Here is a 57671-nt window from a genome sequence, read left to right on the forward strand (position 1 = left end):
CCGCAGATACAGCTGTACGTGCTTCTCTCATCCAGACTTTAACTGTCGGTACCGGAATTTCACCGGTTCAACCGTCTGCGGGGATTCTCCTAAGAAAACCACCGGCTCGCGGGTCGCGGACTGTCACCGCCGGTTCGGACTTACACCGACCCCGGAGCACGTATGTGTTTTGTTATTGTGCCACAACCGGAACCTACTCCCGGTTATTCCGACGCTGCGCGTAACGTCCGCGCGCCTTCCTGCCGCAGCCGGTCGATCGCGGCGGCAGGATCATCGGCGCCGTAGACAGCAGAACCGGCCACAAAGACGTTCGCGCCCGCTTCCGCAGCGCGGGTGATTGTCTCTTCGGTGATTCCGCCGTCCACCTGGATGGCTACGCCGATTCCCGAGCCGTCGATCGCCGCCCTCGCGCGGCGGATCTTGGGCAGTGTCACGTCCAGGAAAGCCTGGCCGCCGAAGCCCGGTTCCACGGTCATGATCAACAGCATGTCCAGTTCCTGCAGCATGTCCAGGTAGGGCTCCACCGCAGTAGCGGGCCGCAGGGCCATCCCGGCCTTGGAGCCCCTGCTCCGCAGTTCACGGGCCAGCTTCACGGGGGCGATGGACGCCTCGGCGTGGAACGTCACCGAGGCCAGGCCGGCGTCGGCGAAACCGGGTGCCCAGCGGTCGGCGTCGGAAATCATCAGGTGCGCGTCAAGCGGGACGGGGCTGACGGCCTGGATTCGCTGCACCACGGGCAGCCCGATGGTCAGGTTGGGCACGAAGTGGTTGTCCATAACGTCCACGTGCACGGCGTCGGCATTGCTGATGCGCTGCAGTTCAGCCTCAAGATTGACGAAGTCGGCGGAGAGGATGCTCGGGTTGATGCAGCATTGCGTCACGGGGTTGCCTTTCACTGTTTCTGCTTCTTCCTGATGAGGGCGAGGAACATGGCGTCGGTGCTGTGGACATGTGGCCAGAGCTGCGCCGTGGACTCGTGCCCGGCACCCAGGCTCCCCGTCAGGCTGACGGCGTCCAGGGCCGCACCGGCGTCGAGGAGTTCGAGGTCGTCGCGCTTGCGGAGGGCATCAGCCACCACGGCCTTGGTTTCGGCCGGATGCGGCGAGCAGGTGACATAGGCCACCACTCCCCCTGGCCGGACGGCGGCCAGCGCCGAAGCAAGGAGCTCCCGCTGCAGGGGACCAAGGTCCGTCAGGTCCTTTGGCGAACGGCGCCAGCGGGACTCCGGACGGCGGCGGAGGGCTCCCAGTCCGCTGCACGGTACGTCTACCAGTACGCGGTGGTATGACTCCGGCTGTTCTATGCCGACCTCGCGGCCGTCACCGGTACGGACCTGCCAGGTGTCGCGGGGAACGGCAGAGAGCGCCTGGCTGACGAGCTTGGCGCGGTGCGGCGCCGGTTCATTGGCCAGCAGGGTGGCCCCCCGTTCCCTGGCAAGGGCGCCGAGCAGCGCCGCCTTCCCGCCGGGGCCGGCGCACAGGTCCAGCCAGGCTTCAGCATTTCCGTCACGGGCGCCGTCAGGGCCGAGGTCCACCGCCGCCATGGCGCGGGCCACAAGCTGGGAGCCGACATCCTGGACGCGTGTGGTGCCTTCGCGGACGGAGGAAAGCCGGCCCAGGTCCCCGCCGCTGGACAGCGCCGACCCTTCCACCAGTTCCCCCGGGGTTGCGCCGTTTTCCAGCGCCTCGTCCAGGCTCCCCAGCCCCGGGAGTGCCACCAGGTTGACCACGGGTGCGGCGTTGTCTGCTTCCAGGAGTTCGTTGATCTCCGCCACCGGACGTCCGTGTGCCACCAGGGACTGGCGCATCGCGCGGACAATCCACTCCGGGTGGGCATGGCGGAGGGAAGCGATCCTGGTTTCATCGGTTTCGCCGTCCACCAGGAGGTCGAGCCATTCGTCGAGGCTGTGTGCTGTGACTTTGCGAAGCACGGCGTTGATCAGCGCTGACGGCCCTGCACCGATAACGGCGCGGGCCAGGCCCACGGTCTGGTCCAGGGCAGCATGGGCCGGGACCCGCATGGCGAGCAGCTGATGGGTTCCGATGCGCAGGGCATCCAGGATGGCCGGGTCAAGCTGGTCCAGCGGCCGGTCCACGCAGCGTGCCAGGATGGCGTCGTAGGTGCCCTGGCCACGGAGGGCCCCGTAACTGAGTTCAGTGGCGAAGCCGGCATCGCGCTTGTCCAGTCCGTGGTGGCGGATCCGGGTTGGCAGGACCAGGTTGGCGTAAGCGTCCTCGGCCGCTACGGCGCGCAGCACCTCGAACGCCACAAGGCGTGCGGGATCCGCCCGACGGGTGCGCTGGGACGGGGCGTTCCCGGTGAAGTTCCGCTGCGGGCCGCGATTGCGTTCGCGGCCCTGGGCGTTGCGCCGGCTGTCGTCCCGCGGGCCGCCCTTGCCGCGGCCGCCTTGGCCGGCGCCACGTCCGCCCGCGTTTCCCTGCCCCCCTGAATTGCCGCCGGACCCGCTCATTCGAACACCACGCTTTCCAGTGAACCTAAACCGCGTGCCCAGTCGGCAGCGGACATCATCTTTTTGCCGGCGGGCTGGATCCGGGTCAGTTCCACGGCGTGGGAGCCGGTGCCCACCAGGACGCTTTTGCCTTCTACTGCCATCGAGCCGGGCGCCAGCCCGGAGACATCGGGGCGGAGCCGGAGTGGTTCCAGTTTGACGCGTTGCCCGTGAAGCATCGTCCAGGCACCCGGCTCAGGAGTGACCCCCCGTGCCTGCCGTCCCAGGGCCAGGGCGGGATGGCCCCAGTTGAGGCGGCCGTCCTCAAGCGTGAGTTTCGGCGCCAGTGACACGTCCCCGAACTGGGGCTGCGGCGAGGCCTTCCCTGCTTCGATTGCCGAGAGCGTCTGTGCCAGGAGGACCGCGCCGCTGTGGGAAAGCCGTTCGAGCAGTTCACCGGCGGTGTCATCCGGACCCACCGTCTCGGTAAGTGTGCCATAAACAGGACCCGTGTCCAGGCCTTCCTCCAGCCGGAACGTCACGGCGCCGGTCACGTCGTCACCCGCCATCACTGAACGCTGCACGGGCGCCGCTCCGCGCCAGGCGGGCAGCAGCGAAAAGTGCAGGTTGACCCAGCCGTGGCGGGGTATGGCGAGGGCCGCGGGCGGGACCAGTCCGCCATAAGCCACGATGGCCGCAACATCGGGATTGACCGCTGCGATGCGGGCAGTGGCTTCGGCATCAACGCGGGCTGCACGGATGACCTCTATCCCGAGTTCGGCGGCACGGGCGGCAACGGGCGACGGCGTGAGCACGCGTTTGCGCCCGATGGGAGCGTCCGGACGCGTCAGGACGGCAACAACGTCAAAGCCTGCCTCGATGAGGGCATTCAGGGAGGGGACGGCGACGGTTGGCGTCCCTGCGAAGAGGACCCTCACCCGTTGATACCAGCCGCGCCGGCACCAAAGCTGGACCCGCCAAAGCTGGAGCCGCCGAAACTTGACCCTACTGTCTTGGCGCGTTTCGCCGTCGTGCGTTCCGTGACTGCCTCGTAGTTGGCGTTCCGGATGGAACGCAGGGCGGCCTTCCGGTCCTCCCCTTCCAGGCGGTCCGTGTAGAGGATGCCGTCCAGGTGGTCATTCTCGTGCTGGAAGCAGCGTGCCAGCATCCCCTCAGCCTCGACGGACACGGGGTTCCCGTTGACATCCACGCCGGTGACGCGGGTGGCGCGGAAGCGCTTTACAGGAAAGCCCAGGCCGGGGATGGAAAGGCAGCCTTCCACCTCATCGGGCTGGTAATCCTCGCTGTTGTCCAGCACAGGATTGATGATGTGTCCCTCGACGCCGTTGATGCGGTAGGTAAAGACGCGCTTGCTGACGCCCACTTGGGGCGCGGCGAGGCCTGCACCCTCCACGTCCTCCATGGTTTCGGTCATGTCCGCGACCAGTTTTGCAAGCTCAGGCCCGAAATCCGTCACGGGATCGGCGACTGTGCGCAGCACAGGATCGCCAATGATGCGGATATTCAGAATAGCCATGCGCTGTTTTTCCTTAAGGTTGCGGCAAAGGGGACCAATCCAGTTTAGGTGCTGTGACCGTTCCTATGCGGTGCGCACCTGTGCCAGCGGCGGCGGGGCAATGGGCAGCAGCGCAGTGCCTGCGCTGATGGTGTCCGCGGAGAGCTCCCACACCCGCCGCAGCGAGCAGAACTTCCACCAGTGGTGCTTCAGGACCTCAGGGTTGGCGCGGACCGGCCGCACTTCCGTTTCGCCGATGGCGACCGCCAGCAGCACGGGGTTTTCGCCGTACTTCCAGGGTTCCCAGGTTCCCGCCACCGGATCGACCAGGCTTTCCTCGGCCTTCATTCCGGCCACCAGCTGCATGACCACCTTGTCATCCAGCGGCTTGACCAGGCCGTCACGGGTGGTGCCCTTGGTTTTGTAATCGATCAGGCAGACGCGGCCGTTGATGCGCGCAACCAGGTCCAGGGTGCCGGCATAGCCGACAGAGTGGTTCCACACCGTAATTTCCGGAGCGATGGGCTCCACCCGGTACAGCTCCCACCATTCGTCGAACCGGACGGCAAAGGCTTCCTCGCCGTTGGCCGCCAGGGCCTCCCGGGTCTCCTTCATGGCATGCGGCCGGCCGAGCGCGCGGAGTGCCACCTGTTCGCAGTAGTTATGGACCCGGTCTCCTCTTTTGGCTGCCTCGTCCCGGTAGGTCTCTGCAGCCTTGGCGGCACGGTTAACGGCCTGCTTGATTTTGACGGGGCTTCCCAGGCAATCGGCCAACAGGGGATCCTTGGCCAGGCTGCTGGCACCCATGTATCCGAACCAGCCGTCCAGCCCGTGCGGCTGCTGGCCGATCACCGTAGTGATGGACGGTACCGAGAACTGCTCGGATGTGGACCGCGCATACATCCGGCCGTACTCGGTGGCGTGGGCGAGAAGTGGATCAGTCATACAAAAGACTCTTTCACAGGGGGCCGACAAAAACTCCGGGCTCAGGTCCGGGCACAAAAAAGGTCCGTTTCCACTGCTAATGAGCGGAAACGGACCAATCTTTGGTGGGCGATACTGGGTTCGAACCAGTGACCTCTTCGGTGTGAACGAAGCGCGCTACCACTGCGCCAATCGCCCTGATGCATTTGAATGCTAGCCCACCGTCCGGCCATTTCAAAAATCGGCATCCAGAGGACAACCGCCCGCAAGTCAACGATCCCTGTAATGCCCTGCCGAAGCTGCCCCTATAAGTGCCAGGTAGCGTCCCGCCGTCGAGAATTACACGCCTGTAACTCTCCGCGAACCGCGCCATTACAGGGAAGCGGGCGCATTGCCGGCCCCGGCGCAGCACCCGATTTGGAGAATCCCGGAACCTCCTATATTGTTTTTACTCGTTGGAACGCGAGGAAATGCCGGGAACGGCAGCGAATCACCTCTCCAAAATGCGGACGTAGCTCAGCTGGTAGAGCACCACCTTGCCAAGGTGGATGTCGCGAGTTCGAATCTCGTCGTCCGCTCGCAGGACACTGTCACGGCAGGATTCCCCGGAATCACGCTTACACGGTGGGTTGGCCGAGAGGCGAGGCAGCGGCCTGCAAAGCCGTATACACGGGTTCGAATCCCGTACCCACCTCGGTGAAAACCATGGTTTCCGGAGAAAATCCGGATGCAATGGGCGATTGGCGCAGCGGTAGCGCGCTTCCCTGACACGGAAGAGGTCACTGGTTCGATCCCAGTATCGCCCACTCGGCAAGGAAACTTGCCTTACGCAGTCCGGCTCAGGCCGGAAAATACTGCACACGCGGACGTAGCTCAGCTGGTAGAGCACCACCTTGCCAAGGTGGATGTCGCGAGTTCGAATCTCGTCGTCCGCTCTCTTACTTCTTGTACAATCCCATAAGCCGGGCTTCCGGTTCCGGGCGATTGGCGCAGCGGTAGCGCGCTTCCCTGACACGGAAGAGGTCACTGGTTCGATCCCAGTATCGCCCACACTTTTCAAGCAGCTCTCCGGAGCTGCTTTTTTCGTTTCCCCGGATGCCCCATCAGGTCCAGATGCCAAAACCGGGCAATAGGAACCACAACTGATGGGGCAAGGTGGGGCATCCGCTCCGGGCGAACACCGAAAGCTCCCAATTTCCTTGGCAGCCTTCCCTGGCGGGGCTAGGATCGAAGGCGCGAGGAGCGACCTGGCTCCGCGATTGAAGGGAGGTGCTCGTGGGACTAATTGACGATCTAAAGGGCAAGGCTCAGGGTCTCATCCATGGCAACGAGCAGGCCATCAAGAACGGCATCAGCAAGGCCGGCGATTTCGTCGACACCAAGACCGGAGGCAAGTACTCCGGCCACGTCGACAAGATCCAGAATGGCGCTTCCAAGCTCATTGACAAGAACGGAACCCCGGGCCAGGCACCTGCCGCCGAGCAGGTTCCCCCGGTTACTCCCGTCAACCCGGTTCCGCCGGCTGACAGGACTCCGTAAAGGATTTGGCCAGGGCCTTGCCCTAGCACGTCAAGGGGGCGCGGGTCCCGCCGGGAGGCGGCACCCGCGCCTTTGGCGTTTTAAAACAGCAGGTGCCGCTTCCGATTGCCTGTCCGAGCGGGGGCGCCGGTAACCTGCGGGTATGGCGAAGTCCTCCCCACTCAACTCCCACCAGGCCGGCCAGCCCTCCGGATTCGATTCCCGGCCCGTTGTTGCAGGCATCGTCACCGCCCTGGTGGGCTTCACCTCATCCTTCGCCGTGGTGCTGGCCGGCCTCAAGGCGGTGGGCGCCGACCCGGCCCAGGCGGCGTCCGGCCTGCTGGCCCTGCCCCTGGCTGTCGGCGTCGGCGTGCTCCTGCTGGCCTGGCGCTCCAAAGTCCCCGTGACACTTGCCTGGTCTACGCCCGGCGCAGCGCTCCTTGCCGCATCCGGAACAGCCGACGGCGGGTGGCCGGCCGCCGTCGGGGCCTTCATCGCCACCGGCATCCTGATAGCCCTGACGGGCCTGGTTCCTTCACTTGGCCGGCTGATGTCCAGGATTCCCACCACCCTGGCGCAGGCCATGCTTGCCGGAGTCCTCCTGCAGCTCTGCCTGGCCCCGTTCAAAGCCCTGGGAAGCGTCCCGCTGTTTGTGGCCCCGGTGATCATCTGCTGGCTGCTGATGATGAAATTCGCGCCGCGCTGGGCGGTTCCGGCCGCCCTGCTGGTGGCGCTTGGCGTCATTGGCATATCGATTGCGGCCGGCGGGAGCGGGCTGGGCGCCGGAAGCTTCCTGCCGGCTCCAGTCTGGACCACGCCCACCTTCAGCCTGCAGGCCATGGCGGGAATTGCCCTTCCACTGTTCGTGGTGACCATGGCCTCGCAGAACGTCCCCGGCGTGGCTGTCCTCCGGTCCTTTGGCTTCGAAACCCCGTGGCGCCCGTCCATGCTGGTGACGGGCGCCGGCACCCTCCTCGGTGCACCATTCGGCGGGCACGCAATAAATCTTGCTGCCCTCAGCGCGGCCCTTGCCGCCGGCGAAGAGGCCGGCAGCGACCGGAGCAGGCGCTGGGTGGCCGGTTTCACCTCGGGGTTGGCCTACCTGGTACTGGCTGCCTTCTCCGCCGCCCTGGTAACTGTGGTTAACGCCGCACCCGCCGGGATGCTGGAGGCGGTGGCGGGACTGGCGCTGCTGGGAACCCTGGCCGCGGCGGTCTCGTCCGCGCTGGCGGACGCAGAGGACCGGATCGCCCCGTCCGTCACTTTCCTGATGGCGGCTTCCGGGCTCGCCTTCGCGGGGATCGGCTCGGCCTTTTGGGCCCTTCTTGCCGGCCTGGCGGTGCGGTCACTGCTCGTTCAGCGCGGTGACCGGTCCCCGGCGGACGAGAAGCCCGTCAGGACGGTTCGTGGTTCTGGCCCTCGCGGGCCAGTGCGGTGAGGCGGGAGACGGCGCGGAAGTACTTCTTCATGTAGCCGCCCGTCATCATCTCCTCGGTGAAGAGCTTGTCGAACGGGACGCCGCTGGCAAGGATGGGAACATCCTTGTCATAGAGGCGGTCGGCGAGGACCACGAACCGCAGCGCCACAGCCTGCTCGGTGATGGGTTCCACGTTGCGCCACACCACTCCGTCGATGCCGTCGATCAGCTGCCGGTAGCGGCTGGGGTGCACGCCCGCGAGGTGGTGGATCAGCGTGGCGAACTCGTCCTGGGCCACAGTCTTGCCGTCGAACTCCGCCTTCATGTGGGACGAGAGTTCGCTGTTCTTCAGCGGTGCCGGGGCGGCGGGCAGTCCGCGGTGGCGGAAGTCCTCGCCGTCGATCCGGATCACGTCGAACTGGTCGGCCAGGACCTGGATTTCGCGCTGGAAGTCCACGGCGGCGAACCGGCCGTCGCCCAGGGAGCCCGGGAGGGTGTTGGATGTGGCGGCAAGCTTGACGCCGGCGTCGGCCAGCTCGCGCATGAGCCGCGACATCAGGACGGTGTCGCCCGGATCGTCGAGTTCAAATTCGTCGATGCAGACAAGTTTGTAGCTGCTCAGCGCATCCACGGTTTTGCGGAAGGACAGGGCACCCACCAGGTTGGTGTATTCCACGAAAGTGCCGAAGGCCTTGGGGCCCGGCGCCGCATGCCAGAGGGACGCAAGCAGGTGGGTTTTGCCCACGCCGAAGCCGCCATCCAGGTAGATCCCGGCACGGGAAGTGTCCTTCTTGCCGAACAGCTTCTTGAACAGGCCGCCGCCGTCGCCCGATCCCACGCCCTCGGCAAAGCCCTGAAGGGCGCGGACTGCTGCGGCCTGGGAGGGCTGTTTGGGATCCGGCCGGTAGCTGGCAAAGGAGACCTGGCCGAATCGCGGCGATGGAAAGAATCCCTTAAGGAGTTCATCCACCGAAACTGCCGGAGTGCGGGCGGCAAGCTGTTCGATCTGTACCAAGGTGGTCCGTTCTGCTGGTAGGAGGTCCCCAGAAAGGATACCGGCAACACGCTGCAGCCCCGGGCCTCATCCGCCCCGGCAGCCGGATGCGTGATGAAGGCAACATTTCGTCCTGTTAACGGAATACGGACATCGCGTGGGGCGCTGGCTAGTGTGGGACCAGGTCCCAACACCGGCGCCCTTCCATCTTCAGCTGTCCTCCCGTGTTCTCAATGAAAGGCCAACGCTATGCCCTACCCCGTTGAACAGAACGAGAAATTCGCTGCCTACGCCCACCCCGAGCGGCTGGTCTCCACCGAATGGCTTGCCGCGGCCATCGAAAGCGGCGCGGTAGCCAACGGTGAACTGGTTGTTGTCGAATCCGATGAGGACGTCCTCCTTTACGAAACCGGGCACATTCCGGGTGCCGTGAAGATCGACTGGCACACCGACCTGAACGACGAGGTGACCCGGGACTACGTGGACGGCGCCGCCTTTGCCGAGCTGGCGGCGTCAAAAGGCATCTCCCGCGACAGCACCGTGGTGATCTACGGTGACAAGTCCAACTGGTGGGCCGCCTACGCCCTGTGGGTCTTTACCCTTTTCGGCCACCAGGACGTCCGCCTGCTGGACGGCGGCCGCGACAAGTGGATTGCCGAAGGCCGTGAGCTGACCAAGGAGAAGCCGGCCCCCGCACGCGGCAGCTACCCGGAGGTCGAGCGCAATGACGCTCCCATCCGCGCGTTCAAGGAGGATGTCCTGGCGCACCTGGGCAAGCCCCTCATCGACGTCCGCTCCCCCGAGGAATACACCGGCCAGCGCACCCACATGCCTGCCTACCCGGAGGAGGGCGCGCTGCGCGGCGGCCACATCCCCACCGCCGCTTCCATCCCCTGGGCACGCGCCGCCGCCGCTGACGGCACCTACCGCAGCCGTGAGGAACTTGAGGCCCTGTACCTTGGCGAAGCAGGCCTGGCTGAAGGTGACGACGTCGTGGCCTACTGCCGCATCGGCGAGCGTTCCAGCCACACCTGGTTCGCCCTTAAGTACCTCCTGGGCTTCGAGTCCGTCCGGAACTACGACGGTTCCTGGACAGAGTGGGGCAACGCCGTCCGCGTCCCCATCGTCAAGGGCGCCGAGCGCGGTTCCTTTCCCGTCCCGGCAGGAGTCTGACGGGAGTTCCTCCCGCGTAGAATTGGACTGATGACTACTCAAGCCCTGCCTTCCGCCCTGGCGGCGATCGTGGACGACTTCCAAGCCCTGACCGAACCCGAGAGGCTCCAGCTGCTGCTGGAATTCTCGGAGGGACTGCCCGAGCTTCCGGACCGGCTCAAGGACCACCCTGAGCTGCTGGAGCAGGTTGTGGAGTGCCAGTCCCCGCTGTTCCTCACCATCGAGACGGAGAAGAACGACGACGGCCGGGCAGCTGCCGCCGTGCGGCTGTTCTTCAAGGCCCCGGCCGAGGCTCCCACCACGCGCGGTTTCGCCGGCGTGCTGCATGAGGGCCTGGACGGGCTGACCGCCGGTGAGATCCTGTCAGTGCCGGACGACATGCCCGAACTGCTCGGCCTCACCCGGGCCATCACGCCGCTCCGGATGCGGGGCATGACGGCAATGCTCGGGCGGATCAAACGCAAGGTGGCCGCCACGTCCGGCGTCCGCGCCTAGAGCGTATGGCACGCAAAAGCACCGCACAGGGAACTCCGGCCACAGCGGCATTGACCGCAGCCGGAGTTCCCTTTGTGCTGCACCCCTATACCCATGATCCTTCCGCTGCCAGTTACGGCGCGGAGGCTGCGGAAGTCCTCGGCATCGACCCGGCCCGGGTCTTCAAGACCCTGATGGTGGAGGTCGAGGGCAAGCTGGCGGTCGGCATCGTGCCCGTCAGCGGAACGCTTGACCTCAAGGCCTTCGCCGCCGCGCTGGGTTCCAAGAAGGCTGCCATGGCGGATCCCGCTGCTGCCCAGCGGCGGACCGGCTACGTCCTCGGCGGTATCTCTCCGTTGGGCCAGCGGCTCCCCTCCCCTGCCGTGCTGGATTCCAGTGCGCTGGCGCTGGATACCGTGCTGGTTTCGGGAGGCAGACGCGGCCTGGACATCGAGCTCGCGCCCGCCGACCTGGTACGGCTGACCGACGCCGTGACAGCGTCCATCAGCTCGCTGGCACAGGGCCACGGGCACGAGTGAGCGAAGAGCAGGCCCTGTCCGGCGGCAACGCTTCGGATTTTGTTGTGCGGGTCGGCACTACCGTACGGAAGCCCTGGGAAACCTCCACCCCGGATGTGCATCACTTTCTTTCCATCCTGGCGGCTGCGGGGCTGGATGTTCCGCGGGCCGCCGGACAGGACAACGAGGGCCGCCAGGTAATCGAGTACGTCGAAGGAACCCTGGCCATAGACCGGGGGCAGCTGGAAACGGCCGATCTCCACAAGGTGGGCGGCATGATCCGGGCCATCCACGACAACAGCCCGTTGTGCACCCCGGAGGATGTCAGCCGATGGAAGGTGCTCATCCCCGCACCGGAAGCCGAGCTGATCTGCCACAACGACCTCGCGCCGTGGAACCTCGTGACGGGTGACCGCTGGGTGTTCATTGACTGGGATGGCGCCGGCCCCAGTTCACGGCTCTGGGATCTTGCCTACGCTGCACAGTCATTCGCCGGTTTATGGGAAGGTGCGGACCCCCATGAGGCAGGCGTCCGCCTTCGCGCATTCACGGACGGCTACCGCGCGGATGAAGGGCAGCGGCGGGCGCTTCCGCAGACGCTCGTCCACCGCGTACAGGCAATGTACGGCCTCTTGCAGGAAGCAAAGGATTCGGGGCGCCAGCCATGGGCGCGCATGTACGACGACGGCCACGGGGAACACTGGAAAGCCTCGGCGGAGTACGTCGCACGGCACATCGATGTGTGGCGGAGCGCGCTCCTCAGCTGACGGTGGCCCCTACTGGCCAGGGCGCGGGGATCCGGCCGCAGTCGCAGCACCGGGGTTCAGCCGCGGGGCCAGCTGTTGCCGCAGCCACGCCTTCACCAGCCTCTCCCAGCGCTCCGGATCAACGTTCCACTCTTTCGTGTGCCGTGCACGGCTGAAGGTCTCGAACGTGACCATCTCCGGGTTACGTTCGGCCAGCAGGGCTGACGGTTTGTACGGCACGTACTCGTCGTCCACGCTGTGCAGGATCAGCGTGGGAGTCCGCAGCTCCACGGCGCGCGACACCCAGTCCATCGCTTTGAGGTCAACCGGGGCGGCGAGGCCGGTGAGCCGGCGGCCGAGCGGGTGCCCCAGCATCAGCTGCCCGTAGCGGCCCACCAGCGACGGGATGCGGTTCAGCTGTGCGTGGTGGGCCAGGACGTTCACCCAGTCGATCACCGGCGCATCGAGCACCATGGCGCGGATCAGGTGGCGGTAGCGGGACAGATCGGCGGCCTGGAGACAGATGGCGCCGCCCATCGACCAGCCGAACAGAACGATCTCCTCGGCTCCCTTGCCCAGCGCATACTCGATGGCAGCCTCGACATCCCGCCACTCGGTGGAACCCAGGCCATACCGGCCGTCGTCCGCCGACGGCGCCAGCCCGTCGTTCCGGTAGGACACCACCAGGCTGGTGAGTCCAAGCTCCAGGGCCGGCCCCACCGCGCGCAGCGCCTCCTGCCGGGTGGCGCCGCGCCCGTGCACCATCACCGCCCAGGTCCGGGCGGTACCTCCGGCGCGTACCAGCCAGGCCGGCGCTTCGCCGCGGTCCACCGGGATCATCACGTCCTCCGCAGGAATTCCGACGGCGGCCGGGTCCGGGTAGGTGGCACCGCTCCACCAGCCCCACCGCGCCGTGGAGAGGTCACCGGAATACACGGCCTCCACCTCGCGCAGGACGGTCCTTTCAGCCGGCGAATAGGAGACGATGCGGCCGATCCGCGCGTGCCCCTTGCCGCCGTCGAAAAAGAATCCGTACACCCCCTCCATCGTGGTGTCGTCAGTGGCTGCCAGGATCACCTGCTGCTGCCGGCCGTCCCGGATGACGGCCAGCACTTCCTGGTCGGCCGTCCTCTGCCGGGACGGCGTGATGACCCGGCGCGCAAAGTAGACGGCGAGCGCAGACGAACCCGTGGCGAGGAGCCCGGCCAGGGAAACCCCACCGATGGCCCCGCCGATGGCCCACTTGGTCCCCAGGGACATTCCGCCGTCCTCGGGGGTCCGGACAACAGGGGCAGGGCTGGTGCGCTGGAAAAGAGCCATGGCACTATTCTTACCGCCTCGAAACGGAAGCCCACATTCCGCACCGCGGCGGCGGCCGCGGGCGGAGCCGAAGATTGAGTGCGGCGCCCCATGCACAGGGCTAGGCTAAGGCCATGAGTGATCCCATCGTCATCCTGACCGAAGAACCCCTGGGGGCGGACGACCGCCTGAACATAGAACGGCTCGTGGACGGATCGGATTCCAGCCTGCTGGTGCTGGTGCCGGCAAACACCGAGCGGCACCTGCTGGTGGACTTCCTGGAGAACCTGTCCATGCTGGACATCGCCAAAGCCTTCCGCGAGCTCACGTCCCACACCCCGGACCCCACCACCGAGCGGGCGCAGGCATCGGAAACCCTTGCCGTGTCGCTGGCTGCGCTGGAAGGACTGGGCAGCGGCGTCACCGGTGAAGTTGTGGACGGCGGCGCGGTCAACGGGCTGGTATCCAGGGTCCGCGAAACGGGCGCCTCACAGGCAGTGGTGATCACCCGGCCGCACGCGGTGGCCGATACCTTCCATACCGACTGGGCCAACAAGGCCCAGGACCAGCTGGGCCTCCCCGTACTGCACTTGTACGCGGGCTCGGGATTTATCGGCGACTCCTAAGCGTTGGCATTCCTATGAGCATCTTCGGAAACAGCATTTTCGGTAACAAGGCCACCGACGCGGTGGCAGATCCAACGGTGGGACCGGGTGAGCCCGCCGCAGTGAACGCCACGGTCCAGAAAAGCGACGCCGAGTGGCGGGAAGAACTCACCCCCGAGGAGTACCACGTCCTGCGCCAGGCCGGTACCGAGCGCCCCTACACGGGAGAGTACTGGGATACCCACACCGCGGGGGTCTACCAGTGCCGGGCGTGCGGGGCGGAACTGTTCACCAGCAACGAGAAATTCGATTCGCATTGCGGCTGGCCGTCGTTCTGGGCTCCCCTGGCTGAAGGCACCGTCCGGTACATCCATGACCGCACGCTGGGCATGGAGCGCGTGGAGGTCCGTTGCGCCACCTGTGATTCCCACCTGGGCCATGTCTTTGAAGGCGAGGGCTACGGAACCCCCACCGACCAGCGCTACTGCATCAACTCCGTGTCCCTGAAATTGGTTTCGAACGAAAAGCCGCAGGTCAGCGACGGTAACCCGGGAAACTGATTCCCCAGCGGGGGTCATGTCTCGCCCAGTTGATCCCGTCCTCTAGCCACAGCATTTCTTAGGCTAGGCTGCTTTTCAGATTAGTTCTGCTGGTTGCTTGCTACGCTCGGCAATAGTTAGCAAGCAACCAGAAAGGCAGCCGACGATGACTGAAACCCTGACCGCCGCCGTCACCGGGATTTCCGCAAACAACCAGGACTGGCTCCGGCTTAAGGCAGCAGCCACCGCCCTTCAGGCCCTCCAGGTCCAGGACGGGTCCATCCCGGACACTGCCGCGCACAATGAAGCCTCCGCCCACACCAAGGTGATCATTGACGCCGTCAGTGCACTCTCCCCTGCCTTCCCGCACGACTCCGCGTACCTGGACGCCGTCTGCGCAGACTTTTCCGCCTGGGCAGCCGGTGGATTCGGTGTTCCCGATTTCCTCTCCTCGCTGCTCGCTTTCCAGCCGCAGGAACAGCGCCGGGACGGACTGCAGCACCTGGTGGTTTTTCCCATGTACACCCAGAACGGCAGCAGCAGCCGCCTGGTGGAGGCTGTCCTGATCGAGGTGATCTGGCCCGAGTTCATCGCCGGCCTGGAAGGCGGCGACTACTCCAACAAGCTGTTCGTCCCCATCCGCTTCCTGGACTTCACTGCCGGTTATGACACCAACTCGGCGGTGCTCTTCGCCGAGACCGTCGCCGTGCGCGAAACCCCCACGTTCACGTGGGGTGCCATCTTCGCCGACCGCGAGGCGGCCCGCTTCCGCCGCGTGCTCAAGGCCGCCGCCGAAACCACGTGCCTGGAACTGCCGGAGGGCGCTGCCGAAATGCTGGCCGACCAGGACCTCACGGAAGCCACCTTCGTGATGTGGGACCTCATCCACGACCGGACGCACATGCGCGGCGACCTGCCGTTTGATCCCTTTATGATCAAGCAGCGCATGCCGTTCTTCCTGTACTCCCTGGAGGAACTGCGCTGCGACCTCACCGCCTTCCGCGAGTCCGTCCGCATCCAGAAGGACGACGACGCCGACCCGGAGGCACGCCGGCACGCCAAGCTGGTGCAGTACGCCATCATCTTCGACCGGATCTTCCGCTTCGCCATCACCGGAAGCCGCGTCCGGAACTACGACGGCCTGGGCGGACAGCTCCTCTTTGCCTGGCTCCACCAGCAGCACGTCCTGCACTGGACCGACACCCGGCTCACCATCGACTGGGACGAAGTGGCCGACGCCGTCATTGCACTTGGGGCAAAGATCGACGACCTGTACTGGCGTTCCATCGACCGGCCCAAGACCGCGCACTGGCTCGCCGCGTACGAACTGGTTTCGGAAACCGTCACCCCCCACCCGGCGTCCGTCTGGGCGAAGGGTCCGGCTGCCCTTCCCCTGTCCGGCGCCCCGCGCGGCCTGACCGACCAGGTGCTGGATGATGAATTCCCGCTGTCCATGTTCTACGAGGCATTGGAGAAGAAAATGCGCCCGGTCATCGAATCAACCGCCGGAATCACGGGCAGTTCCGCCCTATGAGCGAGCCCCAGGGCGCGGAACCGCTGAAACTCACCGTCCTGGTCACGGGCGGCAGCGGAGCCTCCGGGGTGGCAGTAGCCCGCGCGCTGCGGGACGCCGGGCACCGGGTGGTCACCGCGGGGTCCGACCAGGCGCGGATTGAGGCTGCTGCACGCCAGGCGGGCGACGGCGTCACACCCCTCGTATGCGACCTCGCCAGGCTCGACGACGTCCGGCAGCTGCGGAACGAAGCCTCCGCCGTTGCCGGGCCCGTGGACGGCGTCATCCACCTGGTGGGCGGCTGGCGGGGAGCGAAGGGCATCCCGGACCAGTCGGACGAGGACTGGGACTTCCTACACCAGGCCGCCGTCACCACGCTGCGCAACGTCTCCCGGGTCTTCTTCGACGACATCGCCGCCTCCCGCCACGGCAGGTTCGCCATGGTGTCTTCCACCGCCCTCGACAAGCCAGGGGCGGCAGTGGCCAGCTACGTCGCCGCCAAGGCGGCCGCCGAAGCGTGGACCATGGCCATGGCGGACGGGTTCCGCAAGGCAGCAGCGGCCGACGGCGGCGGGCAGGCTGCCGCCGTCGTGCTGGTGGTGAAGGCCCTGGTGGACGATGGACTGCGCCGCAGCCATCCCGAAAGGTCCTTCCCCGGCGCGACGGACGTCAAGGACCTGGCCACCGCCGTCGTGGGACTCTTCAGTTCCCCGGCAGACGACGTAAACGGCACCCGCCTCCGGCTGGCGCCGTAGGCGGACCAGCACCGTATGGACCAAGACTGCACGGTACCTGACTGTTCGGTGCACGACTGTACGGTGCAGTGAAGATACATAGACTGAAAGCGTGAGCAAAGGCATGACAACAACAGCAGAAACAGGCACGGCCGTGCGGCTGCACGACCCCACCGTGCGGGGCTTCGCGTCGGACAACTACTCCGGCGTCCACCCCGAAGTCCTGGCCGCACTCGCGGCAGCCAACGACGGCCACCAGGTCTCCTACGGGGAGGACGACTACACCGCGCGGCTGCACGAGCTGATGGTGGAGCATTTCGGGCCGGGCATCGAGTGCTTCCCCGTATTCAACGGGACCGGCGCCAACGTGCTGTCCCTGCAGTCGCTGCTCCCCCGCTGGGGTGCCGTGGTGTGCGCCTCCACCGCCCACATCAACATGGATGAGAACGGCGCCCCGGAACGGATCGGCGGCATCAAGCTGCTGCACGTCCCCACACCGGACGGCAAGCTCACGCCCGAGCTGATCGACCGGGAGGCCTGGGGCTGGGGCGACGAGCACCGCGCCCAGCCGCTGGCCGTGTCCATTACGCAGACCACCGAGCTTGGCACCTGCTATACGCCGGAGGAAGTGCGGGCCATCGCCGACCACGCCCACGCCAGGGGCATGAAGCTGCACATGGACGGCGCACGGCTGGCCAACGCCGCAGCCCACCTCCAGGTGCCGCTGCGTGCCTTCACGCGCGACGCCGGCGTGGACATCCTTTCCTTCGGCGGCACCAAGAACGGCCTGCTGTTCGGCGAGGTGGTGGTGGCATTGAACCCGGAAGCCGCGCACGGTCTGGTCTACCTGCGGAAAATGAACATGCAACTGGCCTCGAAGATGCGGTTCATGTCGGCCCAGTTCATTGCCCTGCTCGAGGGCGACCTCTGGCTGCGGTCCGCGTCGCATGCCAACGCCATGGCGGCCCGGCTCCGCGCCGCCGTCGACACCATCGACGGCGTGCAGCCAACGCAGAAAACCGAATCCAACGGCGTCTTCGCCATCCTTCCCCCGGGCGTGGCAGACAAGCTGCGCACCTCCTTCCGCTTCTACGACTGGAATGAGGCAGCCGGCGAAGTGCGCTGGATGTGTTCCTTCGACACCACCGAGGAGGATATCGATGCCTTCGCCGCAGCGATCCGCCATGAACTCCGCGATCACCGGAACGGGCAGTCCGGCTAAGCCGCCGGCGGCGAGCCTTCCCGCCCTGCCCCTTCCCGTTGCGTAACCTGCGAAGGTGAACGCACTTGACCAGGTTCCCCCGGACTTTCTCCACGCGTTGGGAACCCTCAGGAAAGCCCAGTGCCGCAGGGAACTCCGCCTCGCGGAGATCCCCGCGCCGGCACGCCTGGCGCCTTTCGCCGTCGCGCTGGGTGCGGAAGTCATGGCACCGGGCACCGGAACCGGCACTCCCCTGCACGGCCCCGCCGCAATGGCCCTCGCCTCCGCGGCGGGGACCGGGGACGACGACGAAACGGAGCTGGCTACCGGCCGTTTCATCCTGCTCCATGACCCCGACGGATCGGCAGTCTGGGACGGCGAGTTCCGCATTGTCACGTACATCCGGGCCGAACTAGAACCGGACATGGGCAACGACGAGATGCTCGGAACAGTCGCCTGGACCTGGCTGGTGGAGGCGCTGGAGAACCACAAGGCGCAGTACCGGGCCGCCGGCGGAACTGCCACCCGGGTCCTCTCCGAGAGCTTCGGCACCCTTGCGGAACGGCCCGGCTCCATCGACATCGAGCTCCGCGCCTCGTGGACCCCGGCATCCCCAGACGTCACGGCACACCTGGAGGCCTGGTCCGACATGGTGTGCACTTTCGCCGGCCTGCCTCCGCTTCCGGACGGCGTGACGCCCCTGCCGCACCGGCGGCGGAACTAGGCATGGCCCTGCCGCCACCCGTCCGCGGCCTGCCGGCCGGTAAACTGGGGGCATCATGACCCCTAATATTCCGGAAAACACCACGGCCGGCGTTCCGGCTGCTGATACCGCACCCCACATCACGGTGGAAGGCTTCGACAGCCCCATCCCCGAAATCATCGAACTTGCCGCGCCCCGGGACGGCGTACCGCTGGTCATCGAAACGCAGGCCGGCCTGGAGCGCTGCGCCGCCGCCATCGCCGCCGGAACAGGCCCGGCAGGAGTCGACGCCGAACGCGCTTCCGGATTCCGGTACGGGCAGCGGGCTTTCCTGGTCCAGATCCGCCGCGAAGGGGCCGGGACCTGGCTCATCGACCCCGAACCCTTCGAGAACCTGGACATCATCAACGATGCCCTCCGCGGCGTCGAATGGATCCTGCACGCCGCCAGCCAGGACCTGCCTTGCCTCTCAGAGCTCGGCATGTGGCCGGACAAACTCTTCGACACCGAACTGGCCGCCCGCCTGGCCGGACTGCCCCGGGTTGGCCTGGCCGCGGTGATCGAACAGCTGCTGGGGTTCGGCCTCGCCAAGGAGCACTCGGCCGCCGACTGGTCCACCCGGCCCCTGCCCGAGCCGTGGCTGCGCTACGCCGCCCTCGACGTCGAGGTCCTTACCGAACTGCGCGAAGAACTCGTGGAACTTCTCGAGGCGGACGGAAAACTCGACTACGCCGAGCAGGAATTTGCCGCCATCCTCGCAGCGGGCGTGGCCCCGCCCCGGGTCGACCCCTGGCGGAAGACCTCCGGCCTGCACCAGATCAGGGACCGCCGGCAGCTTGCCGCCGTCCGGGAACTGTGGCTGGAGCGCGATTCGCTGGCGCAGAAAAGGGATGTGGCACCGGGCCGGCTGATCCCGGATTCCGCACTGGTGGCAGCGGCCAAGGCCATGCCCGCCACGGTGCCGCAACTGCTGGGCACCAAGGGATTCCACGGCCGGGCGGCCCAGCGGGAAGCCCCGCGCTGGCTGCGCTGCATCGCCACCGCGCGCGACCTGGAAGAACTTCCGCCGCTGCACCTGGCCACCAACGCCCCGCCGCCGCCGCGCGTCTGGGCAGACCGCGACCCCGAAGCCGCCGCACGGCTGGCCACTGCCCGGCCCCTGCTGCAGGAGAAGGCCGACCAGCTGAACCTGCCGCTGGAAAACCTGCTGACTCCGGATTACCTGCGGCGCGTGGCATGGCGTCCTCCAGCGGAAATCAGCGAAGCATCGGTGGCCGCTGAACTGCGCACCCTGGGGGCACGCGAGTGGCAGGTCGGACTGGCGGCACCCCTGATCACCCACGCTTTCCTCAATCCACAGCCCCTGCCGCCCAAGGAGCCCAAGCCGGCTGCCGCCGTACCGGCGGAACAGTAGCCCCTCCCGGTAGTTCGGCTCCGCGCCGGCCGCCCCCGCCGGAAGGCACGGGCTCTCCTCTTGCAGGCTAAGTTACTGACGAGTAACATCGGGTTCACTGCCGTCATGATGCTGCCGTAGTCCGGCATGCATTCAGGCGCCTACGTCTCGATGAGGAGTTAAACGTGAGCCACCACGGAAGCGGCGCATCCCAGCGCACTGTCCGCGACATCGTCTTTGTTGACGGCGTCCGCACACCATTCGGCCGGGCCGGGGAGAAAGGCATCTACGCCGGAACCCGCGCCGACGACCTGATCGTGAAATGCATCCGCGAACTGCTTCGCCGGAACCCGTCCCTGCCGCCGGAGCGCGTGGATGAAGTGGCCATCGCAGCCACCACCCAGACCGGTGACCAGGGCCTCACCCTTGGCAGGACTGCAGCCCTGCTGGCCGGCCTGCCGCGGACCGTCCCCGGGTTCGCCGTCGACCGGATGTGCGCGGGCGCCATGACCGCCGTGACGTCCACCGCCGGAGGCATTGGCTTCGGCGCCTACGACGTTGTCATTGCCGGCGGGGTGGAGCACATGGGCAACCACCCGATGGGCTCCGGCGCCGATCCCAACCCCCGCTTCATGTCGGAGCGGCTGGTTGACCCGGCGGCACTGAACATGGGCAACACTGCCGAAAACCTGCACGACCGTTTCCCGGCCATCACCAAGCAACGTGCCGATACCTACGCCGTCGCGTCCCAGGCCAAACTTGCCGCCGCCTACGGAAAGGGCCTGATCCAGCCGGACCTGGTTCCGGTGGCTGCCCGGAAGCCGGGTGAGGGGTGGACTGTCCACAGCGTTGACGAACCGCCGCGGCCCGGCACCACCATGGCGGACCTGGACGCCCTGCGGACACCTTTCCGGCCGCACGGCCGGGTCACCGCCGGAAACTCCGCCGGCCTGAATGACGGCGCCACCGCTGCGGTGTTGGCCTCCGCAGAGGCCGCCGCGGAGCTCGGCCTGCCGGTGAAGATGCGCCTGGTCAGCTATGCCTACGCCGGGGTGGAGCCCGAGGTAATGGGCATCGGCCCCGTTCCGGCCACCGAGAAGGCACTGGACAATGCCGGGCTCACCATCGGGGACATCGGCCTGTTCGAAATCAACGAAGCCTTCGCCGTGCAGGTCCTCAGCTTCCTGGACCATTTCGGGATTCCCGACGACGACCCCCGCGTCAACCGCTACGGCGGCGCGATCGCCGTCGGGCATCCCCTTGCTTCCTCAGGCGTCCGGTTGATGACCCAGCTCGCCCGCCAGTTCGAGGAGGATCCCTCCGTCCGCTTCGGCATCACGGCCATGTGTGTGGGCCTGGGCATGGGCGGCACCGTAATCTGGGAAAACCCACACCATCCCGACTGCAGCGGAACCACATCCGCAGCGTCGGCAGCTGAAGGAGCCACGGCATGAGCGCCGCAGATTTCATCGAGTTCGCCGCCCTGTTCCCCGACGAAACCGTCACCCACGCGCTCGTCCGGGACATCGAACTGCCGGCCGCCGCCGGCAAGCCAAGCCCGGGAACCTTCGCCCTCATCACCCTCGACAACGGCCTGGACCACTCCAAGCCCACCACGCTGGGACCCAGGACCCTCGTGGGACTCGGCAAAGTGCTCGAAGGCCTCCGGGAGCGGGCCGCCCGCGGCGAGATCGCCGGCGTCGGCGTGACGGGGAAGCCCTACTACCTGGTGGCGGGCGCAGACCTTTCAGCGGTGAAGGCACTCGAGAAGCGGGAACACGGGCTGTGGATGGCGCAGTTGGGGCACGACGTCTACCGCACGCTCGCCAACCTGGGGGTTCCCAGCTTCGCGTTCATCAACGGTGCAGCCCTGGGCGGCGGGCTGGAAATCGCCCTGCAGTCCACCTACCGCACCGTGTCCACCGGCGCGGGCGCCCTGGCACTGCCGGAAGCCTTCCTTGGCCTGGTGCCCGGCTGGGGTGGGGTTTACATCCTGCCGCGCCTGATCGGCCCGGAAAACGCCGTGAAGGTGATGATCGAAAACCCGCTCAGCAACAACCGGACACTGACCGGACCCCAGGCCTTCGAACTCGGCATCGCCGATGCCGTCTTTGAGCCGGCGGACTTCCTGGAGCAGTCCCTGGCATGGGCCGCGGAAGTCATCTCCGGCGGTCTGGTGCCGGAACGTGCCAACGCCGTCGACCCCGCCGCGCCGGATACCGCAGCCAGGTGGGCTGCGGCAGTGGCAGCAGGACGCCGGTTCGTGGAGTCAAAGACCTCACACGCCGCACCCGCCCCGGGAAAGGTCCTTGACCTCCTGGAGGCCAACCGCACCATGACCCAGGCGGAGTCTGCAGAGCTGGAATGCGAAACCCTTGCAGAACTCATGCAAAGCGACGAGTTCCGCGCCACGGTGTACGCCTTCCTTGACCTGGTCCAAAAACGCTCCAAGCGTCCCGCCGGTGCACCCGACCGCAACCTGGCCCGTCCGGTCACCAAGGTAGGCGTGGTGGGTGCCGGCCTGATGGCCAGCCAGCTGGCGCTGCTCTTCGCCCGCCAGCTCAAGGTCCCCGTGGTGATGACGGACATCGACCAGGCCCGCGTGGACAAGGGAGTGGGCTACGTCCACGCCGAAGTGGACAAGCTCCTGGGCAAACAGCGGATCAGCCAGGACGCCGCCAACCGCACCAAGGCGCTGGTGACGGGATCCGTGTCCAAGGACGTGTTTTCCGACGCCGACTTCGTCATCGAAGCCGTCTTCGAAGAACTGAACGTCAAGAAGCAGGTGTTCGCCGAGCTCGAAGCCATCGTCACCCCTGACTGCATCCTGGCCACCAACACCTCCTCGCTGTCCGTGACCGCCATGGCCGAGGACCTCCAGCATCCGGAACGGCTGGTGGGGTTCCACTTCTTCAACCCCGTGGCCGTGATGCCGCTGCTGGAAATCGTCAGGGCCCCGCGGACCGATGACGCCGTCCTCGCCACCGCCTTTGAACTGGCCAAGGCGCTCAAGAAGACCGGGGTACTGGTCAAGGATGCACCCGCGTTTGTGGTCAACCGCATCCTGCTGCGCCTGATGGGCGAAGTCACCGCCGCCTTCGACGAAGGCACTCCGGCAGACGTGGCGGACAATGCCCTGCGGCCCATGGGCCTGCCGATGACCCCCTTCACGTTGCTGGCCATGGTGGGGCTGCCGGTTGCCCAGCACGTCCAAGAATCGCTTAACGCCGCCTTCGGTGACGGGTTCCCGGTGTCCGCCAACCTGCAGAAACTCATCGACAACGGTGTGAAGGGCCTCTGGGAAACCGCCCCGGACGGCACGCAGGAAATCCCGCAGTCCACGCTGTCGCTGATGTCCTTCGGCACCAGCCCCTCCACCGGCGAGGGCGTCCTGCGCCGTACCCAGGACGCCCTGGCCCAGGAAATCGGGCTGATGCTGGACGAGGGCGTAGTTGCAGGCCCCGAAGACATCGATCTCTGCATGATCCTCGGCGCGGGCTGGCCCATGTTCCTCGGCGGCATCACCCCGTACCTGGACCGGGTGGGGGCCTCGGAACGCGTCAATGGCAAGACTTTCCTGCCGCCGGGCAGGGCGTCCCGCCCGGCCGCGGGATAACCGGACCGGTTCAGGCTTCCGCAAGCCGGCCGGCGTCGAGCGCAACGGTGCGGTGGGCCGCCGATCGTGCGTAACCCAGGTCATGGGTGACCAGCACGACGGCGGCGCCCTCCACCGCCGCGGACCGGACTGCCGCGTCCAGGACGGCAAGCCCATCGCCGTCGAGGGCGACGGTCGGCTCATCCAGCGCGAGGACGGCGGGTTTGCGGGCCAGAACTGTTGCCAGGGCCAGCAGCCGCTGGCGGGACGCGGGCAGCTCCGCAGGGTGTTCGTGGGCGGCCGCTGAGAGACCGACGGCCGCCAGTGCCGCCGCGGCGCGTTCCCCTGCCTCATCCTTCCCAAACAACCGGTCCAGGCCGAACCGGACCTCCCGCAGGGCGGTGCGTTCGAACAGCTGCTCGCGCGGGTGCTGGAACAGCAGGCCCACCGCGGCTGCCGTGGAACCGACCGGTCTCCCCGAAATGTCCTCCCCCTGCACCAGGACGGTTCCGGCGGTGGGCCTCAGCAGGCCGTTGAAGTGCCTCAGGAGCGTTGATTTTCCCGCACCATTAGGCCCGGTGACGGCCACGATCTCGCCGGGATGGACGGCAAGGTCGATTCCCTGCAGCACCGTGGACCGGATGTCAGGGGTACGGGAGCCCTGACGGCGTTGCCACGTGAAGCCCTGCCTGGCGGGACGGACGTCCTGCCGGTACCTGAAAGAAATCCCGCGGAGCTCCAGGGCCGGGGCGGAATGTCCGGCATGGCGGGGAACCGGCGCGGCGCCGCCGGTTCCCCGCTCGTCGTGGATGCGCCGGATAGCCGCCAACACCGTGGGTGGCCCTGCCTTCAGCGCGGCGGGTGTTCCGCTTGCCTTGACCGTGCCGTCCGCCAGGACCAACCAGTGATCGGCTTCCCGAAGCAGCCCGTCCACCATCTGGCTAAGGATGACGACGGCGGTGCCAGCCTCCACGAGGCCCCGCACCAGGTCACCCAGTTCGCGGGCGCCCGCAGCGTCAAGGGAGGCGAAGGGTTCGTCCATGATGAGCACCGGCGGGCGGGTAATGATGGCGCAGCCGATGGCAAGGCGTCGAAGCTGGCCGCCCGAGAGTTGGGCCGGATGGCGACCCAGCAGGTTGCGAAGTCCCAGCAGGCCCGCCGTCTGCTCAACGGCTGCCACCATGGCGGTGCGGTCCATGGCGGAGCTTTCGAGGCCGAACGCGAGTTCCTCCGCCACGGTGGCCCGGACCGTGGACAGGACGGCACCAGCATCCTGGGGAACAAAGCCCACCTGCCGGCCCCACTGGGCGGGGTCAATCCGGGGGTCCCCGGCGTCGCCGTTGAACTGAAGCCGGGTGCCGGTGAGCTCCAGGAACCCGGTGAGGTTCCCGCCGGGTCCCGGGGGCAGCCAACCGGCAAGGAGCCTTCCCAAGGTTGTTTTGCCGCTGCCGGAGGTGCCCAGGACGGCCGTCAGGGTCCCGGGGACGACGGCGACGTCCACGTCCTGAAGGACCGGCCCGCCGCCGTCGTGGAAGGTGAACTCCCGGATGCCCGCCGCCAGGACCGGCTCTGCGGAATACGGCACGCCTAGCCTCCGGCCCCGGCCGCCCACAACCGCCAGGCAACGGCAGCCGCAGCCGCCGCGAGCAAGAGCATGCGCAGGAGGCGCTGGATAGTGGAGTCGGGGACCTCCCGGTAGCTGGTGCGCGGCCCTGGACTGCTGAACCCGCGGGCTTCCAGGGCCGCGGCGCGGGTTCCGGCGTCCTCCACCAGGGAGAGGACCAGCGGGATGGCCTGCAGCCGGAACGCCGCCACTTTGTGCAGCAGACCGCGCCGGATGACCAGCCCACGGGACTCCTGGGCCTGCCGGATCCGTCCCGCCTGCGCAGTGATGGCGGGCAGCAGGGTCAGGGTGGAAGCCAGCACAAAGCCGAACCTGCCGTGGACGCCGCGCGACGACAACGCGGCCACCAGGTCCGGAACGTTGACGCTGAAGGAAAACACCAGCAGGGCCAGGACGGCGGCTGACAGTTGGGCCGCCCGTTCCCCGGCGAAGGCCAGGCCTTCGGCGGTTACCCGGGCCGGGCCGAACTGGGCCAGGACCGTCCGGCCCTCGGGAAAGGACAGCCCGTGCACGATCAGCAGGGACAGGCCCAGCGGCACCAGCACGGCCGCGGCCGCAGGCATCAGCCGCCGGGCGGTGCCACCGGCAGCGGACAGGCCCAGTGCACCCGCGCCCACGGCGAGGGAAACGGGCCAACTCGCTGCCGCCGTCGTGATAACCGCCGTGCTGCCGGCAAAGGCCAGGGAAGTCAGCGGGTGGAGGCGCATGGGCTGGTGGTTCCTGTTCAGGAGGTCTGTTCAGGAAGTCTGTGTGGAGCCCTGCGCTGCTGCCGGTTCGTTCGTGGTTCCGCCAAGGACACGGTGCCTGCGGACAAACGGGAACTGCAGCCGGGTCCGCCGCGGCAGCGCATAGACCAGGACGGCCACCACGGTGAAGACGATGGCCTTGTCCATGGGGTCGGAAATGAGCGCCTGCTTGGTGATGGCTGCCAGGAGGGTGTCGCCCATGGAGCGGAAGGCGCTGACGATCGCACCCGTGGCCACACCGGACGTGCCGCCGAAGACGAAGGCTGCCACCGGGGCGGACACCACACCGCCAATGATGCCCGTGGCAAACCCTGCTACCGGGGCGAGATAGAAACGGCGGAACAGGCCGTAGCGCGCGGCCAGGCCGGCGAGGCAGCCGATCAGTGCGGCGCCGGCGGCGAACGGCAGCACGGTGGGGTTGAAGAAGGACCAGACGATGCTGCTGAGGGCTCCCGTGGCGGCACCCGCTGCGGGTCCTGCCAGCACGGCGATCAGCACCGTGCCGATCGCGTCAAGGTAGAACGGGACCAGGGTGCTGCCCACGAACTGGCCCAGCACGATGTTCAGGACAAGGGCCACCGGGATCAGCACGAGGGTGGAGGCAGGAAGCGTGGGCAGGACCGCCACGATGAGCAGGATGGCCCCCACCAGGAAACCTGAAAGGGCGATCAGGGCCGAGGCGCTGCCGGGTCCGCCGGTGATGTCCGCGGGCTGGTTCAGGACCAGGTAGATGTAGGTCCCGGCAATGGCCAGGGCGCCAAGGATTTCCAGCAGCCGGCGCCTGCGGGCAGCAGCGGGCGCCGGGGACGGCAACATCAGGGAGGGCGATGACATGGGGTTCCTTCTGGGTGCTGGCATGGGAGCCCGGAGATCCCGGGCGGAACGGAACGCCACCTATGTCACCTCGGTGGCAGCAGCCGGATTCTGCAACGACATACTGCAACCGGCGGGCCGCGGACCATTCTACCGGGACGTTGTGCGGCATGGCTGCTGCCGGGCGGACGGTGCCCTAGACTCCCCCTTATGCCCCACTACGACCTTGCCATCATCGGCTCCGGCTCCGGCAATTCGCTGATCACCCCGTTCTGGGACGGCAAGCGCGTGGCGTTGATCGACGGCGGGGTGTTCGGCGGCACATGCCTGAACGTGGGCTGCATCCCGACGAAGATGTTCGTGTACCCGTCGGCGCTGGCGGCAGTGCCCGCCGAGGCCGGCCGCCTGGGCGTTGACCTGACCCTGGACAAGGTGCACTGGAACGGCATCCGGGACAGGATTTTTGGCCGGATAGATCCGATATCCGCAGCCGGCCGCCGGTACCGGGCGGACGAGCTGGACCACGTGGACCTGTATGAGGAGTACGCCCGCTTCACGGGACCCCGGGCGCTCCGCACCGCCTCCGGTGTGGACATCACGGCGGACCAGGTAGTGGTGGCGGCGGGCTCGCGGGCGGTTCTTCCGGACGTGCCGGGAGCCAACCTTCCCCAGGTGCACACGTCGGATACCGTCATGCGGCTGGAGGGTGCGCCGGAGAAGGTGGTGGTGGTTGGCGGCGGGTACATCGCCGCGGAGTTCGCTGCCGTTTTCCATGGTTTTGGCGCGGACGTCACCCAGGTGAACCGGTCCGGGCGCCTGTTGCGCGGCAACGACCCCGAAATTTCGCGTCGCTTCGCCGCGGCCGCGGCAAGCCGCTGGAAGCTGGAGCTTGGCTGCCACCTGCAGTCCGTGGAGGACAGCGGCGACGGCCGGGCCACCGCAGTGTTTTTGGACGACGCCGGCCGCAGCCTGAGCGTGGCGGCGGACCTTGTCCTGATGGCCACCGGCCGGGAGCCCAACACGGACCGGCTGGACGTGGAGGCCGCAGGGTTCGACCTGGACGACGACGGCACGCTGGCCGTCGATGAAAACCTCCGGATTCTTTCGGGCGGGCAGCCGCTGGCGGGCGTGTACGCGCTGGGCGACGTCGCGAATTCCTACCAGCTCAAGCATGTGGCCAACCGGGAAGCCCGGGTGGTGGCCCACAACCTGGAGCACCCGGGCCGGCTCCGGCCCATGGACTACGCCGCAGTGCCGGCTGCTGTTTTCTCCAATCCCCAGGTGGCCGCGGTCGGCCTGACAGAGGATGAGGCCAGGGCGCAGGCTGCACCGGGGACGGAGATCGTCACCGCGATCCAGGAGTACGCGTCCACGGCGTACGGCTGGGCAATGGAGGACGAAGAAGGCGTGGTCAAGCTCATCGCGGAGCGCAGTACGGGCCGCCTCCTCGGAGCGCACATCCTGGGCCACGAAGCGTCGCTGCTCATCCAGCCGCTGGTCCAGGCGATGGCCACGTCAGTGCCGGTGCACCAGCTGGCGCGGGGTCCTTTCTGGATCCACCCTGCGCTGATGGAAGTGGTGGAGAACGCCCTGCTGGCGCTGGATGTGGACCTGCCGGAGGATGCCCCGCTGTAGGGTCCTCAACCCACCCGGGCCGCGAGGCTCCCCACCGCGGACACCAGTTCGCTGAAGGCCTGCGCCGGGTTGTTGCCGGACACCACCCTGGCGTTGGGCGGGACGCCCCACAGCCCGCGGAAATCGGCCACGGTGGTTCCGACCAGCAGCGGGGACACCGTTTCGACGTCCACCGTTGCCGGCCGGGCGCTGTATTCCAGGGTGCCGGCCGCCACCCCGGCGGCGAAGAAGTCGTGGACGTGGGCCAGGTAGCCCTGGTCGTACAGCCGGTGGAACTCGAAATAGAAGCGCAGGGCATCGGACAGGTGCCTGACCAGCGCATTGTCCGAGGTACTGCGCTGCCCCTCAGGCTGGTCCGGGAGCACGAGCTCGGGGACCACGGCCCCCGCCGCTTCCGCCAGTTGCCGAACGTGCTCCGGGTGCATCTCCATCCGCTCGGTCGTGTCCAGCGAACAAACGATGGGCAGCTTGTCGAAGGGCCGGCCCCGGTAGGCGGCGTACACCTCCTTGGCCGCATGGGGGTCCACGTGGGTGTTCCATTCCGCGGTGGGAGTGGTGTTGCCCTGGTAATAGAAGCAGCCACCCATGATCACGACTTTGGCCAGCAGGTCAGGCAGTGCCGGCTCCTTGCGGAGTGCCAGGGCGAAGTTGGTCAGCGGCGCCGTGATCAATGCCGTGAGCTCCCCCGGCCGGGACCGGGCATGTTCGATCCAGAGGTCCACCGCGTCCCGCTCCGATACCTGACCTGAAGGTTCCGGCAGGACGGCGTGGCCTATCCCCTGGGGCCCGTGCGTTTCAGGTGTTGTCAGCAGCGGTATGGACAGCGGACGGCGGGCGCCGATGGCCACCTCCACGCCGGGCCGGCCGTATAGTTCCAGCAGGGCCAGGGTGTTGCGGGCCACCTGGTCCGCGTCGACGTTTCCCGGTGTTGCCGTGACCGACACGAACTCCGTGTCCGGAAGTGCGGCGAGGTAGGCCAGCGCCAGGGCATCGTCGATGCCGGTGTCGACGTCGAGGAGGTAGGCGGTCACGGCGGCCTAGAAGAGCGCGATCTTGGGCGCTGCGGGGAAGATGCTGTCCAGCTCGGCGAGGTCTGCATCCGAGGGCACCCAGTCTGCCGCTGCGGCGTTTTGCCGGACCTGCTCTGGCCTGGTGGCACCGGCAATAACGCTGGCCACGGACTTTTGGGCCGCCAGCCAGGAAAATGCGACCTCGATTTCGGTCAGGCCGCGCTGCTTGGCGAACCGGCTGAACGCGCCCAGCTGTTCCCAGTCGGCGTCGTGCACCATGTTCGTGCGGGTATGGCTGAGCCGGGACCCCTCCGGTGCGTGGCCGGGCGCGTACTTGCCCGTCAGCAGCCCGTTGGCCAGCGGGAAGTACGGGAGGACCCCCAGCCCGAATTCCTCTGCTGCGGGAGTCACCTCGAGTTCCGCGCGCCGGTCCAGGAGGTTGTAATGGTTTTGGGTGGAGATGAAGCGGGCTCCACCCAGCTGCCGCGCCACGTACTCAGCCTGGGCGATCTGCCACCCGGCCCGGTTGGAGTTGCCGATGTAGCGGACTTTTCCGCTGCTGACGAGCGCGTCGAGCGCGGCGAGGGTCTCCTCGATGGGCGTCAGCGGGTCCGGCGTGTGGAACTGGTACAGGTCGATCCAGTCCGTGCCCAGCCGGCGCAGCGAGGCTTCCACCGCCTGGATGATGTAGCGCCGTGATCCGCGGGCGCCGAAGTCGAGGCCGCTGGCACCCTTCATGTCCATCCCGAATTTGGTCGCCAGGACCACGTCCGCGCGCCGGTTGCCCAGGGCCTTTCCCAGCATGGTTTCGCTCAGCCCGGGTTCGCGGCCGTACGTGTCGGCGACGTCGAACAGGGTGATCCCGGCATCGAGGGCCGCGGAGACCACGGCGTCGGTGGCCTCCTGGGATTCGGTGGCGGTGTTGGCGCGGCCAAGGTTGTTGCAGCCCAGGCCCACCGTGGAGACGGTCAGGCCGGATTTTCCAACGCGGCGGTACGTGGTCACGGACGGCTCCTAGAGGCTGAAGCCGGTGGCGGGCTTGCCGGAGTGCTTGAGTTTGAAGTTGGCCGGCTCATTGAAGGGCGCGGCTCCGATGCTGAGCTTGGTGAAGTCCAGGTCCTCGCCGCGGGCGCAGATCTTGATGGCGTTGACGGCCTTGTTCACTTCCGGGCAAAGGCAGAAGATGTTCAGCTTGTAGTCGGTGAATTCGGAGCGCTCCACGGTACCGAGCCCCCGCCATGCGAGGTGGCTGATGAGGGCGTCCTTCGCCTTTTCCTCCAGGTAGCGGTCCCGGTCGGTGCCTTCCCTGGTCTTCAGGGCGAACTGGGCCACCACCCAGAACTGTTCCCCCTCCGGGATCTCCGCGTAGCCGTCCTCGGCGCACTGCACGGCGAAGGCGTCCAGGAGGCCCTCGGCGGCATCGGGGTCGGCGACGTCCGTCTCTTCCGTTGTGCTCTGGTGTCCCACGACGCCGAAGTTCATCACGAACTGGGCGTAGTCCTCGTCGAACCAGGCCTCCCTGAAGTGGAGGGTTCCCTCGTCGTCGCGCTTGTAGACCCTGACTATTCCGCTCATCCACGTCCCTTTGTGAACCATTCGACGTCGGTGCCGTCGAAGGGTGCCTGCTGTGCCTTGACGGCCTGGTAAAGCTTTTCTGCGGAGGCCTGGAGGGACTCTGCCAGCGCTGTGGGGTAGTCCATCGCCACCCGGTGTTCAGCGAATTCGTCCTCGTCGTCAATAAAGACACCGCGGCTGACCGTCCGGACCACGTCCAGGTCCATGTCGATGACGTGGAACTCTGTGACTTTCGGGCGGATGGTGTTCCACTCGTGCGCGACGGCCAGGTCGATGTAGATCCGCACCCCGCCGGGGTGGGCGTCATCGTAGAAGGTGGCAACCCAGTCGCCGTCGCGGGGTACCAGGAGCACGGCGTCGGACTTGGTGTAAAAGGCGGCACCGGGCCGGGAACAGAATTCGTTGGTGCCCTGGAAAATCCACCAGCCGTGCCGGTCCTCGCCCAGGTAGCGGCCCGGCACCACCCAGTGGGCTTTGCCGTTCCACTTACGGTTGCGCGCCACCACCAGCTGTCCGGGCTCCAGGCCCTCCGGAACACGGGTCCCCGCGGGGTGGTCCTCCGCCGCCGGCTCCCGCAGGACCCCCGGATACTTCAGCTCAACTTCCCCCCTCACAGGATGGGAAGGCTGCCGGTGGTGGGGTGCTGCTGCCCAGGCAGGGGACGCGCGAACGGAACCTTTGTTCCCAGAACCTGCGCGACGACGTCGTGCGCTATCTGCTGGGCGGTCAGCCCAACGCGTTCCAGGACCTGCTTGCGGGTGCCGTGGTCCAGGAACTCAACCGGCAGGCCCACCTCGTTCAGGGCGGTATCCACGCCTGCCGCGCGCATTTCCTGCCGGATCCGCGAGCCCACGCCGCCGGCCCGCACGCCGTCCTCAATGCAGATCACCAGCCGGTGGTGCGAGGCCAGCGCAATGATGGAACGGCGGACCGGAAGCACCCAGCGCGGGTCCACGACGGTGGTGCTGATGCCCTGCGCGCCCAGCCGGTTGGCGACGTCCAGGGCAAGCTCTGACATGGCACCGACGCTGATGATCAGGACATCGTTTTCGGTGGACCCGGAGGGACGGCGGGCCAGGACGTCAACGCCGTCGCTGAGGCGTTCCAGTGCTTCAATTTCGGCGCCGACGGACCCCTTGGAGAAGCGGACCACGCTGGGCGCGTCGCTGATGGCAACGGCCTCCCGAAGTTCCTCGCGGAGCCGGGTGGCGTCGCGGGGCGCGGCCAGGTGGAGCCCCGGAACGATCTGGACCATGGACATGTCCCACATGCCGTGGTGGCTGGCGCCGTCTGGCCCGGTGACGCCTGCACGGTCCAGGACGATGGTGACGCCTGCCTTATGCAGGGCGACGTCCATGAGCAGCTGGTCGAAGGCGCGGTTGAGGAACGTGGCGTAGACCGCCACCACCGGGTGCAGGCCCCCGAAGGCCATTCCCGCAGCAGCGGTGAGGGCATGCTGTTCGGCGATGCCGACGTCGATGACCCGCGCCGGGTGCCTGGCAGCGAACTTGTGCAGCCCCACGGGAATCAGCATGGCGCCGGTGATGCCTACGACGTCGTCACGCTCGTCCGCGATGGCCGCGATTTCGTTGGCGAACACGGAGGTCCAGGACTGGGCACCCGCGGTGCCAGTGGGTTCGCCCGTTTCCGGATCGATGATGCCCACGGCGTGGAACTGGTCGGCCTCGTGGGCACGGGCGGGGGCGTAGCCGTGACCCTTCTCGGTCATGGCGTGCACAATGACGGGCCCGTTGTAGTGCTTGGCCGTGGCGAGGGCATGCTCCATGGCCTGGAGGTTGTGCCCGTCAACCGGTCCGATGTACTTCATGCCCAGGTCCTCGAACATGCCCTGGGGAGCCCACCAGTCCTTGATGCCCTTCTTCATGGCATGCAGGCTCTTGTAGGTGAACTGGCCCGCCGGGCCGCCGTTCTGGAGCTTCTTCTTCCACCAGTCCAGCGCCACCTCGTACGCGGGGGCCGCGCGGAACGAGTCGATGGTGGGGCGCAGCGAGGCGAGGTAGTCCGCGAAACCGCCAACGGTGGGCGCGTAGGACCTGCCGTTGTCGTTGACCACGATGACGACGCGGCGCCGCCTGTCGGCGGCAATGTTGTTGATGGCTTCCCAAGCCATGCCGCCGGTCAGGGCGCCATCACCGACGACGGCGACGACGTGCCGGTCGCCCTGGCCGGTCAGCTGCCGGGCACGCGAGATGCCGTCGGCCCAGGACAGCGAGGAGGAAGCGTGCGAGCTTTCCACGATGTCGTGCTCTGACTCCGCGCGGGACGGGTAACCCGAGAGGCCGCCTTCCTGGCGGAGGGTGCTGAAATCCTGGCGGCCGGTCAGCAGCTTGTGGACGTACGACTGGTGGCCCGTGTCGAAGACGATGCTGTCACGCGGCGATTCGAAGATGCGGTGCACGGCGAGCGTCAGTTCCACCACGCCAAGGTTAGGGCCGAGGTGTCCGCCCGTCTGGGAGACGTTCGTGATCAGGAAATCCCTGATCTCCGAAGCCAGCTGCTTGAGCTGTTCTTCGGTTAACTCGTTCAGGTCCTGCGGATTCCGGATGGTGTCCAAGATTCCCAATGACCCCTCCTTCGGGTGGTAGACGTGCCGTTTAACTCTAACGCCTTGGTACAAATGCAAAGCCGAAGCCCCGGCTGGTCGGTGACCGGCCGGGGCTTCGGGATGGTGGTGCCTGCTGGGCAGTTACCGCTAGTTCGCGGAGATCTGGCGCAGCACGTACTGCAGGATGCCGCCGTTGCGGTAGTAATCCGCTTCACCCGGGGTATCGATGCGCAGGACCGCGTCGAAGGACTTTGTGGATCCGTCTTCGGCGGTTGCGGTGACCTTGAGGGTCTTGGGCGTGGTGCCCTCGTTCAGGGCGGTGACGCCCTCAACGGAGAACGTCTCCGTGCCTGCCAGGCCGAGCGTCGCGGCGGACTCGCCGGCCGGGAACTGGAGCGGCAGAACGCCCATGCCGATGAGGTTGGAGCGGTGGATGCGCTCGTAGCTCTCGGCGATGACGGCCTTGACGCCCAGCAGGGCCGTGCCCTTCGCGGCCCAGTCACGGGACGAGCCGGAACCGTACTCCTTGCCGGCCAGGACCACCAGCGGGGTGCCGGCTGCCTGGTAGTTCTGCGCGGCGTCGTACACGTAAGCCTGCGGGCCGCCTTCCTGGGTGAAGTCGCGGGTGAAGCCACCTTCGACGCCGTCCAGGATCTGGTTCTTGATGCGGATGTTCGCGAACGTTCCGCGGATCATGACCTCGTGGTTGCCACGGCGGGAGCCGTAGGAGTTGAAGTCCTTGCGCTCCACGCCGTTGGCCAGCAGGTACTGGCCGGCAGGGGTGTCGGACTTGAACGAACCGGCCGGGGAGATGTGGTCGGTGGTGACCGAATCGCCCAGCTTGAGGAGCACGCGGGCACCGGTGATGTCCGTGACCGGCTCCGGCTGCGCCTGCATGCCCTCGAAGTACGGGGGCTTCCGGACGTAGGTGGAGTTCGGGTCCCAGGCGAAGGTGTCGCCGGCGGGGGTGTCGAGCGCCTTCCAGCGCGCGTCGCCGTCGAAGACGCCTTCGTAGCCCTTGGCGAACATCTCTTTGTCGATCGAGGAGTCGATGACCTGCTGGACCTCAACCGGGTTGGGCCAGATGTCCTTCAGGAAGACGTCGTTGCCGGCCTCGTCCTTGCCGAGGGCATCGGTTTCGAAGTCGAAGTCCATGGAACCGGCCAGGGCGTACGCGATGACCAACGGCGGGGAGGCCAGGTAGTTCATCTTGACGTCCGGGTTGATGCGGCCTTCGAAGTTGCGGTTGCCCGAGAGGACAGCAGCGACGGCGAGGTCGTTGGCCTGGATTGCCTCGGAGACTTCGGCTTCCAGCGGGCCGGAGTTGCCGATGCAGGTGGCGCAGCCGTAGCCCACGATGTAGAAGCCCAGCTTCTCCAGGTAGGGGGTCAGGCCGGACTTTTCGTAGTAGTCCGTGACGACCTTCGAGCCGGGGGCGACGGAGGTCTTGACCCACGGCTTGGCGGTGAGGCCCTTTTCGACGGCGTTGCGGGCCAGCACGGCGGCGGCGAGCATGACCGAAGGGTTGGACGTGTTGGTGCAGGACGTGATGGAGGCGATGGTCACCGCTCCGTGGTCCAGCTCAAACTCGCGTCCGTCGGCCATCTTGACCGGAACCGGGCTGGAGATGCGGCCGGCGCCGCCGTGCGCTGCCGAGTACTTCGGCGGTTCGCGGTCGGTGTCGGAGATGTGCGTGGCTCCGGCGGTGAAGGAGGGCGAGTCCGAGGCCGGGAAGGTCTCCTCGAGCGACTCGTCCAGGGTGCCGGCGTCGGCGTCGTGGGAGACGTAGTTCTTGAGGTCGTGGCGGAACTCGTCCTTGGCCTCGGTCAGCTCGATGCGGTCCTGCGGGCGTTTGGGGCCTGCGATGGACGGCACAACCGTGGACAGGTCCAGTTCCAGGTACTCCGAGAACTTGATGTCGCGGGACGGATCGTGCCAGAGGCCCTGTTCCTTGGCGTAGGACTCCACGAGTGCCACGTTCTGGTCCGACCGGCCGGTGAGGCGCAGGTAGTCCAGCGTGACGTCGTCGATGGGGAACATGGCGGCGGTGGAACCGAATTCCGGGCTCATGTTGCCGATGGTGGCGCGGTTGGCGAGCGGCACTGCGGCCACGCCTTCGCCGTAGAACTCGACGAACTTGCCCACTACACCGTGCTTGCGGAGCATCTCGGTGATGGTCAGCACAACGTCGGTGGCGGTGGCGCCTGCGGGGATGCTGCCGCTGAGCTTGAAGCCGACCACGCGCGGGATGAGCATGGAGACGGGCTGGCCGAGCATGGCTGCCTCGGCTTCGATGCCGCCGACGCCCCAGCCGAGCACGCCCAGGCCGTTGACCATGGTGGTGTGCGAATCGGTGCCGACGCAGGTATCCGGGTAGGCGCGGAGGGCGCCGTCAACCTCGCGGGTCATGACGGTGCGTGCCAGGTATTCGATGTTGACCTGGTGCACGATGCCGGTTCCCGGGGGAACCACCTTGAAGTCGTCAAATGCGGTCTGGCCCCAGCGCAGGAACTGGTAACGCTCGCCATTGCGCTGGTATTCAATCTCCATGTTGCGCTCCAGCGCGCCGGAGTTGCCGAATGCATCGATCTGGACCGAGTGGTCAATGACCATCTCGGCAGGTGCCAGCGGGTTGACCCGCTTGGGGTCTCCACCCAGTTCCTTGACGGCTTCACGCATCGTCGCCAGGTCCACCACGCAGGGGACGCCGGTGAAGTCCTGCATGATCACGCGTGCCGGCGTGAACTGGATTTCTGTATCGGGCTGGGCGTTGGGATCCCAGCCGGCCAAGGCGCGAACGTGATCGGCAGTGATGTTCGCGCCGTCCTCGGTCCTCAACAGGTTTTCAAGCAATACCTTGAGGCTGAACGGAAGGTTTTCTGCACCTTCAACGGAGTTCAACCGGAAAATTTCGTATTCGGTTCCGGCTACATTAAGTTTGCCTTTTGAACCGAAGCTGTCCACAGTGCTCATCGCAGGACTCCTCTCGCAACAGTTTCATCTTTGTCGCGCGGTTGACCGCCTGCTAGTTAGGACGCCCTAATTAGTTCCGGGCCCGAAAATTGCACACGGCCGGCCGTGATTACGGAGCGCGACGTGGGACTACTACGCCCCATAGTAGTGGCATCATCCGCCGGGAGTCAGTAGGGCAACGGTCTCCATGTGGTGGGTATGGGGGTAGAGGTCGAAGGCCCTGAGCCCCGCCAGGTCCCAGCCGGACTGCCGGAAGTAACCTACATCACGGGCGAACGACGCCGGATCGCAGGACACGTAGGCAATGGCGCGCGGCTGCGACGCCACGAGCTGGCCCACCACCGCCTTGCCGGCGCCGGCCCTGGGCGGGTCCAGGATCAGGGCGTCGAAATTCCGCGGTTTTTGGCGGAGGATCCGCTCCACGCGGCCCTGGACGATCTCCACCTGCGGCGCTGCGTGCAGGTTCTTGCGCGCGTCCCGGCTGGTTCCGGGAGCACCTTCAACGGACAGCACGGAGCCCGTCTCCCCCACTGCGTCGGCCAGCACGGCCGTGAAAAGGCCGGCACCGGCATAGAGGTCTGCCACCACGGCGCCGGCATGCAGGAATCCGCCGCTGTGCAGGAATTCTGTGACAGCCCCCACAAGTGCCCCGGGCGCGTCACGGTGGATCTGCCAGAACCCGGCACCGGTGACCCGGTAGTCGTGCCCCGCCGCCGATTCCTGCACCCACATGCGGCCCCGGACCTGCCGCACGTCTTCCGTGGCCGGGTCGAAGGAGGCAACCGAGACGTCCTCCGGCAGGGCGGCCGCGATGGCGTTGAGCCGCTTGGCTTTTGTCCCGGGGGCCGGCGCGAGCAGCACCAGCGGCCGGGAACCGTTGCCCGGGGCAGCCACCTCCACCCGTTCGATGCCCTGCAGGTCGATGTCCCACAGCCGCAGGTTGTTGATTGGGTCGGTGGCCAGCGGCATCTCCCGCACGGGAACGATGTGCCCGGACCGGTGGGCGTGCATGCCAAGTTTGCCGCCGGGGGTGACCGAAAAGCTGGCGCGCGTCCGCCACCCCAGCCCGCTGCCGCCGTCGGACGCTTCCCCCACGGCCTCCACCGCGTTGGCATCCAGCCCCGGCGGCAGGTGCTCGACGCCGGCCAGCCGGCTGAGCTGCTCGGCCAGCACCTCGGCCTTCAGGCTCCGCTGCCGCGCCAGGGCAATGTGCCCGAATTCCGCACCGCCCACGGGCGGATGGCCGTGCCCCCACGCGCGGCGGGCATCGGCCGGGCGCCAGAAGTGCTCCACGCGGTCCGGTGAGGCGTCCAGCACTTCGACGACGTCGGCGCGCCAGAACTTGGCTTTGTCCTCCGCGTCCGTCAGCCGCACCCGGACCTTTTCGCCGGGGATGCCGTGCCGGACAAAGATGACGCGTCCCTCGTGCCGGGCAACGGTGTGGCCGCCGTGGGCAATCGGCCCAAGGTCGAGAACCGCTTCTTCGCCGGCGTGCCCGCCGGCATCCGGCGTCAGGGCTGCTGTGGTGGATGTTCTGGCAATCATTGGACGTCCTGGAGGTTCTTTGCTTCTTCGGATGATTTGAGCTGCCACGGGACACTGGCCACCATGACCCCGGGTTCGAAATGCAGCCGCGTCTTGATGCGCAGCGCGGTCTGGTTGTGCACCAGCTGCTCCCACCACTTGCCCACGACATATTCGGGGATGTACACCACGATGAGGTCGCGCGGTGAATCAAGCCGCATCTGCTTGATGTACTCCATGATGGGGTTGACCGTTTCACGGTAGGGGCTTGCCAGCACTGTCAGCGGCACGGGGATTTCGAGCTTGTCCCAGTCGGCTACTGTCTGGGCTGTCTCCTCCGTGTCGATGTCCACGGTGATGGCGTCCAGCCGCGAAGGCCGGGACGCGCGGGCGTAGGCCAGGGCCCGCAGCACGGGCTTGCGGACGTGGGATACCAGCAGGACCGCGTGGACCCTGGTGGGCAAAGCGCGCGGCGATGAGTCCTCGTCCACTGCGAGCTCCTTGGCCACGTTGTCGTAGTGCGCCCGGATGCTCCACATGATCAGGAAAAGCACGAACATGGCGAGCAACGCGATCCACGCGCCCTGCTCGAATTTGGTGATCAGGACGATCACCAGGACCAGCGCCGTCATGCCGAAGCCGATGCTGTTGATGGTGCGGGACTTGAGCATGCGGCGCCGCACCGCTTTGTCCTTGGCCAGTTTCAGCTCCCGGCCCCAGTGCCGGATCATGCCCAGCTGGCTGGCGGTGAAGGAGATGAAGACACCCACGATGTAGAGCTGGATGAGTTTGGTCACGTCCGCGTTGAACGCGATGATCAGCACCAGCGCACCGGCTGCGAGGGCAAGGACGCCATTGCTGAAGGCGAGCCGGTCGCCGCGGGTCCGCAGCTGCCGGGGAAGGTAGCCGTCCTGGGCCAGGATGGAACCCAGGACCGGGAAGCCGTTGAAGGCGGTGTTGGCCGCAAACACGAGGATGACGCCGGTGGCCGCCACCACAATGTAGAACGGAATGGACCCGGAACCGAAGATGGTCTGGGCGATCTGGCTGATGGCGGGGTTCTGGATATAGCCCTCGGGCAGCGGGCTGCCGTTCAGCAGGAACTCGGTGGCGGGGTCCAGGACGATATGGACCTTGGTGGCGTTGGCCAGGTAGATGATGCCTGCCAGCATCGCGGCGCCGATCACGCCCAACAGCAGCAGCGTGGTGGCGGCGTTTTTGCTTTTCGGGGGGCGGAAATTGGGCACGCCGTTGCTGATCGCTTCAACACCGGTAAGCGCCGCGGCTCCCGAAGAGAAGGCCCGGAGCAGCAGGAACGCGCCGGCCAGACCCACCAGCCCCTCGTCAAAGCCGGGGGCGGGCACGATCGTAAACGCGGCCGACGGTGCTTCGCCAAGCTGGCCGGTGGCTGCCTGGAAGATGCCCACTGCCGTCATGCCAAGGATTGAGGCCATAAAGATGTACGTCGGGACAGCGAAGACACTCCCGGCCTCTTTAATGCCCCTCAGGTTGACCAGGGCAAGGATCACGACGCCGGTGGCCGCGATCAAAGCCTGCTGACCGTGCAGAGACGGGACGGCGGTGGTGAGGTATGTCGCGGCCGAGGAAATGGACACGGCAACGGTCAGGACGTAGTCCACCAGCAGGGCCGACGCCACCGTCAGTCCCGCGTACTTGCCGAGGTTCTCCCCGGCGATCTCGTAGTCTCCGCCACCAGAGGGGTAGGCGTGGACGTTCTGCCGGTAGGAGGCCACCACCGTCAGGAGCACAACGATGACGGCCAGTCCCACCCAGGGTGAAAACGCCACGGCAGTGACACCGGCCAGGGCCAGGGTGAGGAGGATTTCATCCGGCGCGTAGGCTACGGATGAGAGGGCGTCGGACGCGAAAACCGGCAGTGCGATCTTTTTGGGAAGCAGCGTATGGGCGAGGCGGTCGTTCCGGAATGGCCTGCCCACCAGCACGCGTTTGACGGCGTTCAATATTGTCAGCACTCCACAAAGCTAGTCGGATTCCCGGGTGATGTCATGACGGCATCGGAGCGGCAGGAACCTGCCGGGCTGCCGGTAGAGTTCTAGCTGCACGACCTGGACGGAATTACAGAGGAGATACGGTGGCGCATTTCGTGATCATGGGATGTGGCCGGGTGGGAGCGACGCTGGCGCACACGCTGGAGGATGCCGGGCATTCCGTAGCCATCATCGACCAGGACGACCGCGCCTTCCGCCGGCTCCGCCAGGGTTTCACCGGCCGCAAGGTCACCGGCGTCGGCTTTGACCGCGACACCCTCAAGCAGGCAGGCGTGGATGAGGCCTATGCCTTCGCCGCGGTGTCCAGCGGTGACAACTCCAACATCCTGGCCACCCGGGTGGCCCGCGAGACCTTCCACGTCCCCCACGTCGTCGCCCGGATCTACGATCCCGGCCGCGCCGAAATCTACCAGCGACTTGGCATTCCCACCGTCGCGGCGGTGCGCTGGAGCGCCGACCAGGTGCTGCGCCGCATCCTTCCCGAGCAGCACCTCGCAGGTGACTTCCGTGAACCATCGGGACGCCTGGTCCTGGCCGAACTTGACCTCGACGCCGGCTGGATCGGCCACCGGATCACCAGCATCGAGAAGGCGGCCGATGTCCGCGTGGCCTACCTCACCCGCTTCGGTGAAGGACTGCTGCCTGACGCCGGAACCGCCTACCAGGACGGCGACACCGTGCACGCCATGCTGCAGGTTGACCGCAGCTCGCAGGTCGCCCAGATCCTGGCCAAAGCCCCCGCCAAGGAGATGCAGTGAAAGTCGTTATCGTCGGCGCAGGCAGCGTCGGATCGTCCATCGCCAGGGAACTGCTGGCGCACAAGCATGAGATCCTGCTGATCGACCTCAAGCCGGAAGTAATCGGGCGCAGCGGGCTTCGGGGCGCGCACTGGCTGGTGGGCGATGCCTGCGAGTTGAGTACGCTCCAGGGCGCGAAGGTGGAGGAAGCGGATGTGGTGGTGTCCGCCACCGGCGACGACAAGGTCAACCTGGTGGTGTCCTTGCTGGCGAAGACCGAGTTTGGCGTCGGCCGCACGGTGGGCCGCGTGAACAACCCCAAGAACGACTGGATGTTCAACGATTCCTGGGGCGTGGACGTTGCCGTGAATACGCCGCAGCTGATGACCGCGCTGGTGGAGGAAGCCGTGGAGATCGGCGACCTGGTCCGGCTCCTCACCCTCCAGACCGGCGTTTCCGCGCTGGTCGAATTTACCGTCCCCCATGATTCGCACGTGATTGGCCAGACCGTGGGAGAGATCCGCTGGCCGGAGGATTCCACCCTGGTGGCGATCCTGCGGGACCACGCCCCCATCACTCCCAGCCGTGATGACGTCATCGACGGGGGCGACGAGCTGTTTTTCGTCACCACCATCGCGGCGGAGGACGATCTGCGCGCCCTGCTTTCCGCCGATGCCGCGGAAACGGCCGGTGCCGCGCGTCCAGCAGGCGAAGAGCCGGCAGTTGCCGCGCCCGCGGAGCAGCAGGTGCCCGAGGACGACGGCTTCGACGGCTAAGGGGCGTCAGGCTTTCGCTGCCGGCCCCTCGCCTGCAAGGTCGTCGGCCGGCGCCGGCCGGGTGACCAGCCAGGCGATCCAGACGCCCAGGATGTACAGCGGAGCGCCCATCAGGAGCCGGGTGGTGGCGAGTGCGGCAAGGCCGTCCTGGCCCATCAGGTACAGCGGAACCTGGACGATGAGCCGCAGTGCCAGGACAGCCACGATGATCCACGTCCCCAGCTGGTAGGCCCTGAGCCGGTCCGGTTCCTTGCGCCAGTCAAGGCCTTCGTTGCGGATGAAGCCAAAGAGCAGGCCGGCCACGGGCCACTTGATGAAGACCGAGACCGCCATCGCAAGGATGTAGCCCGCGTTGGTGAAGAAGCCGAGGAGGTAGAAGTCCTCGGCCTTCCCGGTGGTGTTGGCCAGCCAGGCGGAAATTCCGACGCCGACAACACCGGCAAGTGCCTGGGTGAGGGGCCGCCGCTGGATCAGCCGTACGACCGTAAACACCGCTGCCGCGGCCAGCGCGGCAATGAGGGACAGCGTAAGTTCCTGGGTGATGGTGAAGGTCACCAGGAAGACCAGGCCCGGCATGATGCTTTCGGCGATGCCCTGGACTCCACCGGCGCTGCGCAGGACATCGACCCGGCCGTCGTGGGTACGGTGCAGGCCGGCCTTGGCAGCGTAGTCGGCGGCGAGGCCGGCAACGGGCGAGGGCTCCTGGGGCGTCCGCGGATCCCTTTCCTGGCCGCTGCCCTCGGACTGGGACGGGTCGGGCTGGGGCGCGGTCATTCGTTCTCCTGGTGGGACAGTATTTCGTAGCGGGGGTTGAACATGGTGGGCATGCCCTCACTGCGGGACAGCATGCCTTCAAGCCGGAGTTCGGTTCCCGCTTCAATCCCCGGCACGCGCCTGCGTCCGAGCCACACCACGCGGAGCCTGGCACGCCGGCCCTGCGCAACTCCCGCCCGTTCGGGTTCGGCGTCGGAAACGATGGCGCTGAAGGCGGCCGTCCGGTCGGCCGGGACGTAGGTGATGGATTCGATGCGTCCCTGGCAGAGCACGCGGCCCTTGGGCGGCAGTTGACTGAGGGGGGTAATCGCGGCGTCGCCGCGTGATGTTCCCCCTGGCACAGGATCAGCCAATTGCTGTGGTTTCGGGCCCACGCTCTGGTTCCTGCAGGTTGGGGGCAGCCGGCGGCGGCGTGGTGGTTGCGTCCTTGGGCAGCCGCAGCTGGAGCAGGTCACGGGGCGGCATGGGGCTGTCGCCGCGGATCACCACCACCTGCCGGAACAGGGTTTCGAGCGGTTCTGCTGCCTGGCGTTCCAGGGCCGCTGCACCGCCGAGGACACCGCGGAGGAACCAGCGGGGACCGTCGACGCCGATGAAGCGGGCCACACGGTAGCCCTGGCTGCCGTCGGGGAGGCCTGCGGGAAGCTTGGCCACGAGTTCGGTTCCGAACGTGCCCTCGATTTCCTCGACCTGGCCGCCCTGGGCGCCCACGGATTGCCCGATCTGGCCGCGGATCTCGTCCCACAGCTCCTCCGTCTTCGGGGCGGCGAACGCCTGCAGCTGGAGGCTGGACCCGTTGAGGTCCAGGGTGACCGCGACAACGCGCTGGGTGGCTTCCTCCACCTCGAGGCGCAGCTGGAGGCCCTCGCTGGGGGTGATCAGGAGCGCGCCAAGGTCAACGTAGCCGTCGCGGCTGCTGATCTCGGATTCATCGAACGGCCCGCTGGTGCGGCGTCCGATGCCGTCCGCAACGGCCTCTGCGGCGTCCGCGGCCGTCAGCGGCTCGTCCGGTTCGGCTGCCTGTTCCTTCTTGGCTTTCCTGCCGAGCCCAAAGACCATGAGGGGTGTCTCCTTTAATTATGAAAGTTCCGGTCCGGCCCAAGGCGGCCCCGCCGTCGTTCTGTGCTGTCCCCGGCCGGCCAGCTGCCGGGGCAATGAATCAGGCTCAGGGCAGGTTGAAGCCGCCGGTTGACCCGAAACCTCCCGTGCCGCGCACGGAGTCGCTCAATTCATTGACGGGGATGAACTGCGCATGCTCGACGCGCTGGATGACCATCTGCGCAATTCTATCGCCGCGCCGGAGTTCTATGGCCTGGCTGGCATCGGTGTTCAGCAGCGTGACGGAAATTTCACCGCGGTAGCCCGCATCCACTGTTCCGGGGGCGTTCACGATGGTGAGGCCGTGCTTGGTGGCCAGGCCGGACCGGGGGTGGATCAGGGCCACGAAGCCGTGTGGAAGCGCAATGGCCACCCCGGTGGGGACAAGCCTGCGCTCCCCCGGCTGCAGGACAACGTCTTCCCTGGCACGGAGGTCGGCGCCGGCGTCGCCCGGGTGCGCGTAGGAGGGCGCTTCGAGGCCGGGGTCCAGCATCTTCAGCTGGACTTCGAGGGTGGGAGCCGGAGCGCCGGCGGCCAGGCCTGCGGGCGCGTCGCCGGAAACAGTGTCAAGTGTGGCGGGTTGGTCAGTCACAGTCACTCACTCTAACCCGCGCGCCCGTATCCGTCCTAGGGCGGGCCCTCTATCTCCAGGACGTGCTCCTGGGACGCTGCCAGGACGTCCTGCGCGGCCGGGCGCCAAGATGAAATAGCCAGGCAAAGGTGGAAAGCTTGGCGCATGCCCGAATCAAGCTCCCCTGCGCCCGTTCCCCACCAGCCGTCCACGGGAGCGCCGGTGATCTACAAAGAGAAGCTCTGGCCCAATGCCTGGATGTGGATCATCGCGGCCGGCGTCTCCGGGGCCGGGATCCTGGTGTTCGCCCCCATCAGCGCGGCCGCCGGCTACACCGCCGCAGCGGTGCTTTTTGCCATCATTGCCGTCCTCCTGGTTCTGTCCACCCCCAGCATCGTGGTGACCGATGACGCCCTGACCGTGGGGCGGGCAACCATCGAGCGCAAGTTCGTGGGAGCGGTCCAGCAGTTCCGCGGCGAGGAAGCAACGGCGGAACGCGGGACGCGGCTCAACGGTCTGGCATACCTCTGCATCCGGGGCTGGATCGATCCGGTCGTGAAGGTGGACATCACCGACCCGGCGGACCGGACACCGTACTGGCTGGCCTCCACCAGGAATCCTGACCAACTCACGGCAGCCCTGACCCGCAGGTAGCACCCGGCCCCGGCTTCGGGCCTGGCCCTTCGCAACCCCTGCAGCGGGACTTGCCGCCCCGTTACCTGCCCCTACCTCCCCCGGACGTACCCGGATCCTGCGGAAAATCGCGGCGCGCCCTGCCCCTTGAGCCAAAACAGGTGCAGCGGGTGGCAGAGTTTCGGTTGATAGTAATGCCAGGGTGGAGGATTTGTATGCAGGATCTACGGCTTGTAGGCGTGCACGACGACGGGACGCACCTCCTGTTGAGCAGTGCCGGCGGCGAGATGTTCCAGCTGCCGATCGACGAAGCGCTGAGGACGGCGAGCCGGACAACGGGAAAGCGGTCGGCCGAGCGGCCTGCCATTCCCATGTCCCCTCGGGATATCCAGGCACGGATCCGTGCCGGTGCCACGGCAGCCGATGTTGCTGAACTGTCCGGCCTGCCGCTCGCTAAGGTTGAACGCTACGAGGGCCCTGTCCTGGCGGAACGGGAGTACGTGGCGCAGCAGGCACGCAAGGTGGAGGTTGCCACGCCCTCCCCCGGCCACGACGCCTACCGCTCAGCCTTCGGTGACAACCCGGCAACCCTCGCCGAGATGGTGGCCCATCGGCTGTCCGCCCATGGCATCGATCCCTCAACAGTTGAGTGGGATTCCTGGCGCCGGCAGGACGGTACCTGGACAGTTTCGGCCAGTTTTGAGCCGAAAACCGACGGCACGGCGGGCATCGGCGAGGAGCCGCCGGCACTGTGGACTTTCAGCCCCGCGCGCAGGTCCCTGCACAATGCCAACCGCTGGGCGCAGCAGCTCAGTGAACTTGAACCTCTCGACGGCCCCGTCCCCGCCCGGCGCCTCTCGGCCGTGTCAGACCGCCCCTTCGACTTTGAGACCGATGCGGACACCGCACGCACTGGCCCCGCCAGCCACACCGCGCCTGTCCAGTCTCCCGGCAAGGAGTCGGACGGCCTGCTGGACATGCTCCGGTCACGCCGCGGACAGCGGCTGGGCGTGGACGAGGACTCCGACGACGCCCTCGCAATGCTGCTGACGCACGGCGTGCCGGCCGCCCATCCGCGGCCCTCGGAAGTCATTCCGGAACCGGAAGAGCAGGACGCGGAGCCGCAGGAAAAGAACGACGACGCTCCCGCCGCCAAGGGCGATTCCTTCATCCGCCGGCGCGACACCCGCCCCTCGATGCTGTCCAGGCTCAGCCTCATTCCGCCGCATCATGATCCCACCGAAGAGGCCTTGCGGCTGCACGACGGCGTCAGCACCGAGACGCGCGAAATCACCATCGTTGCGTCCCCCACGCGTCCGTCCGTGGCCACGCCATCCGCTGAGGGAGATGGCGGGCCTGCACTCGGTACTGGCGCAGGAACGGGCACATCCCCGTCTTCCGGTGCCGGACTCGACGAACTGCTGGGTGGAAATGTCCGGCGCAGGGCATCACGCCACGACGAGGGCTCTCCTGCAACAGGCCAGTTGCCCGAGACGGACGCCCCGGAACGCCAGCCGTCCCGGCCCAAGCGTTCCAGTGTGCCGTCCTGGGATGAGATCGTCTTCGGCACCCGCGGCGACTAGCACGGTCCAACAGCCACCGAAGTTCCATCGCCCACCAGCTGCCCGTCAGTTACTGTGGCAGCCGCTAAGAGCTATGGGGCGCCTTGTCCCGTGCCGGGTCCGCCCGCGCCGCGCCACAGGCAGGCGTCCACCTCGAAGGGCAGCAACTGGTCCTGCTCAGCCATGAGATTGGCACCATGGGCGGTGACGCGCCTCATGTAGTGGCGGCGGCACAGCGTCTCATAGCCCACTACCGGAGTACTGCCGGCACCGGCGGAAGCCGTCGTTTCCAGTGCCATGTCCACGTCGCCCACCACCACCTGCGCGCCTTCGGTGACCATCACGCCGTCGACCGTCCTGGCGTTGTGCGTGGCACGGCGGCCGCACCAGCACAGTGCCTCCACCTGCAGCACCTGCACCCGGTCCGCCAATTCGATGAGCCGCTGCGATCCCGGAAACAGCCGGGTGCGGAAATCAGCGGTGATGCCGAAGGCGAAAACGTCCACGTCAATCTCGTCAACCACTTTGGCGAGCTGTTCCACCTGCTCGGGCGAGTAGAACTGGGCTTCGTCACAGATCAGGTAGTCCACGCGCTGTCCCTGGGTGCGCCGCCGCATGACTTCCTCCCAGAAGTCAGTACCGTCGCCCACTTCCACGGCGTCCTTTTCCAGGCCGAGCCGGCTGGAGATCCGGGATTCACCGGCGCGGTCGTTCCGGCTGAACCGTACCCCGCCCCGTCCCCGCGCCCGGTGGTTGTGGTCCATCTGCAGTGCGAGCGTCGATTTGCCGCAGTCCATGGTGCCGGAGAAAAACACGAGTTCAGCCACGGCGTGGGCCCTTGCCGCCGGCCTGGAAAAACAGCAGCGGGACCTCCCGCTCGGCTTTCGTCAGCGAGCCGTGCTGGCCCACCACCTCCATGGCGGTGGGGCGGCTGCGCCGGGTGTCGTACAGGGCAAGGCTGTCCCGCGCCGCGATCATGATGTCACCGATCCTGCCTTCGACGGCGGGACGGACGTCGCCGAACAGGCCGGCGGCCAGCGCTTCTTCCCGCGTGAAAACCCAGACCCGTCCGCCGAACCGTGCGCGCCAGGCGGCGAGCGGGCGGTCCCGGTCGCCGCCCTCCTCAAGGTACAGGTGCACCATCCTGGGCTCGCCGGCAGTGTGCCGGACGCCATCCACCAGGGCGGGGTCGGCGGAGAAGTCGATCCGGTGCTGCTCGGGCACGTCCAGCATGCCGTGGTCGGCCGTGAGAAGGATGCTGGTGCCGGCCGGAAGGGAGGCGTGAAGCCGCTTCATGGTGGCATCGAGCTCCTCAAGCTGGTGCTCCCATTGCTCCGACTGGCAGCCGTAGCGGTGTCCGGCCTTGTCCAGGTCGTTCAGGTAGAAATACATGAGCGACGGGCCGGAACCGGCCATGGCTTCGGCGGCGGCAGCCGTCCGGGCGTGGGCCGTGGTGGCAGGCAGGAACCGGCCGCCGCGGAGGGCGGCCCGGGTCATGGGCGAGTCGCCGAACTGGGGCAGGCTGATGGTGGTGACGTCCACCTGCCCGGCAGCGCGCTCCAGCACGGTGGGGAAAGGCTGCCACTGCTCCGGGTCAACGCCCGGATCCCAGTTCCCCAGCAGGTTGACCACCTTGTCCTGCTCCGGGTCGAGCACGTCGTAGCCCACCATGCCGTGCTGCCCGGGAGGCAGGCCCGTCCCAAAGCTTGCCAGTGCGGCTGCGGTGGTGGAAGGGAACGCCGAGTCGAGCCAGACCGGAATGTCGCCCTGGCCGGCCTGGATGACCGACCGCAGGAACGGGGTGTGTGCGGTTTTTTGCTTCAGCAGGTTCCGGCCAAGGCCATCGGCCAGGACCACGCACACCCGTGAGGCGGCGGGCAGGCCCAGCGTGTTGGCGAAACTGTCAATACCGAGGCTTGCCGCCGCGCTGGTGAGCACGTCGGCGACAGACCGCCGGCCGTAGGCCGGTGCCGGTGGGAGGCCGGAAGCCTGGCCGGCCGGGGCGGAGGGGACGTTGGGGGCGGGGTGGCGTTCTTCCGGCATCTCAGCGCTGCTGGTGGCCGCGGCTCAGGCGCGTACCGAATACACCGGCGCGGGGCCTTGGCGGCAGTGACTGCACGTGCGGAACCGGGCTGCTGGAGCCCGTGTTCACCGCGCGGAGCGCGCGGGCAAAGAGCTTGGCGTCCTGGACCGCCTGCAGGCCGTCCGCTTCCGCGCTGATGCGCAGGACGATGTCCTCCTGGGCGATGGTGCCGGTGTAGCCGTGGTCCGCTTCGCACTGCGGGTCACCGCAGCTGGCGGGACCCATATCCAGCCGCTGCCCGCCGGACCAGGCGATGGACAGCGTCAGTTCGCGGACCGGATCGGAGGGCTTGTAGTCCTGCGGCTGGGCATACATATAGCTGAGCACCACCGAACGGATCTGGGAGACAGGCACGGATTCGGTGGAGATCTGCGCGACGATCTGTTCGCCGGCCTCGTCCAGCTGCTGGTCGTCAACGTGCGTGATCACCAGCATGTCCGCGGTCAGCACCAGGACCGTGATGTGGCGGCGGACTTCGGCGCGGTCAAAGTGGGTTTCCAGGTGCACCAGGTGGGCGACGCAGTCGCGGCCGTCCAGGGCATCGTCCACGACGTCGGCCACGAGGCGGGGGTAGAAACCTGCCTTCTGCAGGGCGCCATCGAGGCTCTGGCCCTGGGAACTGTGGCTGTGTGAGCTGTGGTGGCGGACGGCCTGGTTGTCATTGCCGGGCGTTTCGGGGGCCGACGCGGGAGGCTGTGAGCTCATTACCCTATTTTCACAGATGGCCCCGCCACTTTGCTAACCGCCTCAGCCCAGCATGGCCCGCCGGGCGCTGTCCGTCCGCTGGGCGGCGTTACCGATCCGGACGTCCGCGGCCAGGATGGTGGCCCCTGCCGTTCCGCACAGCACCGGGTTGAATTCCACGAGGGCGATCTCCGGGTGGTTGTCCTTCATCCAGGCGAGCCTGCCGGCAAGGTCCTCGAGTGCCTGCACATCAACGGCCGGCAGTCCTTGGTAGGCGAACAGTTTCCGGGCAGCCCGCGGCGCGCGGATGAAGTCGTGCACGTCCGCGGCGGACAACGGCGGCACCCGGTGGGACCAGTCATCCAGCAGGCTGGTGGCGTCCCCGGCCAGCCCGAACGAAATCACGGGGCCCAGCAGCGGGTCCTCGATGGCCCGGAACGTGCAGGCCTGGCCCACGGGCGCCATGGTCTGTACTTCCAGGGACGGGTCGCCGTAGGCGGCGAGCGCCCGGCGCATCTGCAGGACGTTTTGGCGCAGGGACTCCGGGTCCTGGATATCCAGGCGGACGCCGCCCAGGTCAAGCCGGTGCCGGAGGGCGGGATCGGTGGTCTTCAGCGCGACCGGCCAGCCCAGGGATTCGGCCGCCTCAACGGCCTGGTCCGGCGTGTCGAAGCCCACCGACGGGAGGACTGTGATGCCGTAGTGGCCCAGCAGGGACGCGGCCGCCGCCGGGTCAAGCTGTTTGAGCTGTTCCCCCCTGACGTCCCGGAGCAGGACCCCGAGCTCGGCCTGAGCGCGCCGCGGGTCGCAGCCGTCGGGCTCCACGAAATGTCCCTGGTCGCGCGATGCCCACTCCGAATACCTGACCACGGCCGCGAGCGCTGCCACTGCGGCGCCGGGGTTGGAGAAGCAGGGGACGGTCTGTTCCAGGCTTCCCACCATGCCTTCCACGTAGACCGAGGAGTCCAGGATTCCGGTGAACGCCGCCACCACCGGCTTTCCGGCCACCGCGGAGCATTCGGCGAGGACCTCGGCGATGCTGTCCACGGTGAGGCCGCGGGCCGGGAGCAGTGCGGCGACGGCCGCGTGCACGGTGTCCGATTCCAGGGTCTTGAGGACTGCGCTGCGCAGGGCCGGCAGGGCGACCGAGCGGCCGGCGTCGAGGTCCACGCCCGTCACCAGCTCTGTGACACTGAGCCCGTGGTCGGCGGCGCTGTCGGCCACCACCTTGCCCAGCGCCTGGGAGTTGCTGAAGATCGCCAGGCCGGGCCCGGCCGGAAGCGGCTGGCCGGAAACAATCTGCGCCACGTCCACCAGCTGCTCAACGGTCTCTACCCGGATCACGCCGGACTGGCGCAGCATGGCGTCCAGCGCCCCTGCCGGAGCCTGGGTGGTGCGGACTGCATGGCCCGGGGGCAGGCGGAGGCCCATCGTGTCGGACTTGGCCACGATCACCGGCTTGGTGCGTGCCAGCCGGCGGGCCAGGCGGGAGAACTTGCGGGGGTTGCCGATCGATTCCAGGTACAGGCCCACGGCGGCGGTGTCGGCGTCGTCCTCCCAGTACTGCATCATGTCGTTGCCGGAGACGTCCGCGCGGTTTCCCGCCGAGAGGAACGTGGACAGGCCCAGCCGACGCCGGCTGGAAGCGGCGTACAGCGAGACGCCGATCGCTGCGGACTGGCTGAACAGGCCCAGGCCTCCGCGCAGGGGCAGGGTGGGGGCCATTGAAGCGTTGAGCGAGACGTCCGGGTGCGTGTTCACGATGCCCAGCGAGGCAGGGCCGATGACGCGCATCCCGTTCGCCCTGGCCTGCCGCACCAGGTCCCGTTGGCGCAGGAGGCCGCGTTCGCCGTCGTCCGCGAAGCCTGCCGAGGCCACCACCAGGCCCTTCACGCCCGCCGCCGCGCATTCCGCCACCACACGCGGAACTTCCTCGTAGGGAACGGCGATCACGGCCAGCTGCACCGGGTCCGGTACTTCGGACAGGCTGCCATAAGACATCATGCCGGCCAGTTCCAGCGCCTCGGGGTTGATCGCGTAGACCGGGCCGGGGAACCCGCCTTCGATGATGTGTTCGAGGAGTTGGTAGCCGACCGTCCCCCACTTGCGGCTGGCCCCGATGACGGCAACGGACGACGGCGTCAGCAGGTCGCGGACGCTCCTCGCCTCCGCACGGTGCTCGCGGGATTCCATCACGGCCCGGGATTTCTCGGTGGGGTCGATGTTGAACTCGAGGCTGACGACGCCGTCGTCGAAGTGGCGCTTCACGTCATAGCCGGCGTCGGAAAACACCATCAGCATCTTGCGGTTCTCCGGCAGCACCTCCGCGCTGAACCGGCGGATCCCGTTTTCATGCGCCGCAGCGGCCAGGTGTTCGAGCAGGATGGAGCCCAGTCCCCTCCCCTGGTGGGCGTCGGCGATGTTGAACGCCACCTCCGCCTCGGCGGGGTCATCCAGCCGGTCGTAGCGGCCGATCCCGATGATCTCGTCCCGGCTGGTGATGACGAAGGCCACCCGGTCCTTGTAGTCCACCTCCGTGAAGCGTTTGAGCTCCTTGCTGGACAGCCTGGCCTTGAAGGCGAAGAACCGCATGTAAATTGAATCCTGCGACTGGCCCATGTGGAAGGTCTGGACCGCGTCGGCGTCCGAGGGATGGATGGGGCGCAAATGCGCGGTCCCGCCGTCACGCAAGACGACATCGGCTTCCCAATGTTCCGGATATTCGCCGTCCCCGGGCTGATCCACCATAGGCTTAGCCTAGCCAAAAACTTCCGCAGCACCCCCGAACGCTGCACAGTAACCCCCAGAAGGATTTACCCGCCCCATGGCCCGCCGCCAAAGTTCAGCCCCTCCCGTGGACAACACCCCCTACACGGAGAACATCGTGGATATCGATGTCACCTCCGAAATGGAGGGCTCCTTCCTGGAGTACGCCTATTCCGTGATTTACTCGCGGGCGCTTCCGGATGCCCGCGACGGGCTGAAGCCGGTGCAGCGCCGGATCCTCTACATGATGAGCGACATGGGCCTGCGCCCGGACCGCGGCCACGTCAAAAGCGCGCGCGTGGTGGGCGAAGTCATGGGCAAGCTGCACCCGCACGGCGACACCGCCATCTACGACGCCATGGTGCGCATGGCGCAGGACTTCTCGCTGCGCCTGCCGCTGATCGACGGCCACGGCAACTTCGGCTCGCTCGACGACGGCCCCGCGGCACCGCGGTACACGGAGGCCAGGCTGGCTGCCGCTGCCCTCACGCTCACCGACCACCTCGACGAAGACGTGGTGGACTTCGTCCCCAACTACGACAACCAGCTGACCCAGCCGGATGTCCTGCCCGCCGCGTTCCCCAACCTCCTGGTCAACGGCGCCACCGGCATCGCCGTCGGCATGGCCACCAACATGGCCCCGCACAACCTGGTGGAGGTGATCTCCGCCGCGCGGCACCTGATCGCCAACCCCGACGCCACGCTGGATGACATCATGCGCTTCGTGCCGGGCCCTGACCTGCCCAGCGGCGGGCGGATCGTGGGCCTGGACGGGATCCGTGACGCGTACGCCACCGGCCGGGGCTCCTTCAAGACCCGGGCCAAGGTGGAGGTGGAGCAGCTGACCGCCCGCCGCACCGGCCTGGTGGTCACCGAGCTGCCGTACATGGTGGGCCCGGAGAAGGTGATCGAAAAGATCAAGGACGCCGTCAACGCCAAGAAACTGACCGGCATCAGCGACATCGTTGACCTGACGGACCGCAAGCACGGCCTGCGCCTGGTGATTGAGCTCAAGAACGGCTTCAACCCCAACGCCGTGCTCCAGCAGCTGTACCGCTACTCGCCTATGGAGGACTCCTTCGGCATCAACAACGTCACGCTGGTGGACGGCCAGCCCCAGACGCTGGGCCTGGTGCAGCTCCTGACCGTCTACGTCAACCACCGGATCGACGTGGTGCGCCGCCGCACCGTCTTCCGGCTGGGCAAGAAGAAGGACCGCCTGCACCTGGTGGAGGGCCTCCTCATTGCCATCGTGGACATCGACGAGGTCATCCAGATCATCCGGTCCTCGGACGAGGCCGCCGCTGCCCGTGCCCGCCTGATGTCCATCTACGACCTCACGGAGATCCAGGCCAACTACATCCTGGAGCTCCGGCTGCGGCAGCTCACCAAGTACTCCCGCATCGAGCTGGAGAAGGAGCAGGACGAGCTGCGCCGCGAGATCGCGGAACTGGAAGCCATCCTGGGTTCGGAGGAACGGCTCCGCACCCTGGTCTCGGACGAGCTCGGCGAGATCGCGGAGCAGCACGGCACCCCGCGCCGGACAGTGCTCCTGGAATCCGAAGCGGTCTCCCCCACCGTTGCTGCGGACATGGCCGCCGTGACGGGCAAGAAGGGCAAAGCCGTGCCGCTGGCCCTGGAAATCGCGGATGACCCCTGCTGGGCGATCCTGACGGCGTCCGGCCAAGTGGCCCGCACCAGCAACCAGGAGCCGCTGGCCGAGGCCGGCCCCCGCAGCAAGCACGACGTGTTCACCTCCGTGGTGAAGACGTCGGCGCGCGGGGAGATCGCCGCGGTCACCTCCCAGGGCCGCATGCTCCGCCTCCAGGTCATGGACATGCCGGTCCTCCCGCCGATGTCGGGGCTGCCCAACCTCGCAGGCGGAGTCCCGGCCCGGGAATTCATCACCCTGCTGAAGGGCGAGACGCTGGTGGCGTTCGCGCCGCTGGATGAGGTGCTGGCCATCGGCACCGCCCAGGGCGTGGTGAAGCGCGTCCAGCCGGACTATCCCCTGAACCGCGAAGACTGGGAAGTCATCGCCCTGAAGGACAAGGATTACGTCGTGGGCGTTGCGCCGGCAGGAGCGGATGACGCGGAGCTGGTGTTCCTCACCAGTCAGGCGCAGCTGCTCAAGTTCGGGGCAGCCGTCGTACGGCCGCAGGGCCGCACCGCGGGCGGCATGGCCGGCATCAAACTCGCCGCAGACGACCGCGTGCTGTTCTTCGGTGCCGTCCAGCCCAAGGACGAGGCCGCCGTCGTGGTCACCATCGCCGGCACCACCAGCGCCCTTCCCGGCACCGCCCCGGGTACGGCAAAAGTGACCGCCTTCTCGGAGTACCCCGCCAAGGGACGCGCCACCGCAGGAGTCCGGGCGCACCGGTTCCTGCGCGGCGAGGACACGCTGCTGCTGGCCTGGGCGGGGCATGGCCCGGCCAAGGCATCCTCGGCCGCCGGCGTTGCACGGTCCCTGCCGCAGGAGCACGGCCGGCGTGACGGGTCCGGCGTCCCGCTGTCCCAGCCGGTGGAGGCGGTGGGTCCCGCGATGGCCTGGCCGGATCCCGCTTAGACTGCTTGCATGCCTATCGTTCCTGATGAGAAGGACTGGACCTGGGTCCTGTCCCGTCCCTGCCCGGAATGCTCGTTCGACGCCTCCACCGTCACCCCGTCCACCGTCCCGGGGAGCATCGAGAACATGCTTCCCCGGTGGCGGGCTGTGCTCCGCCGGCCGGATGTGGCGGAACGCCCGGACGACCGGACGTGGTCAGCGCTGGAGTATGCCTGCCATGTGCGCGATGTCTTCAGCCTCTTCGACCAGCGGCTCAACCTGATGCTGGATTCAGACGACGCGCGGTTCGAGAACTGGGACCAGGACCAGACGGCCATCGACAAGGACTACGGCAGCGCCGACCCCGCGGTTGTCAGCGCCGAGCTCACGGCTGAGGGGAAGCAGGTGGCGGAGTCCTTCGCCGGCGTCCGCGAGGCGGAGTGGGAACGCACGGGGCTGCGCAGCAACGGCTCCAGGTTCACTGTCCTGACGCTCGCCCAGTACTTCCTGCACGACGTGGTCCACCACCTCCATGACGTGGACGGCTAAGCGTCCCGTACGGTTGTCCCCGCCCGGGAGGCCACCAGGCCTTTCCCGGCCATCTCATCGTTCGATTCCGCGCCGGCCAGGACCAGCCGGGCATCCTCCGGATCAATGTCCGCCGGGTTGTGCGTCACCAGCACCACGGTACGGTGGCTCAGCCCGGTCCGCAGGTCGGCCAGCATGGCCCGGGCTGATTCTGCGTCCAGATGCGCTGTGGGCTCGTCCAGCAGGATGACCTCCGCCCCCGTCATCAGCGTGCGCGCGACGGCCAGGCGTTGGCGCTCCCCACCGCTCAGGAAGGCTCCGCCGGGGCCGATCCTCGTGTCCAGGCCGTCGGGCAGCCGCTCCATCAGGCCGGTGAGCCCCACGGCAGCGACGACGGCTTCCATGTCCGCGTCGCCGCGGGTTCCGGAACTGGGGCCGTCACCGCTTCCGGCGGGGCTGCCCAGCAAAAGGTTGCCGCGGATGGTCGAGTCGAAAAGGTGCGCCTCCTGGGGGCACCACGCCGCCTGCCCGGTGACACGCGCCTGTCCGGCGGCGGCGGGCAGGAAACCGAGCAGGACCGAGAGCAGCGTCGACTTGCCCGAACCGGACGGCCCCGTGACGGCCAGCCAGCGCCCCGGCTCCGCCACGGCGTCCAGGCCGGTGAACACCGGTGCGCCGCCGGGCCAGGCCGCCGCCAGGTTTTCCAGTACGACGCCGGGCCGGTTGCCGCTGCGCGCGGGTACCGGCTGCAGCCCGTCGGCATTGTCTCCGGCGGTGCCGGCCGCGTCCAGTGCGCCGGACCCCCCTACCCTCCGGAGGACTGTCCGCAGCGCCGGATACTGGCGCACCGCCGTCGTCATGGCTGCGTAGGGTTCCACGAGCGCGAGGAGCAGCAGGACCACCACTGCTGCGGTGGCCGGGGCAATCCGGCTGTCCAGCACTGCCGGGGCTGCCAGCCAGGCGGCGGCGAGCGCCGCGGCGCCGCAGCAGGCGGTGGTGATGGCGTGGCCCAGCCCGTCCGCCCAGGCAGAGCGCTGGGAGGCCCGGGTGGCACTTCGGTCCCTGGCCTGCAGCCTGCCAAGGACCAGGGGCGCCACACCATTGGCATGGAGTTCGGCGCGCGCGTCAAGCGCTGCCGAGACCTGGCGCAGGACGCCCGAACGCAGCACCTGCTCCGCGGTAGCGGATTTCCGGTCGCCCCAGAGCGCAGCGGCCGGTGCCAGCACCAGGCTTGCGATGCCGGCGCCGACGGCGGCGGGCAGCGCGGGCGGCACCAGCTGCCACGTGGTGACCACGGCGAGCACCGACACGGCCACGGCGGTGACGGGCGGCAGGACCACGCGGGGCAGGAGGTCGCGGACGGTGTCGACGTCGTCAATCACCGTTCCCAGCACGTTGCCGCCCTGGAGCAGGCGGCGGAGGGCAAGGGCGCGGCGGCTCAGCGACTCCCAGAGCCGGCCGCGGAGCCGGGTCAGGGCGGCGAAGACGGCGTCATGGAGCAGGAGCCGTTCCCAATACCGGAGCACGGCGCGTCCGATGCCAAAGAAGCGGACCCCCACAATGGCGGTCAGCAGGTACAGGATGGGCGGCTGTTCGCTGGCGCGGATGATGAGCCAGCCGGACAGGCCGGACAGGGCGACGGCGAAGACGGCCGCCAGGGTGCCCACGATGGCGGCGGCGGCGAACTTGCCCTGCACGGGTGCCAGGAGTGCCGGCAGGAGCCGGACCGGGCGGTCAGTCCGGGCTTGTGAAGCCCCGCCGGCGGCCGCGACCGTGTCTGGAACAGCAGCGGTGGTCCCGGGGACGGCGCCGCCAGCTTGCGCTGCTGCGGCGGGAGCGGCAGGGACCGGCAGGGCCGCGGCGTGCACAGGCCTGTCCATGCCGGGGTCGCGGCCGGCGCCCGTGTCAGCGGGCGAAACCGGCACCAGGTGGTCGGCGAGGTTCCGGGTGCGTTCGCTGTGCGCCACCAGGATCACCGTGACCTGGCCGCGCAGCCTGCGGATGGCGTCTTCCACCAGCATCGCCGAAACATCGTCCAGGTGCGCGGTGGGCTCATCAAGCAGCAGGACGGTTGCCCCGGCTTCGATCCTGGCGAGCCCCCGGGCGAGGGCCACCCGCCGCAGCTCGCCGGGGCTCAGCTCGGCCGGGTGTTTGCCGGCCAGGTGCCCGGCAGCGGCTGTCACAAGGCAGGACCGGGCAGCGGCCTCCGTGCGGGCACGGCCGCGGGAGTTGCGGGCATTCGCCGAGAGGTAGAGCACCACTTCGTCGAGGACCGTTTCCGCCACCATCACCGGGTGCTGCGGCACCCAGGCAACTGCGCCGCGGTCGAGGCCCTTAACGGAGCCGGTGATGGTGGTTCCGCCACCGTCCCCGATGGTGCCGGCCAGGACGCCCAGGACGGTGCTCTTTCCCGCTCCGCTGGGTCCGTCAAGGGCGGTGATCCTGCTTTGCGGCGCGTCAAAGCTGAGGGGGCCGACGGCGGCCCGGGACCTTCCGCTGTAGGTGACCGTGAGTCCGGTGACAGCGATGGGGGCGCCCGGCCGGCCCGCGGGGACGGCAGAGAGCGGCTGCGGTTCGGGCGCGCCGGTCACCGCCGTCACCCCGGCAAGGGCCACCCGGCCGTCGTCGCTGGCGTGGTGGGCGGTGCCGAGCTCGCGCAGGGGAAGGTAGCAGTCCGGGGCGAGGATGAGCGCCAGGAGCCCGGCTTCGAGCGGCATGTCGCCATGCACCAGCCGCACGCCGATGAACACGGCCACCACGGCGACGGAAATGGTGGCGATCAGCTCCAGTGCCAGGGCGGACATGAACGCCGTGTGCAGGGTGCCCATGGTGCGGGAGCGGTATTCCTCGGAAATCTCTTCCAGTGCCTTGCGCTGGGCGGTGGCGCGGCCCAGCCCCACCAGCACCGGCAGGCCCTTCGCGAGTTCCAGCATGTGCGCGGACAGCCGGGCCAGCGAGGCCTGTGCCTCGCGCACCTTGTCCTCGGTGTACCGGCCGATCAGCACCATGAACAGCGGCACCAGCGGCACGGTCAGGACGATCACCACGGCGCTGACCCAGTCGGCGAAAAGGATCCGTGCGCCCAGCAGCAGCGGGATGGTGGCGCA

The 57671-nt window shown here is 67.6% G+C and carries 49 protein-coding genes, 6 tRNA genes and 1 riboswitch (1 of these 56 cut by a window edge); of the genes, 27 read left to right on the forward strand and 28 right to left on the reverse strand.

The genetic code is table 11. From position 1 onward, the window contains the following. Window positions 1-14 precede the first annotated feature (14 nt). A riboswitch (FMN riboswitch) is annotated at window positions 15-164 on the reverse strand. 39 nt (window positions 165-203) lie between these two features. The 6 genes from rpe to AC5RWA_RS15305 form a co-directional block, all read right to left on the reverse strand. Beyond that, window positions 204-881: a ribulose-phosphate 3-epimerase gene (gene rpe, locus AC5RWA_RS15280; protein WP_079597231.1), complete on the reverse strand. Its 678-nt coding sequence runs from the start codon at window positions 879-881 to the stop codon at window positions 204-206. A gap of 11 nt (window positions 882-892) precedes the next feature. Further along, window positions 893-2470 (reverse strand): RsmB/NOP family class I SAM-dependent RNA methyltransferase, encoded by a 1578-nt coding sequence (locus tag AC5RWA_RS15285; RefSeq protein ID WP_494058201.1) that lies wholly within the window; start codon window positions 2468-2470, stop codon window positions 893-895. Continuing rightward, window positions 2467-3387: a methionyl-tRNA formyltransferase gene (gene fmt, locus AC5RWA_RS15290; protein ID WP_494058202.1), complete on the reverse strand. Its 921-nt coding sequence runs from the start codon at window positions 3385-3387 to the stop codon at window positions 2467-2469. The genes AC5RWA_RS15285 and fmt overlap by 4 nt, the downstream gene beginning before the upstream one ends. Beyond that, window positions 3384-3986 (reverse strand): peptide deformylase, encoded by a 603-nt coding sequence (def, locus tag AC5RWA_RS15295; protein ID WP_079597080.1) that lies wholly within the window; start codon window positions 3984-3986, stop codon window positions 3384-3386. Before def ends, fmt begins: the two co-directional genes overlap by 4 nt. Window positions 3987-4049: 63 nt before the next feature. Next, entirely contained in the window at window positions 4050-4910 is an 861-nt protein-coding gene (locus tag AC5RWA_RS15300) for a cytochrome (protein WP_494058203.1), read from the reverse strand. A 102-nt stretch (window positions 4911-5012) separates the two neighbouring features. Then, window positions 5013-5087 (reverse strand) — tRNA-Val (locus AC5RWA_RS15305). A 307-nt stretch (window positions 5088-5394) separates the two neighbouring features. On the opposite strand from AC5RWA_RS15305, the gene AC5RWA_RS15310 reads away from it, so the two are divergent. From AC5RWA_RS15310 to AC5RWA_RS15340, 7 genes are all read left to right on the forward strand, one after another. Beyond that, window positions 5395-5467 (forward strand) — tRNA-Gly (locus AC5RWA_RS15310). A 45-nt stretch (window positions 5468-5512) separates the two neighbouring features. Next, window positions 5513-5583: transfer RNA gene (locus tag AC5RWA_RS15315), tRNA-Cys, on the forward strand. Between the two features lie 40 nt (window positions 5584-5623). After that, window positions 5624-5695 (forward strand) — tRNA-Val (locus AC5RWA_RS15320). A gap of 56 nt (window positions 5696-5751) precedes the next feature. After that, window positions 5752-5824 (forward strand) — tRNA-Gly (locus tag AC5RWA_RS15325). A 43-nt stretch (window positions 5825-5867) separates the two neighbouring features. Further along, window positions 5868-5939: transfer RNA gene (locus AC5RWA_RS15330), tRNA-Val, on the forward strand. A 225-nt stretch (window positions 5940-6164) separates the two neighbouring features. Further along, a complete protein-coding gene (locus tag AC5RWA_RS15335) occupies window positions 6165-6428 on the forward strand; it encodes an antitoxin (RefSeq protein WP_079597232.1) in 264 nt (87 codons plus the stop codon). Between the two features lie 142 nt (window positions 6429-6570). Continuing rightward, window positions 6571-7845, forward strand: coding sequence for a benzoate/H(+) symporter BenE family transporter (locus AC5RWA_RS15340; protein WP_494058204.1), 1275 nt, complete (start codon window positions 6571-6573; stop codon window positions 7843-7845). On the opposite strand, the gene zapE is transcribed toward AC5RWA_RS15340, so the two are convergent. Continuing rightward, on the reverse strand, window positions 7802-8839 hold the full coding sequence (gene zapE / locus AC5RWA_RS15345) for a cell division protein ZapE (RefSeq protein WP_494058205.1): 1038 nt from the start codon (window positions 8837-8839) through the stop codon (window positions 7802-7804). The genes AC5RWA_RS15340 and zapE overlap by 44 nt on opposite strands. 228 nt (window positions 8840-9067) lie before the next feature. Between zapE and AC5RWA_RS15350 the strand changes: the two genes are divergently transcribed. The 4 genes from AC5RWA_RS15350 to AC5RWA_RS15365 are packed head-to-tail and all read left to right on the forward strand — an operon-like array spanning window position 9068 to window position 11750. After that, entirely contained in the window at window positions 9068-9991 is a 924-nt protein-coding gene (locus AC5RWA_RS15350; protein WP_079597084.1) for a sulfurtransferase, read from the forward strand. Between the two features lie 30 nt (window positions 9992-10021). Continuing rightward, entirely contained in the window at window positions 10022-10486 is a 465-nt protein-coding gene (locus AC5RWA_RS15355) for a SufE family protein (protein WP_494058206.1), read from the forward strand. Between the two features lie 5 nt (window positions 10487-10491). Beyond that, entirely contained in the window at window positions 10492-11004 is a 513-nt protein-coding gene (gene ybaK, locus AC5RWA_RS15360) for a Cys-tRNA(Pro) deacylase (protein ID WP_115524592.1), read from the forward strand. Further along, the gene (locus AC5RWA_RS15365) at window positions 11001-11750 is read left to right on the forward strand and encodes a phosphotransferase (RefSeq protein ID WP_494058207.1); all 750 of its coding nucleotides are present in this window, start codon (window positions 11001-11003) and stop codon (window positions 11748-11750) included. The genes ybaK and AC5RWA_RS15365 overlap by 4 nt, the downstream gene beginning before the upstream one ends. Before the next feature lie 9 nt (window positions 11751-11759). Here AC5RWA_RS15365 and AC5RWA_RS15370 read toward each other — a convergent pair whose 3' ends face one another. Further along, a complete protein-coding gene (locus tag AC5RWA_RS15370) occupies window positions 11760-13049 on the reverse strand; it encodes an alpha/beta hydrolase family protein (RefSeq protein ID WP_079597088.1) in 1290 nt (429 codons plus the stop codon). Between the two features lie 113 nt (window positions 13050-13162). Between AC5RWA_RS15370 and AC5RWA_RS15375 the strand changes: the two genes are divergently transcribed. From AC5RWA_RS15375 to AC5RWA_RS15415, 9 genes are all read left to right on the forward strand, one after another. Further along, a complete protein-coding gene (locus AC5RWA_RS15375; RefSeq protein ID WP_079597089.1) occupies window positions 13163-13654 on the forward strand; it encodes a hypothetical protein in 492 nt (163 codons plus the stop codon). A 14-nt stretch (window positions 13655-13668) separates the two neighbouring features. After that, complete coding sequence (gene msrB, locus AC5RWA_RS15380; RefSeq protein WP_494058208.1) at window positions 13669-14193, forward strand: peptide-methionine (R)-S-oxide reductase MsrB; 525 nt, start codon at window positions 13669-13671, stop codon at window positions 14191-14193. Window positions 14194-14338: 145 nt separating this feature from the next. Beyond that, window positions 14339-15706, forward strand: coding sequence for a DUF6421 family protein (locus AC5RWA_RS15385; RefSeq protein ID WP_494058209.1), 1368 nt, complete (start codon window positions 14339-14341; stop codon window positions 15704-15706). Continuing rightward, a complete protein-coding gene (locus tag AC5RWA_RS15390; protein WP_494058210.1) occupies window positions 15703-16440 on the forward strand; it encodes an SDR family oxidoreductase in 738 nt (245 codons plus the stop codon). The genes AC5RWA_RS15385 and AC5RWA_RS15390 overlap by 4 nt, the downstream gene beginning before the upstream one ends. 103 nt (window positions 16441-16543) lie before the next feature. Beyond that, the gene (locus AC5RWA_RS15395) at window positions 16544-17641 is read left to right on the forward strand and encodes a threonine aldolase family protein (protein WP_494058279.1); all 1098 of its coding nucleotides are present in this window, start codon (window positions 16544-16546) and stop codon (window positions 17639-17641) included. A 55-nt stretch (window positions 17642-17696) separates the two neighbouring features. Further along, the gene (locus AC5RWA_RS15400) at window positions 17697-18344 is read left to right on the forward strand and encodes a DUF3000 domain-containing protein (RefSeq protein WP_494058211.1); all 648 of its coding nucleotides are present in this window, start codon (window positions 17697-17699) and stop codon (window positions 18342-18344) included. A gap of 55 nt (window positions 18345-18399) precedes the next feature. After that, window positions 18400-19737: an HRDC domain-containing protein gene (locus AC5RWA_RS15405; protein ID WP_079597093.1), complete on the forward strand. Its 1338-nt coding sequence runs from the start codon at window positions 18400-18402 to the stop codon at window positions 19735-19737. Window positions 19738-19901: 164 nt separating this feature from the next. After that, window positions 19902-21170: a thiolase family protein gene (locus AC5RWA_RS15410; protein WP_494058212.1), complete on the forward strand. Its 1269-nt coding sequence runs from the start codon at window positions 19902-19904 to the stop codon at window positions 21168-21170. After that, the gene (locus AC5RWA_RS15415) at window positions 21167-23332 is read left to right on the forward strand and encodes a 3-hydroxyacyl-CoA dehydrogenase NAD-binding domain-containing protein (RefSeq protein ID WP_494058213.1); all 2166 of its coding nucleotides are present in this window, start codon (window positions 21167-21169) and stop codon (window positions 23330-23332) included. The genes AC5RWA_RS15410 and AC5RWA_RS15415 overlap by 4 nt, the downstream gene beginning before the upstream one ends. A 10-nt stretch (window positions 23333-23342) precedes the next feature. Here the strand turns inward: AC5RWA_RS15415 and AC5RWA_RS15420 are convergent, their stop codons facing one another. The 3 genes from AC5RWA_RS15420 to AC5RWA_RS15430 are packed head-to-tail and all read right to left on the reverse strand — an operon-like array spanning window position 23343 to window position 26515. After that, window positions 23343-24896, reverse strand: a complete 1554-nt coding sequence (locus AC5RWA_RS15420; protein ID WP_494058214.1) for an ABC transporter ATP-binding protein — start codon at window positions 24894-24896, stop codon at window positions 23343-23345. 2 nt (window positions 24897-24898) lie between these two features. Beyond that, the gene (locus AC5RWA_RS15425) at window positions 24899-25642 is read right to left on the reverse strand and encodes an energy-coupling factor transporter transmembrane component T (protein ID WP_494058215.1); all 744 of its coding nucleotides are present in this window, start codon (window positions 25640-25642) and stop codon (window positions 24899-24901) included. Window positions 25643-25672: 30 nt separating this feature from the next. Then, window positions 25673-26515 (reverse strand): ECF transporter S component, encoded by an 843-nt coding sequence (locus tag AC5RWA_RS15430; protein WP_494058216.1) that lies wholly within the window; start codon window positions 26513-26515, stop codon window positions 25673-25675. A 189-nt stretch (window positions 26516-26704) separates the two neighbouring features. On the opposite strand from AC5RWA_RS15430, the gene AC5RWA_RS15435 reads away from it, so the two are divergent. Then, the gene (locus AC5RWA_RS15435) at window positions 26705-28129 is read left to right on the forward strand and encodes a mycothione reductase (RefSeq protein WP_494058217.1); all 1425 of its coding nucleotides are present in this window, start codon (window positions 26705-26707) and stop codon (window positions 28127-28129) included. Between the two features lie 5 nt (window positions 28130-28134). Here the strand turns inward: AC5RWA_RS15435 and AC5RWA_RS15440 are convergent, their stop codons facing one another. From AC5RWA_RS15440 to AC5RWA_RS15475, 8 genes are all read right to left on the reverse strand, one after another. After that, a complete protein-coding gene (locus tag AC5RWA_RS15440) occupies window positions 28135-29160 on the reverse strand; it encodes a nucleoside hydrolase (RefSeq protein WP_494058218.1) in 1026 nt (341 codons plus the stop codon). A gap of 6 nt (window positions 29161-29166) precedes the next feature. Next, complete coding sequence (locus AC5RWA_RS15445) at window positions 29167-30144, reverse strand: aldo/keto reductase (RefSeq protein ID WP_494058219.1); 978 nt, start codon at window positions 30142-30144, stop codon at window positions 29167-29169. Window positions 30145-30153: 9 nt separating this feature from the next. Further along, window positions 30154-30714 carry a hypothetical protein gene (locus AC5RWA_RS15450; protein ID WP_494058220.1) on the reverse strand — a complete coding sequence of 187 codons (561 nt, stop codon included), beginning with the start codon at window positions 30712-30714 and terminating at the stop codon, window positions 30154-30156. After that, window positions 30711-31328 (reverse strand): DUF402 domain-containing protein, encoded by a 618-nt coding sequence (locus AC5RWA_RS15455; protein ID WP_494058221.1) that lies wholly within the window; start codon window positions 31326-31328, stop codon window positions 30711-30713. The genes AC5RWA_RS15450 and AC5RWA_RS15455 overlap by 4 nt, the downstream gene beginning before the upstream one ends. Further along, window positions 31325-33298: a 1-deoxy-D-xylulose-5-phosphate synthase gene (gene dxs, locus AC5RWA_RS15460; protein WP_494058222.1), complete on the reverse strand. Its 1974-nt coding sequence runs from the start codon at window positions 33296-33298 to the stop codon at window positions 31325-31327. Before dxs ends, AC5RWA_RS15455 begins: the two co-directional genes overlap by 4 nt. A 129-nt stretch (window positions 33299-33427) precedes the next feature. Beyond that, window positions 33428-36253, reverse strand: a complete 2826-nt coding sequence (locus tag AC5RWA_RS15465) for an aconitate hydratase (RefSeq protein ID WP_494058223.1) — start codon at window positions 36251-36253, stop codon at window positions 33428-33430. A gap of 153 nt (window positions 36254-36406) precedes the next feature. After that, window positions 36407-37798 (reverse strand): class I SAM-dependent RNA methyltransferase, encoded by a 1392-nt coding sequence (locus tag AC5RWA_RS15470; protein ID WP_494058224.1) that lies wholly within the window; start codon window positions 37796-37798, stop codon window positions 36407-36409. Continuing rightward, entirely contained in the window at window positions 37795-39771 is a 1977-nt protein-coding gene (locus AC5RWA_RS15475; protein WP_494058225.1) for an APC family permease, read from the reverse strand. Before AC5RWA_RS15475 ends, AC5RWA_RS15470 begins: the two co-directional genes overlap by 4 nt. A 119-nt stretch (window positions 39772-39890) precedes the next feature. On the opposite strand from AC5RWA_RS15475, the gene AC5RWA_RS15480 reads away from it, so the two are divergent. Together AC5RWA_RS15480 and AC5RWA_RS15485 are read left to right on the forward strand one after the other, a co-directional pair. Continuing rightward, window positions 39891-40565, forward strand: a complete 675-nt coding sequence (locus AC5RWA_RS15480; protein WP_079597108.1) for a potassium channel family protein — start codon at window positions 39891-39893, stop codon at window positions 40563-40565. Beyond that, a complete protein-coding gene (locus tag AC5RWA_RS15485; RefSeq protein ID WP_494058226.1) occupies window positions 40562-41320 on the forward strand; it encodes a potassium channel family protein in 759 nt (252 codons plus the stop codon). Before AC5RWA_RS15480 ends, AC5RWA_RS15485 begins: the two co-directional genes overlap by 4 nt. Window positions 41321-41326: 6 nt before the next feature. Here the strand turns inward: AC5RWA_RS15485 and AC5RWA_RS15490 are convergent, their stop codons facing one another. The 4 genes from AC5RWA_RS15490 to dut all read right to left on the reverse strand — a co-directional run bounded on the left by AC5RWA_RS15490 (window position 41327) and on the right by dut (window position 43784). After that, window positions 41327-42094 (reverse strand): DUF3159 domain-containing protein, encoded by a 768-nt coding sequence (locus AC5RWA_RS15490; RefSeq protein WP_275726246.1) that lies wholly within the window; start codon window positions 42092-42094, stop codon window positions 41327-41329. Continuing rightward, on the reverse strand, window positions 42091-42447 hold the full coding sequence (locus tag AC5RWA_RS15495; protein WP_494058227.1) for a single stranded DNA-binding domain-containing protein: 357 nt from the start codon (window positions 42445-42447) through the stop codon (window positions 42091-42093). The genes AC5RWA_RS15490 and AC5RWA_RS15495 overlap by 4 nt, the downstream gene beginning before the upstream one ends. Further along, window positions 42440-43153, reverse strand: a complete 714-nt coding sequence (locus AC5RWA_RS15500) for a DUF3710 domain-containing protein (protein ID WP_494058228.1) — start codon at window positions 43151-43153, stop codon at window positions 42440-42442. Before AC5RWA_RS15500 ends, AC5RWA_RS15495 begins: the two co-directional genes overlap by 8 nt. A 106-nt stretch (window positions 43154-43259) precedes the next feature. Continuing rightward, window positions 43260-43784 (reverse strand): dUTP diphosphatase, encoded by a 525-nt coding sequence (gene dut / locus AC5RWA_RS15505; protein WP_079597113.1) that lies wholly within the window; start codon window positions 43782-43784, stop codon window positions 43260-43262. A 144-nt stretch (window positions 43785-43928) separates the two neighbouring features. Here dut and AC5RWA_RS15510 point away from each other — a divergent pair, with 144 nt between their 5' ends. Next, on the forward strand, window positions 43929-44417 hold the full coding sequence (locus tag AC5RWA_RS15510) for a DUF3093 domain-containing protein (RefSeq protein ID WP_115524614.1): 489 nt from the start codon (window positions 43929-43931) through the stop codon (window positions 44415-44417). Window positions 44418-44611: 194 nt separating this feature from the next. After that, the gene (sepH, locus tag AC5RWA_RS15515) at window positions 44612-45979 is read left to right on the forward strand and encodes a septation protein SepH (RefSeq protein ID WP_494058229.1); all 1368 of its coding nucleotides are present in this window, start codon (window positions 44612-44614) and stop codon (window positions 45977-45979) included. A 71-nt stretch (window positions 45980-46050) separates the two neighbouring features. Here the strand turns inward: sepH and AC5RWA_RS15520 are convergent, their stop codons facing one another. Genes AC5RWA_RS15520 through AC5RWA_RS15535 form a run of 4 tightly spaced genes read right to left on the reverse strand, consistent with a single transcriptional unit; the run spans window position 46051 to window position 51473 of the window. Then, the gene (locus AC5RWA_RS15520) at window positions 46051-46785 is read right to left on the reverse strand and encodes a thymidine kinase (RefSeq protein WP_275726252.1); all 735 of its coding nucleotides are present in this window, start codon (window positions 46783-46785) and stop codon (window positions 46051-46053) included. Further along, a complete protein-coding gene (locus AC5RWA_RS15525) occupies window positions 46778-48001 on the reverse strand; it encodes an alkaline phosphatase family protein (protein ID WP_494058230.1) in 1224 nt (407 codons plus the stop codon). The genes AC5RWA_RS15520 and AC5RWA_RS15525 overlap by 8 nt, the downstream gene beginning before the upstream one ends. 1 nt (window position 48002) lies before the next feature. Further along, window positions 48003-48746 (reverse strand): DUF5998 family protein, encoded by a 744-nt coding sequence (locus AC5RWA_RS15530; protein ID WP_079597118.1) that lies wholly within the window; start codon window positions 48744-48746, stop codon window positions 48003-48005. A 42-nt stretch (window positions 48747-48788) separates the two neighbouring features. Continuing rightward, window positions 48789-51473, reverse strand: a complete 2685-nt coding sequence (locus tag AC5RWA_RS15535; protein ID WP_494058231.1) for a bifunctional acetate--CoA ligase family protein/GNAT family N-acetyltransferase — start codon at window positions 51471-51473, stop codon at window positions 48789-48791. 76 nt (window positions 51474-51549) lie between these two features. Between AC5RWA_RS15535 and AC5RWA_RS15540 the strand changes: the two genes are divergently transcribed. Continuing rightward, window positions 51550-54057: a DNA gyrase/topoisomerase IV subunit A gene (locus tag AC5RWA_RS15540; RefSeq protein WP_494058232.1), complete on the forward strand. Its 2508-nt coding sequence runs from the start codon at window positions 51550-51552 to the stop codon at window positions 54055-54057. 9 nt (window positions 54058-54066) lie between these two features. Continuing rightward, on the forward strand, window positions 54067-54585 hold the full coding sequence (locus AC5RWA_RS15545; RefSeq protein ID WP_494058233.1) for a DinB family protein: 519 nt from the start codon (window positions 54067-54069) through the stop codon (window positions 54583-54585). Here AC5RWA_RS15545 and cydD read toward each other — a convergent pair. After that, on the reverse strand, window positions 54582-57671 hold the 3' portion of the coding sequence (gene cydD / locus AC5RWA_RS15550) for a thiol reductant ABC exporter subunit CydD (protein WP_494058234.1). 414 nt of this gene lie beyond the right edge of the window; only the last 3090 of its 3504 coding nucleotides appear in the window; its start codon lies off the right edge, out of view — the gene reads right to left on this strand; it ends in the stop codon at window positions 54582-54584. The two genes, AC5RWA_RS15545 and cydD, sit on opposite strands and share 4 nt — an antisense overlap.

Source organism: Arthrobacter sp. 210 2 (genome assembly GCF_059093025.1).

Coding starts and splice junctions, on each gene's coding strand:
- AC5RWA_RS15470 (WP_494058224.1), bottom strand. CDS start 37,798: ATGATTGCCAGAACATCCACCACAGCAGCCCTGACGCCGGATGCCGGC.
- msrB (WP_494058208.1), top strand. CDS start 13,669: ATGAGCATCTTCGGAAACAGCATTTTCGGTAACAAGGCCACCGACGCG.
- AC5RWA_RS15340 (WP_494058204.1), top strand. CDS start 6,571: ATGGCGAAGTCCTCCCCACTCAACTCCCACCAGGCCGGCCAGCCCTCC.
- AC5RWA_RS15300 (WP_494058203.1), bottom strand. CDS start 4,910: ATGACTGATCCACTTCTCGCCCACGCCACCGAGTACGGCCGGATGTAT.
- AC5RWA_RS15490 (WP_275726246.1), bottom strand. CDS start 42,094: ATGACCGCGCCCCAGCCCGACCCGTCCCAGTCCGAGGGCAGCGGCCAG.
- AC5RWA_RS15390 (WP_494058210.1), top strand. CDS start 15,703: ATGAGCGAGCCCCAGGGCGCGGAACCGCTGAAACTCACCGTCCTGGTC.
- AC5RWA_RS15510 (WP_115524614.1), top strand. CDS start 43,929: ATGCCCGAATCAAGCTCCCCTGCGCCCGTTCCCCACCAGCCGTCCACG.
- AC5RWA_RS15375 (WP_079597089.1), top strand. CDS start 13,163: ATGAGTGATCCCATCGTCATCCTGACCGAAGAACCCCTGGGGGCGGAC.
- def (WP_079597080.1), bottom strand. CDS start 3,986: ATGGCTATTCTGAATATCCGCATCATTGGCGATCCTGTGCTGCGCACA.
- AC5RWA_RS15500 (WP_494058228.1), bottom strand. CDS start 43,153: ATGGTCTTTGGGCTCGGCAGGAAAGCCAAGAAGGAACAGGCAGCCGAA.
- sepH (WP_494058229.1), top strand. CDS start 44,612: ATGCAGGATCTACGGCTTGTAGGCGTGCACGACGACGGGACGCACCTC.
- AC5RWA_RS15465 (WP_494058223.1), bottom strand. CDS start 36,253: ATGAGCACTGTGGACAGCTTCGGTTCAAAAGGCAAACTTAATGTAGCC.
- AC5RWA_RS15355 (WP_494058206.1), top strand. CDS start 10,022: ATGACTACTCAAGCCCTGCCTTCCGCCCTGGCGGCGATCGTGGACGAC.
- AC5RWA_RS15450 (WP_494058220.1), bottom strand. CDS start 30,714: ATGAGCGGAATAGTCAGGGTCTACAAGCGCGACGACGAGGGAACCCTC.
- AC5RWA_RS15405 (WP_079597093.1), top strand. CDS start 18,400: ATGACCCCTAATATTCCGGAAAACACCACGGCCGGCGTTCCGGCTGCT.
- AC5RWA_RS15415 (WP_494058213.1), top strand. CDS start 21,167: ATGAGCGCCGCAGATTTCATCGAGTTCGCCGCCCTGTTCCCCGACGAA.
- AC5RWA_RS15435 (WP_494058217.1), top strand. CDS start 26,705: ATGCCCCACTACGACCTTGCCATCATCGGCTCCGGCTCCGGCAATTCG.
- AC5RWA_RS15425 (WP_494058215.1), bottom strand. CDS start 25,642: ATGCGCCTCCACCCGCTGACTTCCCTGGCCTTTGCCGGCAGCACGGCG.
- AC5RWA_RS15370 (WP_079597088.1), bottom strand. CDS start 13,049: ATGGCTCTTTTCCAGCGCACCAGCCCTGCCCCTGTTGTCCGGACCCCC.
- AC5RWA_RS15285 (WP_494058201.1), bottom strand. CDS start 2,470: ATGAGCGGGTCCGGCGGCAATTCAGGGGGGCAGGGAAACGCGGGCGGA.
- AC5RWA_RS15525 (WP_494058230.1), bottom strand. CDS start 48,001: ATGCCGGAAGAACGCCACCCCGCCCCCAACGTCCCCTCCGCCCCGGCC.
- AC5RWA_RS15530 (WP_079597118.1), bottom strand. CDS start 48,746: ATGAGCTCACAGCCTCCCGCGTCGGCCCCCGAAACGCCCGGCAATGAC.
- AC5RWA_RS15535 (WP_494058231.1), bottom strand. CDS start 51,473: ATGGTGGATCAGCCCGGGGACGGCGAATATCCGGAACATTGGGAAGCC.
- AC5RWA_RS15350 (WP_079597084.1), top strand. CDS start 9,068: ATGCCCTACCCCGTTGAACAGAACGAGAAATTCGCTGCCTACGCCCAC.
- AC5RWA_RS15430 (WP_494058216.1), bottom strand. CDS start 26,515: ATGTCATCGCCCTCCCTGATGTTGCCGTCCCCGGCGCCCGCTGCTGCC.
- ybaK (WP_115524592.1), top strand. CDS start 10,492: ATGGCACGCAAAAGCACCGCACAGGGAACTCCGGCCACAGCGGCATTG.
- AC5RWA_RS15540 (WP_494058232.1), top strand. CDS start 51,550: ATGGCCCGCCGCCAAAGTTCAGCCCCTCCCGTGGACAACACCCCCTAC.
- AC5RWA_RS15385 (WP_494058209.1), top strand. CDS start 14,339: ATGACTGAAACCCTGACCGCCGCCGTCACCGGGATTTCCGCAAACAAC.
- AC5RWA_RS15545 (WP_494058233.1), top strand. CDS start 54,067: ATGCCTATCGTTCCTGATGAGAAGGACTGGACCTGGGTCCTGTCCCGT.
- AC5RWA_RS15395 (WP_494058279.1), top strand. CDS start 16,544: ATGACAACAACAGCAGAAACAGGCACGGCCGTGCGGCTGCACGACCCC.